This is a genomic window from uncultured Microbacterium sp., from assembly GCF_963524805.1.
Lineage (GTDB): Bacteria > Actinomycetota > Actinomycetes > Actinomycetales > Microbacteriaceae > Microbacterium.
In genome coordinates this window covers 286,861-340,280 of the sequence record NZ_CAURGG010000002.1, presented here as the reverse complement: position 1 = coordinate 340,280, position 53,420 = coordinate 286,861, and the positions used below count along the sequence as shown (strand labels likewise).

Below are 53,420 nucleotides of genomic sequence, written 5' to 3'. Positions count from 1 at the left end.
TCCTCGCGCTGACCGTCGGATTGTTCGGCATCACCGAGACCTGGGACTTCATGCTCGTCCCCCAGACGGTGATCGTCGAGTCGATCGGCATCGTCGTGCTCGCGGTGACGACCGTCGCGGCGTTTCGCACCCGGCGCGACTGAGCGCCCTCGTCAGCGACCCGGTGTCAGATCTTCGCCGGGCGCCCGCCCAGGCTGCGCGCCTGCCAGGAATGCAGATCCGCGACCCACTCCCGTCGCCTGCCATGCGGATGTCGTCCGCGAGGTCGCCCAGCTCCGCGCCCGTGATGCCGGCGTCGACCACGAGAACACCGGAGGCGCCGCGGACCACGACGCTGTTGTTGCGCAGGAGAGCGCTCTGGTGGACCGACACGCCCTCCGCCACTCCGGTGATCACGACGGCGTCCCCTCCGCTCTGATGGCGTAGTGATGCATCGTCACACCCGACGCGAAAGAGTGTTGCTCGAGAAGATCCAGGTCGATCGGCAGCTCGTAGTCGTCGAACAGCGGGCGCCCGAAGCCGAGGATCGCGGGATGGGTCGCGAGCAGGAGCTCGTCCAGAAGTCCGGCACGCAGCAGCTGCGTCGCGAGCATGGCCCCGCCGACCCCGATCGTGCCGGATGTTTCGGCTCGGAGAGCGGCAAGCTGGGCGATCGCGTCGTCGCCGCCGATGATGCGGGTGTTGTGATCCGCGGCCTGGCGCGTCCGCGAGACGAGGACCTTCGGCTTGGTGGTCCAGATCTCGCCGTACTCGTGCAGGAAGTCCGGCAGTGTCGCGTCCTCGTGCGCCGTGGGCCAGAAGTCCTCCATCGTCTCGTAGAAGATGCGCCCGTGGACGATGACCGCGACCTCTCGCGCCCGCGCGTTGAACTCCCGGTGCAGCTCTTCGTCGATCTTCATCCACTCGCCGGTGCCGTTGTCGCCGGGAACCTGCTCGATGCGCAGGTCGAGCGACACGTTCATGGAGTACACGAATCGGCCCATGTGGTCCTCTTCCGTAGTGATTGCGATCTGCAACCACTATATTGGCGAGGGAAGGCCTGTCAAGGAGGAGTCGTGGACGCACCACCCCCGGATCCGATCACCGCCGCCGTCGACGTGCTCGCGGACCGCTGGTCGCTTCTGATCCTGCGCGACGTGATCTTCGCGGACCGCCGCTACTTTCGCGCACTGCTGACAGCATCGGCCGAGGGCATCGCGTCGAACATCCTGGCCGACCGCCTCAAGCGTCTCCTGGATGCCGGGCTCCTCACCCGCGGAGCGGCGGGGCGCGGTCAGCGCGCGCGCTTCAGTCTCACCGAGGCCGGCATCCGGACCCTGCCGATTCTGGTGGCCTACGGCAATTGGGGGGTGGACTGGCGACCTGGCAGCGCGGCGGCCCACGAGGCTCAGCAGGTGCTTCGCACCGGCGGGGACGCGCACATCGCCGATGTCATGCAGGAGCTTCGTGCCCGCCACCTCGACGCCTGAGCACGCGCTGCTGTCACCGTGCGGTGAGCGTCACCACCAGGAACGCCCGCGCAGCATCTCGCCGAAGTCCTCCGGCGCACCGCGGCCGGTGTGGCGTGAGCCGAGGTAGCTCTCGACCACCGCGCGTCCGAGGTCGTCGAGCTCGGGGGCGACGACGTGGCCGCCGGCGCGGCGCGCGAGCGCGTCGATGAAGCGCGCGAGGCCGGGGTCTTCGCCCAGGCGGAAGAACGTGGTCTGCGCGCCCAGCCGCTGCACCGTGTCGAGCTCGCGCACCGTGAGGGCGATGGTGCGGGGATCCGGCGGGTAGTCGAAGGACACGCGGCCGTCCGGCTCGAGGTGGGATGTGGGCTCGCCGTCGGTGACGATCAGCAGTACGGGCTGCGCCGTGGGGTTCCGCCGGAAGTGCCGCTGGGCGAGGAGCAGCCCGTGGTGGAGGTTCGTGCCCTTGTCCCACACGGCGTCCAGCGCGGTCAGTTTCTCGATGTCCATGACCTCGGCATGCCGGGCGAATGCGATCAGCTGCAGGCTGTCGCCCCGGAACCGGCTGGAGATGAGGTGGTGCAGAGCCAGCGCGGTCCGCTTCATCGGCACCCACCGCCCGTCCATCGCCATCGAGAAGGACGTGTCGACCAGGAGCGCGACGGCCGCCTGCGTGCGCTCCTCGGTTTCGACGACCTCGACGTCCCGGGTATCCAGGCGCACCCCGCTCGACGCGTCTGCGCCGGCTTCGACCGTGCGCAGCACGGCATTGGAGATCGTGCGCGGGATGTCCCACGCTTCGGTGTCGCCGAACGCCCATTCCCGTGTGGAGCCGGTGCGGTCGCCGGCCGCGCCGGCGTTGCGTGTCTCGCGGCGGCCGGTGCGGCCGGACTGATGTGTGGCGATGTCTCGCAGCAGCGCGCGACCGAGTTGCCTCATCGCGCGCGGAGTCAGGCGCAGGGCGCCGTCGGAGGCGCGCTGGAGCATGCCGGTGTCTTTGAGCTGCTGCTCGAGGTCGCGCAGAGCGCGAGCGCTCACGGCTGCCTCGTCCCCGACGAGCCGTCCGAGCGCGTCGACGTCGATGTCGTCCAACCGGGCGCCGGGGTAGGCCTGACCGAGCTGATCGGTCAGCGCGTCGAGGTCGGAGAGCTCCTGCATCACCCCGGTCGCCTCACCGAGGCCGGTCGGCTCGTCGCCCGAGAAGGATGCCGACCCCGACCAGTCCTCGCCAGGCCGGAGTGAGCGCAGGTTGTCGTCGAGCCGCGAGAGCGACTGCATGAGGTCGGGCGATCCGAAGGCCTGCGCAGCGAGGTTCATCAACTCTTCGCGCTGCTCGGGGGTCATCGAGTTGAGCATCCGGTTCGCGGCGGCCGAGCGCTCGGCCAGCGTGTCCAGCAGCTCGTCGAGTGTTTGCGGGTTCTCGGGGAACTGGTCGCCGTGCTTCGCCATGAAATCGGCGAAATCCTGCTCCGTGTCCTCGTCGAGCCGACGCTTCTCCAGCAGATCGTTCAGGTCGGCGAGCATGTCGCGGATCGCCTGGCGATCGGCATCCGTCGCCCCTTCGAGGGCGTTCTTCATGCCCGCGAAACGCTGGTCGAGCAGTTCGCGGCCGAGGAGCTCTCTGATGCGCTCGTAATCGGCGCGGGCTGCGGGACTCTGCCACGGATAATCGGCCAGCTCGTTGACGGCGGCCGCGGTGCTCGAGGGCAGGTTCTCCAGTCGCATCTCGGCGAAGGCGCGTTCGTCGTCGTCCATGTCGACATCGCGCACGAGGTGCTTGCGCTCCTCGAGCACCGCGTGCTCGAGGAGCTTGCGCACCTCTTCGAGCGTGCCGTCCAGGCGGTGCCGGCGCACCAGATCGGCGCGCCGCTCGCGCACGCGTCGTGCGAGATCGTCGAGGCCGAGCTGGTCGCGGGTGCCGCGCCGCAGATACTCGCGCATCGCCCGCTCGGCCGACGTGCCCGACATCACGTCGCGCCCGATCGCCTCGAGCGCCTCCTGCACCGGCACCGGCGGGGCGAGCGGATCGGGTCCGCCGTCGTACCGCCCGTACCGATTGGTGTGGGCGGGCACGCGGTGGAAGCCTCGGACCATCAGCGGGCCCTCGGCTGCGGTGATCGATCGCGCTCAACCATACACGGTCTCTCCGGCGGCGCTGTCCTTGCTGACGCGGCGCTCGAGGTAAAGCGCCTCCAGCAGCAGTTCGAGAGCGCCGGCGCGCTGGCCGATGGTCTGCGCGCCGAGGCGATCGGCCACCTGATCGTAGAGATCCGACTCGCCGAGCACCGGCATCGCCGCCACCACCTCCGCCGCCGGAACCTGCTCGCCGGTCATCACGGTCGCGCCGTCGTGCAGGGCGTCGACCAGACCGGTCGCGTCGATGCCGCGCAGGTGAGCGCGGGCCGTCTCGGCCACCGCGGTGCGCAGGAGGTGCTCGAGGATGGCACGCTCACGGCCCTCCTCGCCGGTTTCGAACTCGATCTTGCCGCCCAGCACGTCGACCGCCGTCTCCAGGTCGACGGGCCGGGCGACGCCGGCGTCCTCGTGCTGACGCGTCGCACGGTGCAGTGCCGCCGCCGCGATCGTCTCCGCCCCGGCGATCGCGAACCGCGCAGAGACGCCGGCACGCTGGTCGACGGCATCCGATTCCCGCAGGTTGCGCGTGAACCGCGCGAGGATCTCGAGCAGGTGCGCGGGGACTTCGGCGACGAGGTCGGCCTCCTGGCGGATGACCGCGACCTCCTCTTCGATCGTCTGCGGATAGTGCGTGCGGATCTCGGCGCCGAAGCGGTCCTGCAGGGGCGTGATGATGCGCCCGCGGTTCGTGTAGTCCTCCGGATTGGCCGTCGCGACCACGAGGACGTCGAGGTCGAGGCGCAGCAGGTAGCCGCGGATCTGGATGTCGCGCTCCTCCATGACATTCAGCAGCGACACCTGGATGCGCTCGGCGAGATCCGGCAGCTCGTTGATCGCGACGATGCCGCGGTGTGCCCGCGGAACGAGGCCGTAGTGGATCGTCTCGGGGTCGCCGAGCGAGCGACCCTCAGCCACCTTCATCGGATCGACGTCGCCGATGAGGTCGGCGACGGAGGTGTCGGGCGTGGCCAGCTTCTCGACGTACCGCTCGGAGCGGTGGCGCCACGCGACGGGCAGGTCGTCGCCCAGGTCGGAGGCGCGGCGCACGGAGGCGGGGATGACCGGATGGAACGGGTGCTCGCCCAGCTCCGAGCCGGCGATGACCGGCGACCACTCGTCGAGCAGACCCCCGAGGCTGCGCAACAGCCGAGTCTTCCCCTGCCCCCGCTCGCCGAGCAGCACGATGTCGTGGCCGGCGAGCAGGGCGCGTTCGAGCTGGGGAATCACTGTCGTGTCGAACCCGTGGATGCCGGGCCACGGGTCGCTGCCTGACGCGAGAGCTGTGAGCAGGTTCTCCCGCAGTTCGACTCGAAGCGGTCGGTAGGTGTGGCCCGATGCGCGCAGCTGACCGGTCGTGGCGATCGCGGGGGGCGATGTTCTCATGACGAGAGGGTAAGTCCGGCGGTGGCACACAGGGGCCGGATGCCGGGATTCACGAGCCGCCGGCGGCGCCCGATCCGCCGAATCGGCGCTGATCGGTCGCGTGGTTGTACTGTCGGGGCGGCTCGGGACCCAGCTCGCCGCCGCGCGGCCGGCGGGTCTCGTAGGTCTCCCGCCGGGGACGGAACACCGCGACGATCCGAGCCCAGAGGGAATTGCTTTCGCTCATGTCGCTCCTCGGCTCGTCCCGGCTCTGCCCGTGTCGCCGAGCCTACGCTCCGCATTAGGAGCTGTGTCGTGATTTCGCGGTCGTCCTGGTCTGTCGCTGCCTTGCGACAGCGCCTATCGCGTCCGATCGCGGCGCCGGGACATCCCGACGATGATCAGCCCGACGCCCACGAGCAGGACGATGGGCCCGATGATCGCCCAGAGCGACTCTCCGCTCATCACCGAGCCGCCCAGGATGCCGACGCCCTGCAGCGTCCAGATCAGCCCGACGACGCTCAGGATCACGCCGGAGACGAGGAACGGCCAGATCTTCTTCACGGGCTCACGATAGTCCGCCGAGCAATGGGATCGGCCCCTTGCCGGTGTCGGCGGGTCGTGGTTTCGTGGCCCCATGCGAACGACGACATCGGCAGACGGAACGAGCATCGCCTTCGATCAGGTCGGCGAAGGGCCGCCGGTCGTGATCGTGGGGGGCGCGTTCTCGGTCTCATCGGACGGGGACGCACTCGCGCGGGCGCTCGTCGATCGGGGGTTCTCCGCCGTGACGGTGGACCGCCGCGGCCGCGGCTCGAGCGGCGATAAGCGCGACTCCGCTCCGGAAGACGAAGCCGACGATCTCGCCGCGGTGGTCGAGGCCGTCGGCGGCGGCGCGATCGTCCTGGGCCACTCGTCCGGCGCCGTGCTCGCACTCCTCGCAGCGTCTCGAGGGGCCGCGATCGGAGGGCTGTTCCTCTCCGAGCCGCCGTTCCGATTCGGCCTCGACGACCCCGACCCTCTGCTGGCCGAGCGCCTGCAGCAGCTCGTCGATGCCGGCAGGAATGACGACGCGGTGGTCACCTTCCAGCTCGAGGGGGTGGAACTGCCTCCAGAGATGGTGGAGTCGATCCGCCGAAGCGACGTGTTCGCGAACCTTCTGCCGCTCGCACAGTCGACCGTCTACGACGCGAAGCTGACGGCACAGGTCTCGACGCCCACGCCCGAGATGCTGGCGGTGTCGCAACCGGTCACCATCCTGCGCGGCGAGCAAACCTTCCCGATGCTCATCACCGCGGCCGACCGGCTGGCGAGCGAGATGGATGCCGCCGAGTTGGTCATCGTGCCGGAATCGGTCATGCACCGCCCCGACCCCGACGCGACGGCGCGGGTGATCCAGGAGCGCGTGTGACGAGCGCGTCACGCGTGAAGCACGGGCGCCAAGAGCTCGTTGATCGCCTGTTCCGTTTCTGACTGACCGAGGCCACCGTCGAAGCGCAGTATCCGCCACGTGGTCGCATCGCAGATGGCGACGATCTGAGCGAGTCGCCGTGACGTGTCCGCGCTGTCGCCTCGCTCCGCAAGATGCCCGGCGAAGGCGCGACGGCACCAGTCGACGTGATACGCCCGGCCGCGTGCGGCGATCTCTCCGAGACCGGGCACGAGTGGCGCCTCCGAGTACGTCTTCAGGATCAGCACCCCGTACTCCTCGTAGTGTTCGACGAGAGCTCGGATCGTCTCCTGCGGTGCGGCACTCAGCGCACCCTCCCGCCGGTGGGCGATTCGAGCCAACTCGCGCTCCACCGTGGTCGTCATCAGTGCGGGCTTGCTGCCGAACCGCCGGATCACCGTCTGGACGGTGACGCCGGCGGCCGATGCGATGTCCTCGAGCCGCACCCGCTCGTACGGCGTGGTCCGCAGAGCCGCGAGCATGGCGTCCACGATCCGCTCACCGGTCTGCTCGGCCGAGCCCGCGCGTGCCGACATCCGGTACTTGCGCTCATTCATGTTAATGAGACTAACATGAACCCATGCACACTCACGTAGAACACACTGAGCGCGTCGAGACGCGGCTCGGATCACTGTCCATCCGTCGGATCGGCACGGGACGGCCGACGATCCTCTGGTCCTCGATGTTCGTGGACAGTCACACCTGGGACCGGATGCTGCCCCTGCTCCTGGCGGAGGCGCCCGATCGCGAATTCCTGCTGGTCGACCCGCCGGGACTGGGGCTCAGTGATCCCCTCGCCGGGACGACCACGATCGCGGAGGCGTCGGATGCCGGCAGGGACGCGATCGCTGCGCTGGGGGTCACCGAGCCGGTGGACTGGGTGGGAAACGCATTCGGAGGGCACGTCGGCTACCAGTTGGCAACGGACCCGTCACTGATCCGAAGCTTCGTGGCCATCAGTGCACCGACGCAGCCCATCGCACCGGATGTCCGGCGCCAGATCGCGGTCCTTCACCCGCTGCTCCGTGTGGCGGGTCCGATCGGGCCCGTCCGCAGCGCGATCGTTTCCGCGATGCTCACCGAACAGTCCGCGGCGGATCCTGAGATCCTGCGCGTGGTGGTCGACAGTCTCGGCCGGCCGTCCCGGTCGAGCATGAGCCATGCCCTGAGATCGTTCATCATCGATCGCACCGATGTCACCGACCTGCTGGAGCGCATCCGCGTTCCGAGCCTGTTCATCTCGTCCGACGACCGCGGCGACTGGAGTCCCGAAGACGCCCGCCGCGCAGCGGCGAGCGCACCCGGCGCTTCCGCGATCACCATTTCGAAAGCCCGCACGCTCGTGCCCCTCGAGCAGCCCGCCGCGGTGGCAGCCGCCCTGGTGGACTTCTGGACCGGCGTCGCATGACCCGCTTGCCGAAGCAGATTGCGGCCGCGCAACAGGCCCGAGCCGCATCGCCGGTGGCAGGATCGGAGGATGGCGAGCGATCAGTGGCCGACTTTGACGCACCCGGCTGACGGCGTGTGGAACGACGTGAGCCGGGGATTCCGCCGATGGGAGAAGTCGACTGTTCTCGGGACCGGAGCGGCCGTGTGGGACTGGGCGAGCGAGGAAGTGCTGGGCTGGGGGGTCAAGACCCGCAGCGGATTCCTCGTCCCCTCCGCTGACGCCGTGACCGAAGGCAGCAGGCCGGTGATCCTCGCCCACGCGTTCGGCCTTTCGATCCGCGAGCCGGTCGAGGTGGTCGACGTAGTCCGGACGCCGCACCGCGTCGGCTTCGCCTATCGGACGCTTCCGGGTCATCCGGTCTCCGGTGAAGAGGCATTCATCGTGCATCGTGATCAGGACGAGCTCGTGACCCTCACCATCCGGTCACTGACCCGCCCCTCCGACAGCCCGCGCTGGCGCGCGGCATATCCCGCACTGCTGATCGCACAGCAGGTGGCGCGACGCCGCTATCTGCGCGCGCTGCGCATACGGGCGCACGGAGGGACGGTGGAGCACGATGTTCACCGTCACTGAGACCGTATCGATCGACCGGTCGCCCTACGACGTGTTCGAATTCCTGACTGACGGTCGCAATCGCCCGCAATGGGACGCGACGGTCATCTCCGAGGAGGTGACCTCGGAGGGACCGGTCGGCGTGGGTAGCACGATCCACACCCGCATGCTGGCGATGGGCCGGGAAGTGGATTTCGACTGGCGGGTCACGGCCTTCGAGACGCCGACCCGCATGTCGATCGTGAGCACGGCGGGAATGCTGCCGACGTCACTGACCTTCGAGTTCTCTCCCTCAGGAGACAGCTGCATCGCCACCGCGACGATCGAGGGGGATCCTCCCGGGATGCTGCGCTTCGTCGAACCGATGATCGCCGGAGGCGTGCGCTCCACCCTTGCCACGGGCCTTGCGCGGGCCAAGGCCGTGCTGGAGGCCCCGGCTGAGTGACGCGGCCGACGCGGCTCAGGTTCGCTGGTCGTAGTGGCGCACCTGCTCGTCACGCTCGAGCAGGTATCGGTCGTCCTCGGGATAGAAGACGGCTCGATCGCGGTCGGCCCCGGCGAACCCGGTGATCGCGTCCAGCGACTCCCATCGCGAGACCGTGGCGATCTCGGTGCGGCCGTCGCCCAGATCCCTGGTCAGCAGCCACGCATCCAGGTTCCCCGGCGTCGTGCGATATTGCGCCATCCCGGTCGCTTGCACGTAGTCGACATACGCGTCGCGGTCCTGCGTCCGCACGATGCCCGTCCACATTCGAATCACCGCTCGCTCCTGTGCCATCGCTCCAGCCTGCACCCCGCCGGCGCTGCCGACCACCTCTTTTCCGCCAGACGGCGACGTTCGTCGGCCGGGAAGGCTCTGCCCGCTGACGCCGCCCGCGTCAACCCCTTTGTGGCCCTTCGCCCCGGAACACAGGCTGTCCGCGACCGATAGCCGGGCGGAGGAGCATGACATCGACCGATTCACGAGCGTGAGCGCGGAGGACGGCCGGTGACGGGCCTCGCCGAAGACCTCGATCAGGCATCCCCGACGCCGACGCGCTGGAGGGTACGGCTGCGCACGGCCTCCGTGGATCTGCTGCGCCGGCGATCCGGCATCGAGCCACTGGAGCGCGGCTGGGCCTGGCCCGTTCTGGCCGTGTGGGCGGCCGGGCGCGCGCTCAACGTGACACTGCTCTGGGTCGCCTACTTCTCATCGAGAATCGCCGGATGGACGTTCGGACCCGATGGCGCGCGAGCGCACACCTTTCTGGACTTCCTCTCGGGGTGGGATGCCGAACGCTACGGCGCCATCGCCACGACCGGCTACCCGGTGTCGCTACCGACGGATGCGTCAGGAGCGGTCGAGCGCAACAACTGGGCTTTCCTTCCGGTCTTCCCCCTGCTGGAGAGGACCGTCAGCGCCCTGACCGGCCTGCCGTGGCAGGTCATCGGCGTTCTGATCAGCGTGGCCGCCTCGGCTGCCGCGACGCTCGCGCTCTTCGCACTTCTTCGCAGCGTCACCGACGCCCGCGCGGCGAGGTGGGCCGTGGTGCTCTTCTCCTTCGGTCCGCTGTCGTTCGTCTTCGTCCTGGGCTACGCGGAGTCGCTCTTCCTGGTGCTGCTCTTCTCTGCGCTGCTGCTGGCCGTGCGACGCCGATACCTGAGCATCGCCCCCCTCGGCGTCATCGCCGCCTTCACCAGACCGGGAGCCGTCGCGTTGGCCTTGGGGCTCGGCATCCTGCTCCTGCTTCGATGGATGCTGCGCGATCGCGACCCGCTGACGCGGTCCGAGGCCATCGGCCTGGTCGTGTCAGGGGGCGCGACGGCGATCTGCGGGGTCATGTGGCCGGTGATCGCGGACGCGGTGACCGGGCAGTCAGGCACGTACGTGCGCAGCAGATGGCGTGGTGGGTGCCGTTCCTCGGTGAGGGCAGCTTTCTGCCACTCGCGCCCTGCCTGGTGATGGGATGGACCTGGCTGGGCCCGCTCGGAGTGGCGTTCTTCGTGATTCTGGCGGGCGCCGTCTTCCGCTGGATCCTCTCAGCGCAGGTGCGCAGGCTGGGAATCGAGGTCGTGGGTTTCGCCCTCAGCTACACGCTGTACCTGTTCGCCGTCTTCCTGCCGACGCAGAGCCTCGCGCGCCTCGTGCTGCCGCTGACTCCGCTGCTCGCCGACAGCAGGCTCTCGGCATCCGCCCGCGCCCGACGGTGGTCGCTGGGCGGCAGCATCGCCCTGCAGGCCGTGGCGCTCTATCTGCTCTGGGCGCTCGGCAACCCGTGAATTCCGCTTGAGCCATAGCCCTCGGGCCGATGCGAGCCCTATGTTTGCGACAGCGTCTGGCAGCAGGACGCGACCACACATCGGAGACAGCCGCCCGCCGGGCGGCCCGACAGAATGGACGTCGAATGCCAGAGAACAGAAAGCCGACCATCGTCCTCGTGCATGGCGCGTGGGCCGACGCATCCAGCTGGAATGCGATCATCTCCCCGCTGCAGTCGCAGGGCTATCAGGTGCTCGCGCCGCCGAATGAACTGCGCGGGCTGACGTCGGATGCCGCCTACATCGGCTCCTTCCTCGCGCAGAGCACGTCCGGTCCGGTGGTGCTCGTCGGCCACTCCTACGGCGGTGCGGTGATCACCAACGCCGCCACGCAGGGCGGGGATGTCCGCGCCCTGGTCTACATCGATGCGTTCATCCCCGACGAAGGCGACACGGTGGTGAGCCTGCTCGATGGCTCGACATCGGCGCTGGCGGTCGCCGACCCGACCACCGTGCTGGACGTGGCGGGCTACCCGGGCGCGCCGGAAGGAGCAGCGGAGGCGTTCCTCAAGCCGGAGACGGTGCACAACGCGTTCGCTCAGGATCTGTCCGAGACCGACCGCCTGCTGATCGTCGCCGGCCAGCGGCCCGCCTCTTTCGTGGCGAACGTGACGCCCTCGGGTGTGCCCGCGTGGAAGACGATCCCGAGCTGGGCGGTCGTCGGAACCGAGGATCTGGTGATTCCGCCGGACCTCCAGCGCCGCATGGCCGAAAACGCCGGGGCAACGATCAGCGAGGTCCGGGCGTCGCACGTGTCGATGGTCTCGCAGCCGGAGGCGACGCTCGCAGCCATCCAGGCCGCGGTCGACTCGATCGCCTGAGCCTGTGTCGGCGGGGGATGAGCTCGGCCCCGCGGAGTACCTGGCTGTCGCCTCCCTGCAGGCCGATGCCCTCGTGACCGAGGACCCCGAGCTCATGGCGGCCGCGGAAGGCATCGTGGCGGTGGCCCCGTACGCCGCTCTCGGACGGTGACCGTCGCGCAGGATTCCACGCCAAGCGCCGTCGGATAATGAGGTGATGGAGCCCTGGGAGACGCGCGAGTGGTACGCCGAGTACCTCGAGGCCTGCAACCGGCACGACCTGGCGGCGATCCGTTCCTTCATCGATCCGGCAGTGCGGCGTGCGCACTTGCCCGCGGGATCCGAGGCCTGGATCGGGGACATGGCGGACCTGTTCCACGCGTTTCCCGACTGGCGATGGCGCCGAATCCAGATCATCGTCGAGGACGACCGTCTGGCGGTGCATCTGCGGGCGGGCGGGACTCATCTCGGCGTCTTCCGGGGCATCGCCCCCACCCGCCGACACGCGAACGTCGCGGAGTTCGCGATGTACCGGGTGGCCAAGGGGCGGATCGTGGAGTTCTCGGGCACCGCGGACAATGTCGAACTGCTGTCGCAGCTCACGGCATAGTCGGGGCCGTACCCCGGCGATCGAGGAGGGTCAACCCGGTTCCCCTGGCGGCGCCGCTGGGTGAGGCTGGGACAGGTCGGGAAAGACCCCGGCCGCACGGAAGGAGCACTTCATGAGCACCCTCGATCCCACTCCTGGTGGACCCGGCGGATCGCCCCTCGGGCCGGATGCGATTCCGGTGCCCGACGAGAACCCTCCCGGTCCGACTGTCCCCGAGCGCGCCCCGCACGACCCGGGCACGGGGTCGGGTCCGTCGGTCCCCGCTCCGGACGAACCGCTGAGTCCGAGTCCCGATGAGCCCACGATCCCCACGCCGGACGAGCCCACGTTCCCGTCGCCGGGCGAGCCCACGTTCCCGTCGCCGACGGAGCCGACTCCGGGCGCGCCGGAGGCCTGAGACGCAGTTCAGAGCGGCCGGACAGTGAGGAGGCTGGTCCCGTGCTCCGACGCGGATCCGCGGGGGCCGACCTCTTCGAATCCCAGTTTCTCGAGCACGCGCCTCGAGGCGACGTTCCAGTCCCAGACAGACGCCTGCAGTTGCTGGAATCCCATCTCGGTCGCCCATGCCAGCACCGCCTTTGCGGCTTCGGTGGCGAAGCCCTGGCCGTGCGACGTGCGCAGCAGTTCGAACGCCAGTTCGGGTGCGTCGGTCGAGCCCGCGGAGGGGAGGATCAGGCCGCAATAGCCGATGACCTCGCCGGTATCTCGGCGCTCGACAGCGAAGAGGCCCTCAGGCTCGACCCTGATGCGTGCTGCGATCTCCGCCGTGGTCGGCCGGCCGGCGGCGTCGATCCGTCGATGCGCGGGCACACGGGGGTCTCGCTCACCCCACAGGCGGCGGTACACCGCTGCTTCCTCTGCACGGCGCGGACGAAGCATCAGACGCTCTGTCGTGAGGTCGTGGAGCATGATCTCACACGCCGCCGTCGAACTCGCGGCGCAGATACTTCGGCGCCTGCACCCTCCACGCCTCGGTGATCAGTTCCGCGAGGTGATCCTGTGCGATGCCGGCCATGCGGAAAGCGACCTTCGGCTCGCTCCAGGGGGTCGTGGGTCCCAGGAAGGTGTCAGGCTCCATCTCGCGCAGCGCGAGCGCATCCAGGCGATCGCCGACCTTGACCCCGACGACGAGCTCACCCGCCATGATGGCCCGCATCTCGGGCGGAACGCTCGGCCAGGGATGGCACTCCCACGCATAGAGCTTGTGGCGCACGAACCATGCGGCACCCCCGGTCGTCGAGCGCTCTTCGCTGCCCGGCAGACCGGCCGCAACACGGCGCAGGTCGTCGAGAGTGGCCACAGCGAGAGCGTACGCCGCACCACCCCCACCCGTCGTGCTCAGTCGGTGATGCCCACCGACCGCGAAAGCGTGTCGACCTCGTCGTCGCTCAGCTCGAGATCGGCGGCTTTCGCGGAGTCGACGATGGATGCCGGACGACGGGCACCGGGAATCGGAATGACCTGCGGGTCCAGCGCGAGCTCCCACGCCAGCACGACCTGCTGGGGGCTGACCCCGTGGGCCTCGCCGACCTCGCTGAACGCGCCGAAGCGGCTTCCGACCTCACGGCCTCCTCCGCCGGTGCCGCCGAGCGGGCTCCACGGGAGGAAGGCGATGCCGTGCGCACCGCAATAGCGCAACTCGTCGATGCTGCCCGTGTGCCGCGGGGAGAATTCGTTCTGCACGCTCGCGAGGTTGCCATCGCCGAGAACCTGCTGAGCGATCTCGATCTCTTCGAGGCTGGCGTTCGAGATGCCCACGGCGCGGATGAGTCCCTCCTGCTGCAGCGTCGCGAGAGTCGCCATGACCTCGCCGTAGACGAGCCAGCGGTCGGGGCGGTGGTACTGGTACAGCTCGATCGTCTCGACGCCGAGATTCTCGAGCGACCGCTCAACGGCCAGGCGGAGGTACATCGCCGAGCCGTCACGGCCCCACGCCTCCCCCTCGCTTCGGGTGATCCCGCCCTTGGTGGTGACGAAGATCTGGGACGTGTCTCCGCCCCACGACCGCAGCGCTTCGGCGACGATGCGCTCGTTGTGACCCATCTCGTTCCACGCCGGCGCGTAGATGTCGGCGGTGTCGATGAGCGTCACTCCGGCATCGAGAGCGGCCTGAACGGTGGCGATCGCCTCGTCGTGCGAGGGGAAGCGGTTGTCGCTGTTCATCGACATGGGCATTGCGCCCAGACCGATCGCGGACACCTGTCGGCCTGCCAGCGTGCGGTGCTGCATCCTGTTCTCCTCATCGTGCTTCTCTTCGTGGCGTCGTTCCAGACTGCCAGTGGGGGCGGTCCGCGGACAGGGCTGGACAAGCGCGATGAAAGTGCTCACGCACCCTCCGCGATGTCGGAGGCCCCTGGCATCATTAGAACATGCATTCGAAAGGCATCGTGGGTTTCAGCGACGCGGACACAGCCGCGCTCGCCGAGATCGTTGCCGACGTCGAGAAGTCGCAACAGCTGCTCGCCGCGGCGCAGGCGGCGCAGATTCGGGCGCTCGCTCGTGCCGGCGACCTCGCCCGCAAGCAGTCGACGCATGCCCTGGCGCGCGTGCGGGAGCACGATATGGCTCTTCGTGCCATCTCCGCCGAAGTGGCCGGGATCATGAAGACGACCGATCGCTCCGTGCAGCGTCAGATCGGCGAGGCGACCGAACTGGTCGAGGACTACCCGGCCACGCTGCAGGCGTGGGAGGAGGCCACGATCACGCGCGGACATGTTCGCGCGATCGTCGAGACGGGTGCGATCCTGCCGCCCGACCAGCGGCCGGCGTTCGAGGCGGAGGCCCTGGCCAAGTGCGCTGTCGACACCCCCGGACGGGTGCGCGGCGAACTCGCGCTGCTCGCCGAGCGCCTGCATCCCCGCACCCTCACCGAGCGCCATCGTGAGGCCCGCGATCACCGCCGCGTCGAGGTGTTGACCCTCGCTGACGGCATGTCCGCGCTGACCACCACGGGTCCGACGCTGCTCATCGATGCGATCTACGACCGCCTCACCCAGCAGGCGCGCGCCATCGTCGATGCCCGCTCGCAAGCGGCGGCTGACCTGCGCGCGGCGAAGAACGGAGCCGAGACGGATGCCGCGGCCACGGCGCCGCAAGAACCGGCCCCGTGGCAGGCCATCGCCTCAGACACGCGCACGATGGACCAGCTCCGGGCCGACATCGTCGCGGACATGCTCCTCACCGCCGCCCCGGACGCGGATCCGACTCGGACCGATGACGCAGCGGGCACTCTCGGTGCCATCCGCGCGAGAGTTCAGATCGTCGTGCCTGCCCTGACCCTGCTCGGCGCCGCGGACGAGCCCGCTGACCTCGTCGGCCGCTCACCGATCGACGCGGAGACAGCGCGCGAACTGGCGTGTCTGACGCGCAGCCCGTGGGAGCGGATCCTTACGAATCCCGTGACCGGTGCGGTGCTTCACGTCGACACTTATCAGCGCACCGCTGCGATCGACCGGTATCTGCGGGCGCGTGATCAGCACTGCCGATTCCCCGGCTGCCGGCTTCCGGCGATCCGCTGCGAGGTCGACCACACCATCGATCATGCGCTCGGCGGCAAGACCGACACCCGCAATCTGGCCCACCTGTGTCAGCGGCATCATTCGATGAAGCAATTCACCGCCTGGCGGGTGCGACAGCTGGGCGACGGTGTTCTCGAGTGGAGGTCGCCGCTGGGCCGGACGTACATCGACCAGCCGCCTCCGCTCGGAGTGCATTTCCGGCCGGTCGACGATGCTGCGCAGCGGGGCGATCCGCCGGACGGCGCTCGCGAACCCGACGACGACTCGCCCGACGACATTCCCTTCTAGCGGCTGGAAGGCGCTTTGCTCACAGCGGGTACTGTGCGGGCTCGCGCCTCATCGTGATCCAGCGGGTCTCGGTGAACGCGTCGATGTTCGCCTGAACCCCGCCGTGCCGCGAACCGGTCCCCGACGATCCGGTGCCGCCGAACGGAGCGTTTGCCTCGTCGTTGACCGTCTGGTCGTTGATGTGGACGATGCCCGTCGGGATCCGCCGGGCCATCTCGAGCCCGGCGAACACATCGGCCGTGACGATGCCGAGCGACAGTCCGTAGTCCGTGCCCGCGGCCAGCTCGACCGCTTCATCGTCGGTCGTGAACGACACGACAGATGCGACAGGCCCGAAGACCTCGTCGCAGTACGCGGCAGCATCCCTCGGGGTGTTCGCGAGCACCGTCGGGCGATAGAACAACCCGTCGTACGAGCCCCCGGCACGCAGTTCGGCGCCCTGGGCGACGGCATCCTGAACAAGAGTGTGCACTCGGTCGCGCTGCACCTCATCGATGAGCGGCCCCAGATGTGCCGGACCCGCCGCCGGATCGCCGACGTGCATGGAATCCGCCTTGGCCGCCAGCTTCGTCACGTACTCGTCGAACAGCGACTCGTGCACGATGTGACGACCGACCGTCATGCAGATCTGACCCTGGTGCAGGAACGCACCCCAGGTGGCGAGGTTCACGGCCTTGTCGACATCCGCATCAGCGCGGATCACGTACGCCGAGTTGCCGCCCAGCTCGAGGTGCGCCCTCTTGAGGTGACGGCCGGCGAGCTCGCCGACGACGCGGCCGGCACGGGTCGACCCGGTGAACGCGATCACGCGGACGCGGGGGTCCGCGACCATGGCCTCACCCACCTCGGCACCGCCGGGCACAAGTTGCAGCAGGCCTGCCGGCAGCCCCGCCTCTTCGAAGATGCGCACCATCGAGACTCCCCCGGTGATGACGGTGCGGGGGTCGGGCTTGAGCAGCACGGCATTGCCGAGGGCGAGGGCGGGAGCGACGGCTCGGATGCCGAGGATCAGCGGCACGTTGAACGGCGAGATGACCCCGACCACGCCGACCGGCACCTGCTGGGCGAGCGAGAGGCGCGGCTCCTCACTGGAGAGGATCGACCCGAGCGGGGCGGACGGCAGAGCCGACGCCTCGTAGCACTCGGCCGCAGTGACGTGCAGCGCGAAGCCGGCGAGGGGCGGGATCGCCCCGACCTCGCGGATGTTCCAGCCGCCGATCTCGTCGGCGTACTGCTCCCACAGCTGCCCGGCCCGGCGGAGCACGGCCGCGCGCGCGGGGTGCGGCAGCGCAGCCCACTCCTTCTGCGCGGATGCCGCACCTTCGGCGGCCCGCGCGACATCGGCGGCATCCGCCATGCCGACCATGGCGAGCGTCTCACCGGTCGCCGGCTCGATCGAGGCGATCTCGCCGCCGCCGCCGACGACCCATTCGCCGTCGATGAAGATCTTGCCCGCGAACACCGCGGGGTCGATGAGGGTCTGCTCGGTGTCGGTCGCGGTACTCATGGGTCTTCTCTCTCGTCGAATCGGAAGGGCGGGTCATCTCTCAGGACAGCTGACGTTCCTCGCTCGACTGCGCCAGGGCGCGGAACTGCTCATCGGATGCCGCGCTCAGCATCTCTCGTGCGTTCCAGTAGACCGCGAACGAGCGATCGGCGGGCCAGTCGTCGTCCATGAACGCCCGCGGCAGACGAGGATCGGCTCCCAGAAGCGCCAGCCAGTCGGCCACGAGCATCGCGCGAGCCGCCAGGGGGCTGCCGGCGTCGGCGACGGTGGCCGGGTCGCTCCAGGTCGCGATGAAAGCCAGGTGCTCATCGCGGATGCGCGCGATGTCCCACGCACCCCGCACATTGTCGGCCATCGCATAACCGGGAAGCTCACGAGCGTGGAAGGCCGTGATCGCCGCCACCGGCAGATCGGCGCGGAGAGGTTCCAGGGCCGCAGCGAGATCGACCTCGCCCGGCGCGAGCCACAGCCCGTCGCGCAGGGGGGCGAACCCCTCCCAGCTCAGCGCCGAGCGCAGCCGATGCCGGAGGGTGCGCTGGTCTTCGGGCACGGTGAAGGTCACCAGAGTCCATCCGGTGCCGTGCGGCGCGAACGGATGAGGGCCGCGCACCCGCTCGGTCGCCTCTCGCAGCACGGCGCCGCCGTGGTCGGTGAGCGAGAAGAAGATCTCCCGTCCGCGCTTCTGCCTCTCGAGCAGGCCCCGCTTCACGAAGCGATCGAGCGTCGCCCGCGTCGCCGGTGCCGCGACCCCCGCGCCCTCGAGCACGTCGATGAGGGCGCTCGCGCGCAGGGGAGGCACGTCCTGGTCGACCACATGCTCGCCGAAGAAGGCCAGCAGCAGCTTCTTCGGCTGACGGCTGCGCATCCCTCTCCCTCTCCCTCTCTCGCGCACTTCCGGGCGGCTCACCCTGCGGGTCGCACGGCCTCGCCGCGCTTGGCGCGCTGGATCTGCTCGTACACGTGCGTGCGCAGCTCCGTGAACCTCGGCAGGGCGCGCGTCGTGATCTGATCGCGTTCGGGTGCCAAATCGATCGCCAGGTCCTCCTGCACCCACGTCGGCGACTTCGACAGCACGACGACGCGTTCGCCAAGGTACACCGACTCGTCGATGTCGTGAGTGACGAACAGGATCGACATCCCGCGCTCGCGATGAAGCGTCCGAACGAGGTCCTCCAGATCTGCGCGCGTCTGCGCGTCCACCGCGGCGAACGGCTCGTCCATGATGAGCACCTCCGGCTGGTACGCAACGGCCCGCGCGATGGCGACGCGCTGCTGCATCCCGCCCGACAGCTGCCACGGGTAGCTCTTGGCCGCGTGATCCAGACCGACCGCGACCAGCGCGTCATCGATGAGGCGATCCCGCTCCGCTCGCGAGAGCTTCTTGTGCTTGAGCGGCAGCTCGACGTTCCCGCGCACGGTCAGCCACGGATACAGGCTGCGCCCGTACTCCTGGAAGACCAGCGCCATCTTGTCCGGCGGAGACGTCACCGTCTTGCCGTCCAGCTCCACGAACCCCGAGGTCGGCTTGAGCAGCCCGGCGATGCATTTGAGCAGCGTCGTCTTGCCGCATCCCGAGGGGCCGACGATGCACACCAGCTCGCCGGCATCCATCCGGAAGCTGATGTCTCCGATCGCCTCGACGTTGCCCGTCGAGGACTCGTAGACCTTCCTCAGGTTGCGCACGTCCAGCAGCGTGGTGCGCTCGTTCGAATCAGGCACGTTCGACCTCCTTGATTCCGTGGTACCAGCGCAGCACGCGACGCTCGACGAATCCGAAGATGGTCGCGAGCAGCACTCCGATCAGCCCGAGCAGCAGGATGCCGCTCCACATCTCGGCGATGAGGTAGTTGCGCTGGAAGTAGACGATCTGAAAGCCCAGCCCCGACGACGAATAGCCGAGCTCGGAGATGACCATCAGGATGAGCGCGATCGACAGCGACTGGCGCACCCCCGCCATGATGCGCGGGCTCGCTGCGGGCAGCACGAGGAATCGCAGCCGCTGCGACCGGCTCACCGCGAAGGAGCGAGCCGTCTCGGTCATGATCGAATCGGTGGAGCGCACGCCCTCGATGGTGTTGAGCAGGATCGGCCACACGGAGCCGACGACGATCACGACGATCTTCATCGCATCGGTCGGGCCCATCAGCACGACCGCGATCGGGAGCAGAACGGGCGGCGGCACGGCGCGGAAGAATTCCAGCATCGGCTCGAGCAGGTCGCGCAGCCACCGGTTCAGGCCGATCAGCATGCCGAAGCCGATGCCGGCGACGATCGAGATCAGGATGCCGATGGCGAGGCGAGCGAGGCTCGGCAGGACATCGGTGATGAACGCCGGTCCGATCCAGGTGTCCACGAACGCCTGGATGAGCTCAGCCGGGGACGGGAAGAACTTCGCGGGGGCGACGGTCGCCCAGATTCCCCAGAGGACCACGAGGATGACCGGCAGGCCGATCGCGTAGAGGGTGTTCTCGCCGATCTTGGCCCACACCCGCGCCGGGCGGCGGGGCGTGACGATGGTGCTGGTGTAGAGCGTCACAGCACATCCTCCCCGCGCACCGACTGATGCCATGACAGCGTCCGGCGCTCGATCGCGCGGAAGACGAGGTTGATGATCAGCCCGAGCAGCCCGGTCACGATCACCAGCGAATACACCGCCGGCCAGTTGCCCGCCGACTGGGCGAAGACGATCTCGCGCCCGAGGCCCGGGTTGCCGATGAACATCTCCGCGGTGATCGCCAGGATCAGCGCCACCGCGGCCGCCAGCCGCAGGCCCGTCATCAGGTACGGCAGCGCCGTCGGGAAGACGAGGTTGACCACGCGCGAGCCCCGCGACAGCCCGAAGCTGCGGGCGGTGTCGCGCGCGACGGCGTCCACGTCGGCGACCCCGTACAGCACCTGGATGAAGACCTGCCAGAAGCTCGCGTAGACGATGATCAGCAGCGCCGACTGGATCTGATACCCGAACAGCAGCACGGCGAGCGGGATGAGCGCCACCGACGGGATCGGTCGCAGGAACTCCACGGTCGTGTGCGTCGCGCGCCGCAGGAACGGCACCAGCCCGACGATCGTGCCGAGCACCGTCGCCAGCACGGTGGCGATCAGCAGGCCGAGGCCCCACTGCGTGAGCGTCCGACCGACGTTCCGCCAGAACTCCAGATCGCGCACGTCCTGGGCGAGCTGGGAAAGGGTCACGGTGGCCGGGGGGAAGTATTGCGGGTCGACGACTCCGAGTGCCGGCAGCAGCTGCCAGGTCAGGAGGAAGCCGGCGATGCCGGCCAGGCCCAGCGCGATCTTGCGGACGGATCGAGTCCGTCGGCCGCGACGGAAGCGTCCCGCATCCGTCGAACTCTGCGTCGTGGCCGTCCCCTCGGGGACGAGCGTGGTGACGGCACTGCGCATGGCTCTCCTCCCGAGGGTGTGATGACAGGACCGGATGCCGCCGGTTGCGGCATCCGGTCCTTCCTGCTGTGCGCTACTGCTGCTGGATCATCGTGGCGTAGTCGGGCTCGGCCGGGATGTACGCGAACTCCACCGCCAGCGCTCCGAGGTCTTCGATGCCGGCGTCCGCGAGGTCCCACGTGAAGGTGGGCAGGGTGATGCCGGCAGCCGCCTCCTCCGGGATCTCGAGGTTCTTCGCGATCGCGGCGCGGACGGCGTCCTCGTTGTCCGCCGCCCAATCGAGTGCCTCCGACATCGCGTCGGAATACGCCGCGACGAGCTCGGGATCCTCATCGAGCATCGCCTGGGTGGTGATGTTCGTGAGCACCGTGAGTCCCGGAATGGTCGCCTGATACGGCTGGACGACCGACACGCCGCCCCCGCCCAGCACGATGCCGCGGAACGGGTCAGGTGCCCACGCGGCGTCCATGGTGCCTGCCTCCAGCTGTGCCGGCACATCCGGGAAGACGACCTCGACGAACTCGATCGTCGAGGGGTCGCCGCCGTCGTCCTGCACGGCTTTGCGGATCGTGAGGTCACCGGCGGCGCCGATCGTGTTGACCGAGACCTTCTTGCCGGCCAGATCCGCGGGGCGGGTGATGCCGGAGTCGCCGAGCGCGACCACGGCGTTCACGTCATCGCCCTCCGTGTTGCTGTTGGCGTAGTTGCCGACGATCACGACGCCCAGGTCCTGCTGGTCGGCGCGGATCGGGCCGAACGGCTGGCCGATCGCGAACTGGATGTCTCCGCTGAGGAGAGCGGGGATGGCGTTCGCACCGCCCTGCGCAGGCACGACTTCGATCTCGAGGCCGTGGTCGGCGAAGATGCCCTCGTCGATGGCGGCCCAGAGGGCGCCGGTCTCGGCGATCGGGAGCGCGGCGACGCGGACCGTCGTCATCTCCGTGGGCTCGGCGTCGCCGCTGGCGGCGGGACTCGCTGCCGGCGGGGCTGCGGAATCGGTGCAGCCGGCCAGCGCCAGCGCTGCTGCTGCCAGCACACCGAGTGCGGCAAGACTCTTCTTCATTGACGGGCCTCTCGTGGTTCCTGGTGGGATCGCCAACGAATCGGACGCACACGACGCCGTGTTGACGGTGCCATCGTGCGCCTCCGACCGCACTCTTGTCAAGAAAAATGTGACGGTCGTCACGAAAACTTTGAATAAGTCGCGGAAGCCGTGTTGGCTCTAGACAGTCACTATGTAGATAGGTAAAGTTGCTCCCGCGGCGCAGAGCAGCGCTGTGATGGAAAGCGGAGAGGACCTCGATCAGTGTCGAAGACCACGCATGTCACGGCCAACCCTCAGGCGGCGCTCGAGCTGGTGAACGGCTACTCGCTCGAGATGACCGGCAAGGACGTCCCCGGTCTGATGGAGGCGAAGGACAGCATCCCGGCCGGCACGAAGATCAACGTCACCTTCCTCGGGAACGAGGACCTTGAGATGCGGGTGGCTGCCGCGAACGCGGTCCGCGAGTCGGGCTTCGTCCCGGTCCCGCACATCTCCGCTCGCCGGCTGTCCTCCCGCGCACAGCTGGAGGAGTTCCTCTCGCGTCTGCAGGATGTCGGCGCCACCGAGAGCGTGTTCGTCGTGGGCGGCGACCCGGCCACGCCGGAAGGCCCCTACGAAGACTCCTACGACGTGATCCGCACCGGACTGCTGCGGGACTACGGCGTGAAGGAGGTGTCGATCGCGGGGTACCCCGAGGGGCACCCGGACATCTCGAACGAGGTGCTCTGGCGCGCGCTGGAGGAGAAGTCGCTCTCCCTGACCCAGCAGAACCTGAAGGCGACGATCCTCACCCAGTTCGCCTTCGACACCGACCCGGTGCTGGAGTGGATCGGACAGGTCCGCGCGCGCGGCATCGACAGTACGATCCGGATCGGCACCCCTGGGCCTGCCGGCATCAAGCGGCTGCTGGGGTTCGCGCGCCGGTTCGGCATCGGTGCGAACGCGATGATCGTGAAGAAGTACGGGTTCTCGCTGACGAACCTCATGGGAACCGCCGGGCCGGACACCTTCGTCACCGACCTGTCGGCGATGCTCGCCGAGGCCCCGGCGCCGGAAGGCGCCAAGTCCGGCCCCGTGAAGCTGCACTTCTACACGTTCGGCGGCCTGCTGGCGACCGCCGACTGGGCCCGTGAGTACGTCCGCGCACAGTCCTGACAGGCTTTACCCCATGACTGTGCACAACGAAGCTCTGCGCGACCATGCCTGCCTGATCGTCCACGGCCCGGACGGGCCGGGGATCGTCTCGGCGGTGACGGCGCTGATCACCCGCAACTCCGGCAACATCGTCCAGCTCGACCAGTATTCCGACGACGCGAACGGCGGCAACTTCTTCCAGCGCGTCGTCTTCCACCGCGCCGATCTGGCGGCGGCGATGCCCGACATCGAGGCGGACCTCGCCGAGACCGTCGGCGGGCTGGGCCTGGAGTGGACCCTGACAGACCAGTCCGTGCCCAAGCGGATGGCGATCCTCGCCTCCACGTCCGACCACTGCCTGCTCGAACTGCTCTGGCGCCACCGTCGGGGTGAGCTGCCGGTGACGATCCCGATGGTGATCTCCAACCACACCAACACCGCCGAGGACGTCCGCTCGTTCGGCATCCCCTTCTTCCACGTCCCCTCGCAGGGCCCGGACAAGTCCGAGGCCGAGGCGAAGATCCTCGAGCTGCTCACCGGCAACGTCGATTTCATCGTCCTCGCCCGGTACATGCAGATCATCTCCGAGGGATTCCTCGACGCGGTCGGGGTGCCGGTGATCAACATCCACCACTCCTTCCTGCCCGCCTTCATCGGCGCCGCCCCCTACCGCAAGGCCAAGGAGCGCGGCGTGAAGCTCATCGGCGCGACCAGCCACTACGTGACCAAGGACCTCGACGAGGGGCCGATCATCGAGCAGGACGTCGCCCGCGTCAACCACGCGATGGATGCCGCCGACCTGCAGTCCCGCGGCGCCTACGTCGAACGCGCCGTGCTCTCCCGCGCCGTCCAGTGGCACGCGCAGGACCGCGTCATCCGCCACGGCAACCAGACCATCGTCTTCACCGACAGACCGTAAACCGACCCCCACGCCTCACCCCGAGGCTCATCGAAAGAACAGAGAGGTTCACCATGGCCCACAAGAATCTGCAGGAAGTGATCGACGCGGCATCCAGCCCGGTCGAGCTTCTGCGCAACTCCCAGATCGGCTCCTACATCTATCCGGTCGTCCCCGCGGACTTCCAGAACTGGATCAAGGAGCAGAAGGCCTGGCGCGACACGGCGGTCCTGTACGACCAGTCGCACCACATGGACAACCTCTTCCTGCGGGGCTCCGACGCGATCAAGCTCATCTCGGACACCGCGATCAACTCCACCGCGGTGTTCCCGGTCGACAAGGCCAAGCAGTACGTGCCGACGACGGCATCCGGCCACGTGATCGGCGACGGCATCCTCTTCCGCGAAGGTGAGGACGAGTACGTCTACGTCGGCCGGGCTCCCGCGGCGAACTGGCTGCTGTACCACGGCGAGACCGGCGGCTACGGCAACCTCGACATCGAGATCGACCGTCGCTCGCCCTCGCGCCCCTACGGCCACGAGGTCACCCGCAAGTACTACCGCTTCCAGATTCAGGGCCCGAACGCCTGGTCGGTCATCGAGAAGCTGAACGGCGGACCGCTCGAGCAGCTGAAGTTCTTCAACATGTCGACCATGACGATCGACGGGACGACCGTCCGCACCCTGCGCCACGGCATGGCCGGCGCGCCGGGCCTGGAGATCTGGGGCCCCTACGCCGACCACGACCGCATTTGGACCGCGATCGTGAACGCCGGTGCCGAGTTCGGGCTGGTGCCGGTCGGCTCGCGCGCCTACCCCTCGAACACCCTCGAATCCGGCTGGATCCCCTCCCCCCTGCCCGCGATCTACACCGGCGCCGAAGAGCGGGGCTACCGCGAGTGGCTGCCTGCCGACGGCTACGAGGCGACAGGCACCCTCGCCGGCTCCTTCGTCTCGGAGAACATCGAGGACTACTACCTGACACCGTGGGAGCTCGGCTACGGCAACTTCGTGAAGTTCGACCACGACTTCATCGGCCGCGATGCGCTGGAGAAGGTCGAGCCGGCATCGCAGCGCAAGAAGGTCACCCTCGCGTGGGACGCCGAAGACCTCGGCAAGGTCTGGACCTCGCTGCTGAACGTCGACGGACCCAACTACAAGTTCTTCGACCTGCCGCTGGCCAACTACGGCTCGGCCAACTACGACTCCGTCGTGGACGAGGACGGCACGGTCGTGGGCTACTCGATGTTCACCGGCTACAGCGCCAATGAGCGCCGCGGCCTGTCGCTGGCGACCGTCGACCCCAACGTGCCCGAGGGCACCGAGCTCAAGGTCGTCTGGGGTGAGCCGAACGGCGGCACCACCAAGGCGAGCGTCGAACCGCACGAGCAGACCGAGGTGCGGGTCGTGGTCAGCCCGGTGCCGTACTCGACCGTCGCCCGCGCCACCTACCAGGGCGGCTGGCGGACGCAGTACCAGCCCGCCTGATCCGGCGCAATATGCTCGAGGGGGTTCGGAGGCTTCGGCTGCCGGACCCCCTCGTACCATCTCCGCACCGTCACCGACAAGGAGGAATCCGTGAGCCTGCGCTACGCCCTGCTCGCGCTCCTGCGCGTCGGACCGCTGTCGGGCTACGACCTGCAGAAGCAGTTCTCGCTCTCGGTCGGTCACGTGTGGCACGCCCCCGACTCCCAGATCTATCCCGAGCTTCGCAAGATGGAGACCGAGGGGCTCATCGAGGGCGAGGAGCAGGCGCGCGGCCAGCGGGGCACGCGACGGGTGTACCACGTGACGGATGCCGGAAACCTGGCCTACCAGGAGTGGATGCGCTCGCCCCTGGACTACCAGCGGGTCCGGGATCCCGCGCATCTGCGGGCCGCCTACCTCGAGAACACCACTCCGGACGCCGCCCGCGCCTTCTTCCTCGGGCACATCGCGGAGTGGGAGTCCGAGCTCGAGCAGTGGGAGCAGGAGCTGCGCCGCATCGACGCGCGCGACAACCCCATGCTCGTGCGCCGGCTCGCGGTCACCCCCGCGAAGGATCATGAGCGCACCGTCGCGTTCAAGCGCTTCACGTACGAGGGCCTGGTCGATCGAGCGAACGGCGAGATCGCGTGGGCCAAGCGTGGACTCGCGCTCGTGGATCGCCTGGGCTGACTCGCGCTCACTGCGCGAGATCACCCGCTCCTCCCGAGGTCACCGGCTGCCTGCGTGTGCGGCGTGTGCGCTCGCGGATACCGGGTGATCTCGCGCGGGGGCGACGGTCAGTGCACGTACTCCATGAGGTCGGTGCCCAGGGTGCGAAAGGCTTTGTGGGCGCGCAGCCGGTGCGCGATCGACAGGTCATCGAAGCAGACGATCAGGGCGTACGCCACGCCCGCCCGCGGCCCCGCCAGCACGCCGGCTTCGACCCGGATGCCGGCATCCTGACCCGTCTTGTTGATGAACAGCAGCCCGTGCTCGTCGTTCTCGTGGTCGAACGGATCGAGGCCGGTCGCCGAGGCCACCAGCGACAGGTCGTGGTTCAGGCTCAGCCACTCGGCGACCTGCGCGCTGACGCCCGGCGAGACGGCCTGCGAGTTCACGAGCGCCGCGAAGATCTCGGCCAGCTCACGCGCTGAGCCGAGCGCGACCTGCGGTGCGTCGTCGGGCCCGCGCTCGTCGCGGAACCGGTCCAACAGCGCGGAGTGCGTCATCCCGAGCTGCTCGATGCGAGCACGTACGGCGGGCAGGCCCACGCGCGCGATCAGCGCGTTTGCGGCCAGCGCATCACCGGTTGCGGCCGTGAGCACCGCGAGGTCGACCAGCGGCAGCGCCGGAGCCTTGAGATGCTGCCATACCCCGGCGACCTCGACAGGCTCGAGCGAGGACTTCTCGATGATCTCCAGCGGCTCGAGGGCGCCGGACTCGAAGCCCGCAGCGACCTCGATGAGCAGCGGCACGACACCGAGCCCTGCGACCGGCAGGGTCACGAAGTCATCGCCCGCGAGCACGGTCGTGCCGCGGTCGAGATCTGTGATGTGCACCGAGACGCGCGCGCCGGCAGAGGCGAGTTCGTCCAGCGCCTTCAGCGTCGAGGTGAACGACCGGCGACCGACGGCGGCGCGTCGGGGCAGTCGTCTGCTGCTTCGTCGCAACCCCCGCAGCGACTCCGCGTCCCGTTTGGGCTCAGGGGCAATGCCCACGAGTGGGTTCCTCTCAGAGAATTGGGGGTCTCACCAGATGGTGACACGCTTGTCGGCGTCGAGCCACAGCTCGTCCGACTCCGTGACATCGAACGCATCGTAGAACGCGTCGATGTTGCGGACGATCTGGTTGCAGCGGAACTCGTTGGGCGAGTGGGGGTCGATCGTCAGCAGGCGGATGGTCTCGGCATCCCGGCCCTTCTGCTGCCAGATCTGCGCCCACGACAGCAGCAGCCGCTGGATGCCGCTGTAGCCGTCGATCACGGGTGCTTCTTCGCCGTTCAGCGACAGCTCGTACGCCTTGATCGCGATGCCGAGGCCGCCGAGGTCGCCGATGTTCTCGCCGATCGTGAGAGCGCCGTTGACGGTGTTCTCCTCCGCGAGGCCCCGCGGCACGAGGGCGTTGAACTGCTCGATCAGCACGCCGGTGCGCTCCTCGAATGCCGTGCGGTCGGCATCCGTCCACCAGTCCCGCAGCGACCCGTCGCCGTCGAACCGGCTGCCCTGGTCGTCGAAGCCGTGACCGATCTCGTGCCCGATGACCGCTCCGATTCCGCCGTAGTTGGCTGCCGCATCGCGATCCGCCTCGAAGAAGGGATGCTGGAGGATCGCCGCCGGGAAGACGATCTCGTTCATGAGCGGGTTGTAGTACGCGTTCACCGTCTGCGGCGTCATGTACCACTCGTCGCGGTCGACCTCGCCGCCGATGCGGCCGATCTGGCGGTCGTGCTCGTGGATGTGCGCGCGGCGCACGTTGCCGACCAGGTCGCCGCCGTCGATCTCGAGCGCGGAGTAGTCGCGCCACTTCACGGGGTAGCCGATCTTCGGGGTGAAGGCGTCGAGCTTGGCGAGCGCGCGCTCGCGCGTCTCCGCAGTCATCCACTCGAGGCTCGTGATGCTCTGGCGGTAGGCCTCGATGAGGTTCGCGACCAGTTCGTCCATCGCCGCCTTCGAGGCGGGCGGGAAGTGCCTTTCCACGTACACGCGGCCGATGGCCTCGCCCATCGCCGCTTCGGCCAGGCCGACGCCGCGCTTCCAGCGCTCTCGGTTGACCGGAACGCCCGTGAGCTGCGTCCCGTAGAACGCGAAGTTCTCGTCGACGAACGCATCCGAGAGGAACGCCGCGGCGCCGTGCACGATGCGCCACCGCACCCACGCCTTCCAGTCCTCGAGTCGCTCCTCGCTCAGCAGCGACCCCAGCCCCTCGAAGAAGCTCGGCTGGTAGACGTTCGCCTCGGCGAAGGCGTCCTCGCGGCCCGGGGCCGTCCCCTCCAGCCACGGGCGCAGGTCGACGCCGGCCAGTTCGGTCACGGCATCCCACGACATCAGGTTGTAGGTCGCGACCGCGTCCCGGCTCTTGACGTTGTCCCAGTGGTGCGTGGCGACCTCGGTCTCCAGCGCGAAGATGCGGTCGGCGGATGCCGCGGCATCGGCGACGCCCGCGAGTTCGAGCAGCCGCTCGATGTGGCCGCGGTAGGCGGTGCGGACGGCCTCGAAGTTCTCGAGCCGGTAGTAGCTCTCGTCGGGCAGCGACAGCCCGCCCTGCACGAGGAACGGCACATAGCGCTTCGGGTTGCCGGGGTCCGGTTCGACGTACAGACCGACGAGGCCGCCGATGCCGTCGCGCTCGAGCTCGCCGAGCGTGCGCAGCAGCGCCGGAATCGAATCGATCGCGTCAGCCCTCCCGAGCTGCTCGGCCAAAGGCTCCGCCCCCAGTTCGTTGATGTGCGCGGTGTTCATGAAGCTCGTGTACAGATCGCCGATCTTGCGCGATTCGGTGCCGGGCTCGGCATCCCGCGTCTCTTCGACGATCGCACGGACGTCCTTCTCGGCCTGCTCGGCGATGAGGTGGAATGAGCCCCAGCGCGCCTTGTCGTCGGGGATCTCGGTGCGATCGAGCCACGCGCCGTTCACATGGCGGAAGAGGTCGTCCTGGGGGCGGATCTCAGCACTGAGCTCGTCGAGCGCGAGACCGGATCGGGTATCGGTCATTCGTACAGGATATGCTCGCCCGCCCGGCGGATCAGCACCTTCTCGTACGCTCGAAGAGTGCCGACCCCTTCCCGCACGCTGAACCGCGACATCCTGCGCCTCGCCGTTCCGGCGCTCGGCTCGCTCATCGCCGAGCCGCTGTTCCTCATCGTCGACTCGGCGCTCGTCGGCCACCTCGGGGTCACCCCGCTCGCGGGGCTCGGCATCGCCTCGGCGGTGCTGCAGACGATCGTCGGACTCATGGTCTTCCTCGCCTATGCGACCACGCCGGCCGTCGCCCGGAGGTTCGGTGCGGGAGACCCGACGCGTGCGGTCTCGGTGGGCATCGACGGCATGTGGCTCGCCCTCGGCATCGGCGCGATCCTCGCCCTGGCCGGCTACCTGGCCACTCCTCTGATGGTCGGGCTGTTCGGCGCATCACCCGAGGTCGCCCGGGATGCCGAGACCTATCTGGGCATCTCGATGTGGGGACTGCCGGCCATGCTCATCGTGTTCGCCGCCACCGGGCTGCTGCGCGGAATGCAGGACACCGTCACGCCGCTGTGGATCGCCGGACTCGGCTTCGGCGCCAACGCGCTGCTGAACTGGCTGTTCATCTACGGCTTCGGCTGGGGCATCGGCGGCTCGGCGTTCGGCACGGTCGTGGCGCAGTGGGGCATGGTGGCCGCCTACGTGGTGGTGATCGGCAGGCTCGCCCGCACCCACTCGGCATCGGTGCGCCCGCACCGCGAGGGCGTCCGCGGCTCAGCGCGATCGGGCGGCTGGCTGTGCCTTCGCACCCTGTCTCTGCGCGCCGCCCTGCTGGCCACCGTCTTCGTCGCCACCACGCTCGGCACCGAGGAGCTCGCAGGGTGGCAGGTCGCCTTCACGATCTTCTCGACGGCAGCCTTCGCGCTGGACGCCCTCGCGATCGCCGCGCAGGCGCTCATCGGCAAGGGGCTCGGGGCGGGAAGGATCGACGACGTGCAGCGCACGCTCGGGCGCACCGTGGCGTGGGGCGCGTGGTTCGGCGTGATCGTCGGCGCCCTGATCGCGGCGTTCTCGGGTCTGATCGGGCTGCTGTTCACCGGCGACCCGGAGCTGGCTGCGCTGATCCAGCCGGCACTGCTCGTGCTGGCGGTCGCCCAGCCGCTCTGCGGAGTGGTGTTCGTGCTGGACGGCGTGCTGATCGGCGCGGGCGACGCCCGCTATCTCGCGATCGCCGGGCTGGTGAACCTGGTGCCGTTCGTGCCGGCACTCGTGATCCTCGCCGTCCTCGGCGTCGGCGGAGCCGCCGGTCTCGCCTGGCTGTCCGTCGCGTTCTTCGGCGTCTACATGCTCGCGCGGCTGGCGACGCTGGGCTGGCGGGTGCGCGGCGCCGTGTGGATGACCGCCGGATCCTGAGCCCCGGCATCCATCACCGCGGTTCCGAACCGGCTGGTCGGGCCGCGTCGAGCGCTTCGCGCGCCGCGCGACGGCCCTCTGCGATCAGGCGCGGCACGTCCGCCATCGACCACTGGGCCAGCCCGGTCATATCCGGCTGGATGAGGGTGACGGAGGGGTCCGCCTCCAGCGCGGCGGCACTGGCTGCCACCCGCATCATCCGGACGTTCTCCCACTTCGCGTGAAGGCGCACGACGATGACGGAGGTCGCACCCAGGTGCCGGGCGGCGCTGACCGGCACGTTGTCGACCATGCCGCCGTCCATGAGCAGCTGCCGCCCGCGGCGGACCGGAGGCAGGAGCCCCGGAACCGCGATCGTCGCCCGGAGTGCGACGCTCAGCGGGCCGCGGTCGATCACCACCGGCCGGCGCGTGCGGACATCGGTCGCCACGGCGGCGAAGCGCCGCGGCAGGTCTTCGATCAAGGGGTCGCTGCCGTAGAGGCGCCGGACCGCCTCCGTCAACGCGCCGGCGTCCAGCAGACCCCACCGCGGCCTCCCCCGCATCCGTGCGATCGAACTCCACCGGAAGGCGGCAGCGGCGCGTTCCAGCTCGTCTTGCGGGACCTCGGCGGCGTAGGCGGCGGCCACGAGCGCTCCGGAACTGGTCCCGGTGACGATCCCGGGTCGGATGCCCCGCGCATCCAGTTCCTGCAGGACGCCGACGTGAGCGGCGCCGTACGCTCCTCCGCCGCTCAGCGCCAGCCCTCGCGTGCCGTCCTCGCTCACGTCGTGCTGCGTCGCTCCGGCATCCGCCGCCCTCATGCCCAGCGCCGGCACCATTCGTACATCACGACGGCCGCCGCCGCCGAGGCGTTGATCGAGCGGGTCGAGCCGTACTGCGTGATCTCGACGCTGGCGGATGCCGCCGCCAGGGCCTCCGGTGAGAGTCCCGGACCCTCCTGCCCGAACAGCAGTACGCACCGCTGCGGAAGATCGGCGCGCTGGACGGCCACGGCGCCCGGCAGGTTGTCGACGGCGATGACGGGGAGGGCGGCATCCCGTGCCCACGCGGCGAACGCGGTGACGTCCTCGTGGTGGCGCACATGCTGGTATCGGTCGGTGACCATCGCGCCCCGCTTGTTCCAGCGCCGCTTGCCGATGATGTGCACCTCCGCGGCCAGGAACGCGTTCGCGCTGCGGACGATGGAGCCGATGTTCATGTCGTGCTGCCAGTTCTCGATCGCGACGTGGAACGGATGCCGCCGCCCGTCGAGATCGGCCACGATCGCGTCCATGCGCCAGTAGCGGTACGCGTCGATCACGTTGCGGCTGTCGCCGTGGGCGAGCAGCTCGGGGTCGAGATGCGGCTCGGCGGGCCAGGCGTCGGGTCCTCCCGGCCAGGGTCCGACGCCGTGCGGAAGCTCGGGCTCGGGCTGCGCGTCGGTCACCGCCTCAGGGTACCCGCCGCCCCGTGGCGCTCTCAGGAAGAAGCGTCGGGCGGCCTCTTCTCGGACCCCCCAAGGTGCTGTTCCTCCTGAGAGCGCCGCGGCTTGCGAATATTTCGGCGCACCGAAATCCGCGGTAGAGTCAGGCCGTGCCGAAAGCCACGGTCGACGTCGATCACACCCGCTCACCGCGCTCCACCGCGCGCCTGGCGTGGCTGATCGGGCCCGCCCTCGTCGCGGGGGTCGCCTACCTCGACCCGGGCAACGTCGCGAGCAACATGACGGCGGGCGCGCGCTACGGGTACCTGCTGGTCTGGGTCGTCGTTCTGGGCAACGTGATGGCCTGGCTGATCCAGTACCTCTCCGCCAAGCTCGGCATCGTCACCGGCAAGAGCCTTCCCGAGATGCTCGGCGAGCGCATCAGCCACCGGTGGGCGCGACGGGCCTACTGGTTGCAGGCCGAGCTCGTGGCGATGGCGACCGACATCGCCGAGGTGATCGGCGGAGCGGTCGCGCTCAACCTGCTGTTCGGCATCCCGCTCCTGTGGGGAGGCGTCATCACAGGCATCGTCTCGCTCGCCCTGCTCATGCTGCAGTCCCGCCGCGGTCCTCGCACGTTCGAGTTCGTGATCATCGGGCTGGTCGCCATCATCGCGATCGGCTTCACGTTCGGGGTGTTCATCGCGCCGCCCGAGGCGGGCTCGGTGGTCGCGGGACTGGTCCCCCGGTTCGAAGACACCGGGTCGGTGCTGCTGGCGGCATCCATCCTCGGCGCGACGATCATGCCGCACGCGATCTACGCGCACAGCGCTTTGGCCCGCGACCGCTTCGCGCCCCCGTCCGCCGGGCCCGGCTCCCGCACGCCCGTGCCGCTCGAACAGCTCCGGGGCATCCCGACCCTGCGCCTGCTGCGCGCGACGCGATGGGACGTCAGCATCGCGATGCTCATCGCCGGCACCGTCAACCTCTGCATCCTGCTGCTGGCCGCCGCCAACCTCGCGGGCGTCGAGGGCACCGACACGCTGGAGGGCGCCTATGCGGCGCTGCAGGCCGGTATCGGTCCCGTGGTGGCGACGCTGTTCGCGGTGGGACTGCTCGCCAGCGGGCTGGCCTCGACGAGCGTGGGCGCCTACGCCGGTGCCGAGATCATGCACGGGCTGCTGCGCGTGCGCATCCCGCTCATCGCCCGCCGACTCGTGACCCTCATCCCGGCACTGATCATCCTCGGGATCGGCGTGGACCCGACCCTCGCGCTCGTACTGAGCCAGGTGGTCCTCTCCTTCGGCATCCCCTTCGCCCTCATCCCGCTCGTGGTCCTCACCGCGCAGGCGCGCACGCTCGGCGAGTTCCGCAACCGGATGCTGACGACGACGGCGGGGGTGGCGGCGTCCGTGTTCCTCATCGCGCTGAACGCGGTGCTGCTGTGGCTGGTGCTGACCGGCGCGTAGCCGCGCACGGCCGCCGGTACCCTGAACGCGTGCCCTCCTCGCCCGCCGTCGACGACTACCTGAAGACGATCTACCACCACACCGAGTGGCAGGCCGAGCGCATCACGCCGTCGCAGCTGGCGGCCGAGCTGCGCCTGGCTCCCTCGAGCGTCACCGAGATGGTGCAGAAGCTCGCGGCGCAGGGCCTGGTGACGCATCGGCCCTACGGTCCGATCTCGCTGACGCCGGCCGGCGAGCACCGCGCGGCGTCCGTCATCCGCCGTCATCGCCTCATCGAGACGTGGCTGGTGCGGGAGTTCGGCTACGCGTGGGACGAAGTGCACGACGAGGCCGAAGTGCTCGAGCACGCCCTGAGCGACCGTCTGCTCGAGGGGATCGACGAGCTGCTCGGCCGCCCCCGGTTCGACCCGCACGGCGATGCCATTCCCGATGCCGCCGGCGAGGTGCACCGCGAGCCGTTCGTGCTGCTCTCCGACGCGGCGCCCGGACACTCCGGGCGCGTGCTGCGCGTGAGCGACCGTGATCCCGAACTGCTGCGCGCCGTCGAAGCGGCCGGTGTCGCCGTCGGCGCCCAGGCGACGGTGACGGATGCCGTCCGGCTGCGCATCGAGGGCGCCGAGGTGACCCTTCCGGCCGCCGCCGCCGGCGCGGTCTGGCTCAGCCTCTGACGGAACCGGCGCGCGCCGCGGCGGCGAACGGCCACTTCACGCCGGTCGCCTCCTCGCATACGCCCCACAGGCGCTCGGCGATCTCGGGATCGCGGGTGATCTTCGCCGCGGCCGCGCGGTGCGGCTCACCCTTCGCGCCGAATCTCGGCCCCCAGAACTCACCGCCGTCGATGCCGGGATCCACCAGCGCGCGAACGAGCGTCCATGCGCCGCGCTCCTTGGACTGGGTCACCGCGACCTGCAGATTGTCGGTGAAACGCGTGAGCCGACTCGGACTGTTCACCCCGAGGATGCCGGCGGTGCGACCGCTGGTCGAATACCCCGGGTGGGCGACCACGCTCGTTACAGGCACGCCGGCCGCCCGCAGCCGGCGGTCGGCCTCGAACCCGAGCGCCGCGGTCGCCACCTTGGACTGCACGTACGCGCGCCAGCCCGTGTAGCCCTCGAGCAGCTGCGGATCGAGCGGGTCGTACTTCCAGAGCGATGTCGACATGCTGCCGAGCCACACCATGCGACCGCGTGCCGGGGCCAAGCGCGTCAGCAGGGCTCCGGCGAGCGCGAAGTGGCCGAGGGCATTCGTGGCGAGGACCCGCTCGTGGCCGTCGCCGGTCGTCTCGCGCGTCTTCGGCGGGTGCACGATGCCGGCGTTCAGCAGCAGACCGTCCAGAGCGCCGCGCCCACCGACCGTGGCTGCCGCAGCACGCACCGAACCCAGGTTGCTGGTGTCCAGCAGCAGCGTCTCGACCCGGTCGGCGGCATCCGGGATGCGTCGGCGCACGGCGGCGCGCGCGGCCATCAGCCGGTTGGGGCTGCGCCCGGTCATGTAGACGCGGGCACCGGCCCGCACGAGCTGCTCGGTGGAGAAGTACCCCAACCCGGCGTTGGCACCCGTCACGAGGTAGGTGCGCCCGGTCAGGTCGGGGAGCTGCTCGGGGTCCCACGCGTGCGTTCGCGTCACGTCTTCGACCCTAGAGCGCACGCCGCACCAGCGCGCGCGGCGCTCGGTGATTCGCGGCGAGTCCGCCGCCGGTGCCGCGATCGGCGCGTCGCGCGCTGCGGATAGGCTGTGGCCATGCGGACCCGCGCCGACATCGAATGCTGGCTGACCGACATGGACGGCGTGCTCGTCCACGAGAACACCCCGGTGCCGGGCGCATCCGAGCTGCTGCAGCAGTGGCGCGACCAGGGCACGCCCTTCCTGGTGCTGACGAACAACTCGATCTTCACGCCGCGAGATCTGTCCGCACGCCTGCGGGCGTCGGGCCTGGTGGTCCCCGAGGGGGCGATCTGGACCTCGGCCCTGGCGACGGCCGACTTCCTGCGCAGTCAAGCGCCGGGGGCCAGTGCGTTCGTGATCGGCGAGGCCGGCCTGACGACGGCCCTGCACGAGGCCGGCTTCATCATGACCGAGACCGATCCGGACTATGTGGTGGTCGGCGAGACGCGCAACTACTCCTTCGAGGCGATCACCAAGGCGATCCGCTTCATCGCCGGCGGCGCCCGCTTCATCGCGACCAACCCCGACGCCACCGGCCCGTCGGCGGACGGCGTGCTGCCGGCCACCGGTGCGATCTCGGCCCTGATCACCAAGGCGATCGGCAAGGAGCCCTACGTGGTGGGCAAGCCCAACCCGATGATGTTCCGCTCCGCCCTGAACCGCATCGGCGCGCACTCGGAGACGACGGGCATGATCGGCGATCGCATGGACACCGACATCGTCGCCGGCATCGAGGCGGGCCTGCACACGGTGCTCGTGCTCACGGGCATCAGCGACGCGGTCGAGATCGAGCGGTACCCGTTCCGCCCCGACGAGGTGCTCGACTCGGTGGCGGACCTGCTGGCGGATGAGCCGCTCGAGGCGGAAGAGGCGGACATCCTCTGATGGGCGCGCTCGACGACGGCGAGAGGGTGCAGGCACCGGATGCCGAAACCTGGCGCGCCTGGCTCGAAGAGAACCACCGCAGCTCGACGGGCGCCTGGCTCGTGCGCGCGCGACCCGGGTCGGACGTGGAGGCGGTGGAGTACGAGCAAGCCATTCTGCAGGCGCTGTGCTTCGGCTGGATCGACGGCCCGGTGCGCGTGTTCGACGAGCGTACGAGCGGACTGTGGTTCGCACCGCGCCGACCCTCGAGCGGATGGGCGGCGACCAACAAGGCGCGCCTGATCCTGCTGGAAGAGCGCGGGCTCATGGCCGAGGCAGGCCTGCGTGCGGTCGAGGTGGCCAAGGCGAACGGCGCATGGACGGTGCTCGACAATGCCGAGGCTCTGCGCGAACCCGATGACCTGGCGGCGGCCCTCGACGCCGATGCGGCCGCGCGTGCCGCCTGGGATGGCTTCCCGCCATCGGCGCGCAAGTTCGGCATCAGCACCGTCGACGCCGCGCGGCGTCCCGAAACGCGGGCCGCCCGGATCGCGAAGATCGTGGCGGATTCCGCCACTGGACGCAGGCCCCTGTGAGCGCCGCCGATCAGGCCCTGCTGTTCGCTGCGACCGGGATCGTGCTGCTCGGCACGCTCATCGTATTCGTATGGCAGTACCTGCGCGGGCGCGGCAAGGACTGACCGCTGTCACTGGGGCTGCAGACCGAGATCGTCCAGATCGATCGCCGCGAGCCACCGCAGGCCCGCGCCCTCGACCGCGGCCTGTGCGCCGGTTCTGCGGTCGACGATCACCGCGACCGCGATGGGCTCGGCGCCTTCGCGGCGCAGCGCCTCGACGGCTTTGAGGGCGGACTGCCCCGTGGTGGAGGTGTCTTCCAGCACGACGACCCGCTTGCCCGCGACCTCCGCGCCCTCGACCTGGCGGCCGCGGCCGTGGTCCTTCGGCTCCTTGCGCACGACGAACGCGTCGAGCGGTGCATCGGTGCGCGCTGATTCGTGCATCACCGCGTTCGCGATCGGGTCCGCCCCGAGGGTGAGTCCCCCGACGGCGACCACGCCCTCGACCTCCCGCACGAGGTCGAGCATGATCCGCCCGATCGCCGGCGCGGCCCGATGGTCGAGCGTGAGCTTGCGCATGTCCACGTAGTAGGTCGCCTTCTTGCCGCTGGAGAGCGTGAAGTCGCCGTGGAAGACGGCCTCGTCGCGGATGAGCGCGATGAGGGCGTGTCGGTCGGCTTCGAGCTCGGGCGTGCTGGCGACGGTCATGCCTCGAGTGTACGGATCGGCAGCGAACGATCAGGCTGCCACCAACGGCCGGCTGGTCGCGCCGACCGCGAGGTGGTCGTTCTCGGCCTCCAGCTCGATGACGACACCGCGAGAGGAGTTGGCCTCGTTGGCGATCGTCCGCAGCAACTCGGGGTCGAGCGGGATCGGCTCCATGCAGTCGAATTCGAAGCGCAGGGGAATGGACGGCTGCATCCAGATCGTCGTCCGCCCCGGCTGGTCTCCGTGGTGCACCCAGCTCAGCGTGAAGCTCTCGCTGCGGCGGAGCTTGGTGACGGTGACGGCCTTGAGGTGGGCGAGCACATCGTCGGGAATCCGAACGGGTCGCCCTTCGCACGCGTAATGCAGGTACCCCATGGCTCCACTCCTCTCGCGAAGGGGCCGCTCTCTCACCTGAAACCGATTATCCACTTCTCTCGCCTCCTGTCAATCACTCCTCTTGTGATACTCGGAATCTGTCACACCTCGTGATATATATATCTCTAGCAAGACCGACGCGGATCAACCGGAGGCGCAGCGTGCACGAAGACTTGATCAATCGCGAGGCGCACCATTTGTACGCGGAGCATCCCGAAACCGCCGAAGGGCGACGACTGAGCCGAGAGCTCGCACGGCTGCGCCACGCTGAGCGCCTGCAGGCCGATCGGGCCGTGCGGGCATCCGGGCTCTCGGCGATCGATCTGACAGCCCTGCGGTACCTCGTCCACGCCCAGCGCGAGCAACAGGATGTGAGCCCGAAGGATCTCATCGTCCTGCTGGGCTCCACGAGTGCCACGGTGACGAACATCGTCGAGCGACTCGTGCGCCGATCGCTCGCGACGCGGACGGATCATCCGACCGACCGCCGCGCGCACTTCCTGGTACCCACCGACGGGGCGGTCGAACTCGTGCACCGCGTCTTCGAGGGGCACCATGAGGCCGTGGTGCGTGCGATCGACCAGCTGGAGCCGAGTGCCGCCGGTGCTGCCGCGGAGGCGATCGGGCGTATCGCGGATTCCCTCGACCGCCTCCACGGCGGCGCGTAGCCGGACGGCACGATGCCGCGTCCACGGGTCGCCGTAGGCTGGTCGTCATGCGTCTTGCCACGTGGAACGTGAACTCCGTCCGTGCCCGGGTCGAGCGGATCGTCGATTTCGCGGTCCGCGAATCGGTCGACGTGCTGGCGATGCAGGAGATCAAGTGCAAAGCCGAGCAGTTCCCGTTCGAGCAGTTCGAAGACGCCGGCTTCCACGTCGAGGCCCACGGGTTCTCGCAGTGGAACGGCGTTGCGATCGCCAGCCGCGAGCCGCTCACTGACGTGCAGCACGCGTTCCCCGGCATGCCGGGCTTCGCGAAGGACCACACCGGCGACGATGCCCCGCAGGAGGCGCGCGCGATCGGGGCGACCGTGGGCGGCATCCGGGTGTGGAGTCTGTACGTGCCCAACGGTCGCGCGCTCGAGGACCCCCACTACTACTACAAGCTCGAATGGCTGAGTGCTCTGCAGCAGTACACGTCGGACGCCCTCGCCGCCGACCCCGACCTCGCGCTCGCGCTGGTCGGCGATTTCAACATCGCGCCGACGGATGCCGACAACGGCGACCCCGCCGTCGTCCCGGGATTCTCGACCCACGTCTCCGGGCCGGAGCGCGAGGCCTTCGCCGCTCTGGGGGCGGCGGGGCTCACCGACGTCGTGCGTCCCCTCGTGCCGGACGGATTCACGTACTGGGACTACAAGCGCCTGCGCTTTCCGAAGAACGAAGGCATGCGCATCGACTTCATCCTCGGATCGCACGCGTTGGCGAACGCAGTCACGGGGGCGACGATCCACCGCAACGAGCGCAAGGGCGAGGCGCCGAGCGATCACGTGCCGGTCGTGGTCGACCTCGACCTGGAGGGTCCGGACGACGACGACCGCCCCATGATCTTCTAGGTCCTCACCACACCGCGCTCCGGAGCGACGTCGGCGCGACGCCTCCGCTAGGGTGTGGCGAACCCGACCGCACGCCGCGGTGATGCGCTCGCGCCGGGACCGCAGAAGGGCTCGACATGACCGGAACCCGCCCCGGAGGGGTCACCCTCGTCGCCGTTCTCGCCTGGATCTCGGGGGCGGTGAACATCATCGCCGGGGTTCTGCTGCTGATCGCGTCGATCATGGCGCCGGATGCGCTCTGGTACGGCCTGGTCCAGCTCGTCCTCGGCATCGTCACGATCGTGCTGAGCATCGGCCTGCTGCGCGGCCGGCCGGGTGCACGCGTCGTGATCACCGTCGTGTTCGTGCTGAGCCTGATCTCGGCCGTGTTCGTGATCTTCTTCCAGCAGGCACAGGTCTGGTCGGGGATCGTCTCCGGCATCGCGGTGCTCATCGCCCTCGTCCTGCTGTGGACGGGCCGGGCGAACGAGTTCTTCCGGCCCTGAGGCCGACCGTCTGGTCAGACGACCAGCGCCGCATCGATGTGGAAGGTCTCGGCGAAGCGCTCCAGCAGCGTCGCCTCGCCCCGGAGCACCCGGATGATGCCGCGGTCGATCGCCTCGGTCGGCGTGAGCTCGCCCGAAACCACCTTCCGCACGGCAGGCCCGGCGGCGAAGACGACATCGGGGTCGCCGTCGGGGAGCGCGGCCACGGGCTGCGCGGGCCAGCCGAGCTGTGCGACGCGCAGCTCGGCCCCGGCCACCTCGATCCGCAGAACGACATCCCCCACGTGCAGTTCGTAGTCCGCGGCCGGCAGTCCGGCCGCGGCATCCGGTCGGAACGCCGTCCGCAGCGCCATCGTGAGCGAGTCGGGCGTCACGATGTCCTCCGGACCCGGCTCCCCCATCTGGGCGAACCCCCACCGGCCGAGGGCCAGCACGATCGGCTCGAGCTGCCGCCCGTACGGCGTCAACTCGTAGACGAGCCCCGTCCGGTACAGCGGCGCCCGGCGCACCACACCGCCGTCCTGCAGCTCCTTGAGCCGCACCGAGAGGATGTTGGTGGGGATCTTCGGAAGCCCCTGCTTGAGGTCGGTGTAACGCCGCGGACCGACCAGCAGGTCGCGGATGATGAGCAGCGCCCAGCGCTCGCCGATCAGCTCGACGGCGCTGGTGAGCCCGCAGTACTGTCCGTAGCTGCGTGAGGCCACGCCCTACGCCTGGGAATGCTCGGCCATGTAGGCATCGGGACCCTGCTCCGCCGCCTGGGGATCCATGTAGAGGAACCCGAGGATGTTGCCGTCCGGGTCCTCGAGGTCGCGGCTGTACATGAAGCCGTAGTCCTGTGCCGGCTTCGGCTCGGTGCCGCCGTTCGCCAGCCCGGCAGCCATGACCGCGTCGACCTCGTCGCGCGAGTCGCGACTGAGTCCGATGCTGGTCTGGGCGTGCGTCCTGGGGTCGACGATCTGCTTGTCGGTGAAGGTCGCGAAGTACTCCTTGGTGAGCACCATGAAGTAGACGTTGTCGTCCCACACCATGCACGCGGCGTTCTCGTCGGTGAACAGCGGGTTGATGCCGGCGCCGAGTGCGGTGTAGAACGCCTTCGAGCGCTCCAGGTCCGTGGTGGGCACATTCACGAAGATGCTCGTCATGACTTTCTCCTCATCGATGGAGCCCCGGCACCGCGGCCGGTGAGGGGTCTCCCGTCATGGTTGCAAAAAACAAGCAAGCTTGTCAATAGCAAGCAACTACTCGTTCCGCTCGAGCTCGGCGTGCGGATAGAGGTACTGCCGCTGCAGCCAGTCGCCGAAGCGATTGACCTTCAGGCACGCGGCAGCTTCCCTGCAGCTGATCACGGGGTCGTGCGACGCGTAGAGGGCGAATGTGCCGCTCTTGCGAGCGAGCACGCCGCCGGAGAGGTTCGCCGCCATCTTGGCGCTCGGGTACCCCATCGCGTACATCACGATGGCGGGGTCGACCAGACCGGCGTCGACCGGGGCTGCGAGGATCCTGCCCACCGCGCGATGGTCGGGGTGATCGCCGCTCGAGCCGGTGGCGAAGCCCGGCAAAGGCCCCAGAACCTGTGTGGCATGGTACCCGGCGACCACTTCGGCCACGGTGTTCTGCAGCTGCTCCAAGGTGACCGCCTGCTCGGTGTCCAGCGTGTGCAGCGCGGGCAGGTCACCCGATATCAGCTTCGGGAGGCTCTCGCTGCCCGTGCCGCGGTACCCCCCGCCGCTCACTCCGCCGTCCGGGAGCCGCAGCATCAGCAGGGAGATCCGACCGTCGTTCTCGGGGCGGGTGAGGGTGACGGTCACTCCGTCGCGCAGCAGGACCGACCGATCCACCCACGGACCCGACTGGCCGCGGACCCGGTCGTAGGCGGCGCGGATGCCGACCTCGCGGTTCTCGGCGTACGACGAGTTGCCCTCGCCGGCGTCGGACTCGGTGAAGAAGAACGTGCGCAGGCACTTGCCCTCGTCGAACGCATCCTGCAGAGCCGGGTTGGCGAAGATGAGGTCGTCGTCGTAGTGGGCCCAGAACGACACCACGGTTCCGGCCTCGCAGATCGGCTCGAGCAGCTGCAGCGGTGAGGCGAAGACCGTGCCGTCCGGGTCGACGTGCGACGCGTCTCGTGCGACCACCACCGGGATCTCTGCGCAGTCGGCGGTGGAGGCGTAGAACATCAGGGCATCGGCAGCCCACTGCGACACATCCCGCAGGGGAACTCCGGGAGCTGCCGGGTCAGCGGCGGTCAGCCCACCGCATGCCGCAGCCATCGAGAGGATCTGCTCCCCCGTGAGATTGTTCCGCGCCGGCGGGGGCGCCTCCGTGGGTGTGGGCGTCGGTGTGGGGGTCGCGGTCGCGGCGGCACTCGTGGACGTCGTCGGGACTGCTCCTGCGCGGCCGTCGGGCGCGCAGCCCACAACGGCGAGCAGCATCGCCACAGAGGCGCACGCCGCAACCCGCTTCACACCCACGCGAACCACTACGCCCCCAAGACGCACGAAATCCGATGCCGATACCCCGCCACGCATCCCCATGCTTCATGCGGCGGAGTCCCCCGCTCTCACACTAACGCGCAGGCCTGGGAAAACCCGAACGCCGGCCGACGCGCTCCGTCGTGCGGGGGATGCCGGCCGCCACGACTCCGCCGTAGCGTGGAGGCGTGGCATCCGTCGATCCTCCCCTGACCCGAGCCGCGCCGACCCCCCGGGATCTGCGCGCAGACCTCGTCCTGGCGGCGGTGATCCTCGTCGGCGCCATCCTCAGCGCGACGCTCAGCGCGATCGCGGGCATCTACGGAGAAGAGCAGGGCTCGATGCAGCTCGCGCTCGTCTACGCGGTGCTGCTGGCGGCGCCGCTGGCGGTGCGCCGGCGCTGGCCGGCGACCGTGGCGGTCGTCATCTCCCTGGCCTACTTCGCAGCCGTCACGCTGCACATCCCCGAGGTCTACGTGGGCAACATCGCGATGTTCATCGCGCTGTACACCGTGGGGGCATGGTCGGCGGATCGACGCCGAGCGGTCATCGTGCGCGTCGCGATCATCGTGGGCATGTTCGCGTGGCTGCTCATCGTCATGTACCGCGACGCCATCACCAACGCCGAGGACGCCGATGTCATCGCGGGGGCGTTCTCGCCGTTCGTGGCGCAGGTGCTGCTCGGGATCCTCGTCAACGCCCTCTACTTCGGCGGGGCGTACTACTTCGGCGAGCGGGCCTGGTCCTCCGCCGTGCAGCGGACGGCCCTCGAGCAGCGCACCGCCGAACTCGAGCGGGAGCGCGAGGTGACGGCGGCCCAGGCCGTCGCCCTCGACCGCGTGCGGATCGCCCGGGAGCTGCACGACGTGGTCGCGCACCACGTGTCGGTGATGGGCGTGCAGGCGGGAGCAGCGCGCGTCATGCTCGACTCCGATCTCGAGGGCAGCCGCAGCCTGCTGGGCGGCATCGAGCAGTCGGCCCGGGAAGCGATCGACGAGCTGCACCGGCTGCTGGACACGCTGCGCACGCCGGGCGCCTCCGATGACGCGGCGCCATCGACCGTCGGGATCGACGCGCTCCCGACGCTGGTGGCGGCGTCCGATGCCGCGGGGCTGCCCACCGTCTTCACGGTCGTCGGCGACCCGGTGCCGGTTCCGCAGGTGACGCAGGTGAACCTGTACCGCATCGCTCAGGAGGCGCTCACCAACGCCCGCCGCCACGGCGGCGCCGGGGCGAGAGCCGAGGTGCGCCTGCGCTGGACCGAGGACCGCCTCGTGGAACTCGAGATCGTCAACACCGGCCGTCGCTCGGCCGACGCGCGACCGGGGCTCGGGCAGCTCGGAATGCGCGAACGCGCAGCGGCATCCGGCGGCTCGATCGAGATCGGCCCGCGCGAGCGCGGCGGCTTCCGCGTCCGTGTCGCCGTCCCGCTGGAACCCACCCTGGCCACCGCCGCCCGATGATCCGTGTGCTCCTGGTCGATGACCACGCCCTCATGCGGGCAGGCTTCCGCGCGATCCTCGAGGCCGCCGGCGACATCTCGGTGGCGGGCGAGGCCACGAACGGTGAGGACGCCGTGGCCGCGGCATCCGCCCTGCGCCCCGACGTCATCTGCATGGACGTGCAGATGCCGGTCATGGACGGCCTGGAGGCGACCCGCCGCATCGTCGCCGACCCGGCGATCGATTCGGCCGTCATCGTGGTGACGACCTTCGACCGCGACGAGTACCTCTTCGCCGCCCTGGACGCCGGCGCGAGCGGCTTCCTGCTGAAGAACGCGGGGGCCGACGAGCTGATCGCGGCGGTCCGAGTGGTCGCGGCCGGCGACGCGCTGCTCGCTCCGGAGGTCACCCGGCGCGTCATCGGCCGCTTCGCCGCCGGGTCGGCTCCTATCCCTCGCTCGTGGGCTCCCGCGGAGTCGCTCACCGAGCGCGAGGCCGAAGTGCTGCGCCTCGTCGCGCAGGCGCGCAGCAACGGCGAGATCGCCCGCGAGCTGTTCATCGGCGAGGCGACCGTCAAGACGCACGTTTCGAATCTGCTGCAGAAGCTCGGGGCACGCGACAGGGTGCACGCCGCGGTGCTCGCGCACCAGCACGGGCTGGCCTGACCGCGGGAACTCCGTCGCGCGGGGGATGCCGCTGCCGCACCGCATCCGTAGCGTGGAGGCATGCTGCAACTGCGAAACCTCGACAAGAGCTACGGCACGCACCGCGTGCTCACGGACGTGGGCTTCGATGTGCTGCCCGGCCGCCTGACGGGCTTCGTCGGGGGCAACGGCGCAGGCAAGACGACCACGATGCGCATCGTGCTGGGGGTGCTCGCCGCCGACGGTGGCACGGTCACGCTCGACGGCGCCGCCCTCGGCGTGGATGACCGCCGACGCTTCGGCTACATGCCCGAGGAGCGCGGCCTCTACCCCAAGATGAAGGTCCTCGAGCAGATCGTGTACCTCGCCCGGCTGCACGGCTACTCCCGGCCCGCCGCGACGGATGCCGCCACGGCGCTGCTGGAGCGACTCGGGCTGGGTGAGCGGTTGGGCGACAACGTCGAGACGCTGTCGCTGGGCAACCAGCAGCGTGCGCAGATCGCCGCCGCGCTCGTGCACGACCCCGACGTGCTGATCCTCGACGAGCCCTTCTCGGGCCTGGACCCGATCGCGGTCGACGCCGTGGCCGCGGTGCTGCAGGAGCGCGCGGCGGCCGGCACGGCCGTGCTGTTCTCCTCGCACCAACTGGATTTGGTCGAGCGGCTCTGCGACGACCTCGTGATCATCGCCGGGGGAACGATCCGCGCGGCGGGGGACCGCGAGAGCCTGCGCGCCCAGCACTCCACGAAGCGCTACGAGCTGGTCTCGGCCGGCGACGCCGGATGGCTTCGCGGCGAGACCGGCGTGCAGATCCTCGATTTCGAGGGCGGGTACGCCGTGTTCGACGTCGACTCCGAGCAGACCGCTCAGCGCGTCCTCCGCGAGGCGGTCGCCCGCGGCGATGTCGGAAGCTTCGCCCCCCAGCATCCATCGCTCGCCCAGATCTTCCGGGAGGTCATCCGATGAGCACCGTCCGTCCCGCGGCCCCCCGCGAAGCAGCCGCCGTCTGGCTCGTCGCCGAGCGCGAAATCGGATCGAAGCTGCGCAGCAAGGCCTTCGTCATCTCCACGGTCATCCTGTTCCTGGGCGCTCTGGCCGGTCTCGTCATCGGCGGTCTGGCCGCGCAGAACCAGTCGGACACGCCGATCGCCGTGACCGCCGACGCTGTGCCCCTGCTGCCGACGACGGACGGCCTGAAGGTCACCGAGGTGCCCGACCGTGCTGCCGCCGAGAAGCTGGTCTCGGACGGCGAGGTGGACGCCGCGATCGTCGGCGATCCCGCCGCCGACCCCTTCGGATTCACGATCGTGGCCGAATCGTCGGCGCCGACCTCGCTCATGCTCCGGTTCGCCGAAGTGCCGCAGGTCGAGATCCTCGAGCCCGCGCAGACCGATGAGGCGGTCAGGTACTTCGTCGCGATCGGCTTCGGCATCGTGTTCCTCCTCGCCGCCAGCCTCTTCGGCTCCACGATCGCGTCGAGCGTCGTGGAGGAGAAGCAGACCAGGGTGGTGGAGATCCTGATCTCGGCGATCCGCGCCCGCACCCTGCTCGCCGGCAAGGTCCTGGGCAACACCGTCCTGGCCGTGGCCCAGATCCTGGTGCTCGCCGCGATCGCGATCGTCGGGCTCACGGTCATCGGGCAGACGCAGCTGCTGGGGCTGCTCGGCGCGCCGATCCTGTGGTTCGCCGTCTTCTTCCTGTTCGGGTTCGTCCTGCTGGCGGCTCTGTTCGCCGCCGCGGGCGCGATGGTCTCGCGGCAGGAGGACATCGGCTCCACGACGTTCCCGATCACGATCCTGGTGATGGCGCCGTACTTCCTGGTGATCTTCTTCAACGACAACCCGGTGGTGCTGACGATCATGTCGTACGTGCCGTTCTCGGCACCCGTGGGGATGCCGATGCGGCTGTTCCTGGGTGAGGCGCAGTGGTGGGAGCCGCTCATCTCGCTCGCGATCCTGATCGCCACGTGCGTGGCGGCGATCCTCGTCGGCGCGACCATCTACCGCAACTCGCTGCTGCGGATGGGCGCCCGCGTCAAGCTCAGCGAGGCACTGCGCGGCTGATCGAGGAGCGTGGAATTTATTCACGCGAATGAGGTTGTACCGGGTGGGCCGACGGAGTCCCTGCCATCCAGAACCTCTGTCAGGAGTACCCGTGAGCACACTCACCGACCGCCGCGCGGCCACCGATTCCCCCATCCTCGACGTTCTCACCGAGCGCTGGAGCACGCGCATCTTCGACGCGAACACCGCGATCGACGAGGACGCCCTGGCAAGCGCGCTCGAAGCGGCGCGGTGGGCTCCGACCGCCGCGAACACGCAGCCGTGGCGCCTGATCGTCGCCCGCCGCGGCACGGACGCGCACGCCCAGATCGTCTCCGCCCTCGCAGGCTTCAACAGCGCGTGGGCGGGCGATGCCGCCGTCCTTGTCGTGTTCGTCGCCGAGACCGTCCGCGACGGCAAGCCGATGACGTGGGCCCTGTACGACACCGGCCAGGTCGCGGCGCACTTCACCGTGCAGGCGCACGCCGACGGCCTGTCCACTCACCAGATGGGCGGCTTCGACCGCGACGCGATCACCGCCGCCTTCGGCCTGAGCGCGGAGTTCACCCCGGTCACGGTCATGGCGGTGGGCTCGCTCGGCGACATCCGCGAGGCCTCGCCCGAGCTGCAGGCGCGCGAGAACGCGCCGCGCGAGCGCCGGAGTCTCGAGGAGTCCGTGTTGCTGAGCGCCTAGCCCCCTCAGCCGCTGAGAACGGCGAGGACGTTGCCCGCGGGATCGCGGAACCACGCGATCTCCGGGCCGTACCCCCGGGAGATTCCCTTCTCGTCGCCGCCGTACTCGCCCTCGTACAGCTTGGTGACCACGCCCTTGGCATTCAGCTCGTCGACCGCGGCCTCGACGTCTCCCACCGGGAAGTTCAGGATCGTGAAGCCCGCGGGCTCATGATCGGGTTTGGGGTAGGCGATGACGTGCGCGCCCGAGCCGAGCGTGATGTCGAGGATGCCCATCTCGTTCAGCTCGACCTGCAGGCCGAGCGTCCCGGCATAGAAGGCGCGAGCCGCGTCGATGTCGTCCACGGCGAAGCCGCTGAACGCGGCCGAGTTCTCCAGCATGTTCTCTCCTGATCGCAGGGCGGTGGGTTACAGCATCCGCCCTGCGATCGCGCCGTGTCCAGGGCTCAGGCCGTCGGCTCAGCGCGCGGCCGGCGGGTTGAGGTCCGGATGCAGCGCCGTGAACAGCGAGTACGGCTTGCCCTCGGCATCCGGACCCCGCTCCTTGAACTCCTGTGCGAGTTCGAACATGCGCCGCTCCAGCTCATCCCGGTGCTCGTCCGTGAGCTTCAGGCCCAGCCACGTCGTGTTCACGTCATCGGGCGGCAGGCCCGCGATCTGCTGCAGGAACGTCTCGACCATGACGAGCGACCCGCCGGGCAGCGGCGAGCGCCACGACAGCCCGGTCGCCCGATAGGGCACTTCGCGCGAGCCCTGTGCCCCGGCGCGGTCGGGCTCGGCGACGAGGAACCCGGTCTGCACGAGAGTGCGCACGTGATGCAGCATCGTGCCCGGGTTCAGATCCAGCAGCTCGGCGAGTTCCTTATTGGTGCGCGACTCGAACGCGCACAGCCGCAGAATGCGCAGCCGGGTCGGCGAACCGAGAGCGCGGATACGCGCCTGGGCGGCGGGATCGTCCGCTTCGACGGCGATCCGCTCCTCGGGCATACCCCGATGCTAGCCGACTGATTGACAACTCTCAATCGGTCGCGCACACTGATTGACATGTCCCAATCAGACGACCTGGATGCCGAGATCCTGGCCGAGGCACGCGCCGAGTCCTCGACCCCGGCCTCGCGCGCGGGCGCCGACGATGCGGTCGAGGCCGACCAGGATCTCGCCCGCGGGGACTCCGCAGAGCAGCCGGCGCCCTCCGGCTCGCTCTGGCGCGACCGCAACTTCCTCACGATGTGGAGCGGGCAGGCTTTCAGCCAGTTCGGCGCGCAGATCACCGAGCTGGCCGTGCCCGTGCTGGCGGTGCTGCTGCTGAACGCGTCGGAGTTCGAGGTCGGCGTGCTGACCGCCGCGAACGTCGCGGCGTTCCTCATCGTCGGCCTCCCGGCCGGCGCCTGGATCGACCGCATGCGCAAGCGTCACGTGATGATCTGGGCCGACGCAGTGCGGGCGGTCGCGCTCGGCACGGTGCCGCTGCTGTGGATGCTCGGGATGCTGCAGATCTGGCATCTGGTCGCGGTCTCGCTGATCATGGGCGTCGCGACGGTGTTCTTCGACGTGTCCTATCAGAGCCTGATCCCCTCGCTCGTGCGCTCCCGCCAGATCGCCGAGGCCAACGGAAAGCTCGAGTCGACCCAGCAGATCGCCGGGCTCACCGGCCCCGCCGTCGGCGGCTGGCTGATCGGGGCGATCACCGCTCCCCTGGCGATCGTGGTGACGGTCGGCACGTACGTGGTGTCGTTGGTGGCGCTCATCTTCACGCGCGACCACGAAGTACGCCGCGCGCCGGAGGACCACCAGCCCATCCTCACCGAGATCGGCGAGGGCCTGCGCTGGGTCTTCGGCAACCCGCTGCTGCGGCGGATCGTGGCCACCACCGGTTTCGCCAATCTGTTCAGCACCCTCTCCTTCACCCTGCTGCCGATCTACCTGCTGCGCATCCTCGAGTTCACCCCGGCGCAGATGGGCATCGTCTTCTCGCTCGGTGCGGTCGGCGGGCTCCTCGGCGCGATCGCCACGCCCCGGATCGTCAAGCGTTTCGGCGAGGCGCGCACCCTGCCGATCAGCGTCATCGGCTTCAGCGTGGCGCCGCTCCTGCTGCCGGTCGCGACGCTCGTGCCGTCCATCGCGTTCCCGTTCCTGGTCGTGCAGTCGTTCCTGACGAGCTTCACCGTGCTGCTCTACAACATCACGCAGGTGACGTTCCGTCAGCGCATCACGCCACCGCGGCTGCTCGGGCGCATGAACGCGTCGATTCGCTTCTGCGTCTGGGGCGTCATGCCGATCGCCGCGCTCATCGCGGGTGCACTCGGCACCTGGATCGGCGTCGTCCCGACCCTGTGGATCGCAGCGGTCCTCGAGCTGTTCGCCGGGCTGTTCATCATCATCGGTCCCTTCTGGAACATGCGGGATCTGCCCGACGCCGACACGGACGCAGGCGCGCGCGCGACGGAGCACTCGGGCGCGGCTGACTGACGAATCCGGAATGCGCAATCCCGTGCCGGGAACCGGCCCGCGCGGCTTATCGTGAAGCATGACCGCACGCATCCTGTCGATCGGCACCGCGACACCGCCGACGACGATCACTCAGGACGGCATCCGCGACTTCTTCGCCGCACAGCCGGGCACCGACCGTCTCACTCAGCGACTGATTCGCGCGACTTTCGACGCCGCGCAGATCCAGCGACGTCACACCGTGCTGACCGAGCTCGGCGGCGGCGGCGCTGAGGGCATCTTCGTCGACGCCCACGGCGCGCTGCGGGCTCCGGGAACCGCGCTGCGCAATGCCGAGTACATCCGCCACGCGCCCGAGCTCTCCCGCCAAGCGGCGCAGGCGGCGCTCGAGGAGGCGGGGATGCCGGCATCCCGCATCACGCACGTCGTCACCGCCTCGTGCACCGGCTGCTTCGCGCCCGGTCCGGACTTCCGGATCGTCCGCGACCTCGGGCTCTCGGATGCGACCGAGCGGTACCATCTGGGCTTCATCGGCTGCGCGGCCGCATTCCCCGCGCTGCGTGCAGCCGAGCGGTTCTGCGCCGCGCAGCCCGATGCCGTCGTGCTCGTGGTGTGCACCGAGCTGTGCAGCCTCCACGTGCGCCCGAGCAGCTCACCCGACCAGATCGTCTCGTCCTCGGTCTTCGCCGACGGGTCGGCCGCGGCGATCATCACGGCGGACGCGGGCGACCGGCCGGGCCTGGACCTCGAGCGCTTCGCCACGACCCTGACCAGCCAGGGCGAGAAGGACATGGCGTGGACGATCGGGGACGACGGCTTCGAGATGGTGCTCACGGGCGAGGTGCCCCGCATCATCGGACGCGAGATCCGTGGTGCGGTGGACCGCTTCCTCGGGAGTGACGTGCCGACGGTGTGGGCCGTGCACCCGGGCGGGCGCAGCATCCTCGATCGCGTGCAGGCCGGTCTCGAACTCCCGACCGACGCTCTCGCATCCTCGCGTGCCGTCCTGCGCGACTACGGCAACATGTCCAGCGCCACCGTGATGTTCATCCTGCGCGACATCCTGCACGACGAGGGCGTCGCGCCGGACGCGAGCATCGCGGGCCTCGCGTTCGGGCCGGGTCTGACCGTCGAGTCCGCGCTGCTGACCAAGCGCGCCGCGGCCGTCGCGTCCACCCCTGACCGCGACCGGCACCTGGCAGTCGCCGGGTGAGCGGCAGGGTCAGCCTCGCGGAGCGCGACATCGCGCTGCGGGAGCTGATGGACGACCCGGCGTGCGACCCCGATCAGCTGCGCGCGACGCTGCGCCGCTTCGACACGATCAACCGGCTGGTCTCGGGGTGGGGCACCGTGTATCGCCGGCACGTGCGTCCGCATCTCGCCTCGCTCGGACGCCCGGCCCGCGTGCTGGATCTGGGCTGCGGCGGCGGCGACGTGGTCGTGAACCTGGCCCGCCGGGCGCAGCGCGATGACCTGCGCATCGAGTGGCTCGGGGCGGACCCCGACCCCCGGGCGATCGAGGTCGCCGATGCCCGGGCGAAGCCGGCGAGCGTGCGCTTCGCCTGCACCGACAGCACGTCGCTGCTCGCGGACGGGGAGACCTTCGACCTGGTCGTGTCCAATCACGTGCTGCACCACCTGAGCCCCGACGACCTCACCCGGTTCGCCGCGGAGTCCCGGCGGCTCTCGCGCGGGCGGGTGCTGCACGGCGACATCGAGCGCGGGCACCTCGCCTACGGCCTCTATGCGGTCGGGATCACCCCGTTCGCGCCGGGAACGTTCCTGCGGACGGACGGACTGCGTTCCATCCGCCGCAGCTATCGGCGGGACGAGCTGGGCGCGACGCTCGGCGCCGGATGGCATGTGACACGGCCCGTGCCCTTCCGGGTGCTGGCCGTCGCCTCGGGCACCGCCGATGACTGATGTCGTCGTGGTGGGTGCCGGGCCGGTCGGGGCGCTCCTGGCCGCCGAGCTGCAGCGCCGCGGCGTCGACGCGCGGGTGCTCGAACGACGCCCGACCGCCGGGGGCGGCACCCGCGCGATCGGGCTGCACGCGCCGGTCCTGGCGGCGCTCGAGGAGTCGGGCCTCACCGAGCGGCTGCTCGACGGCGCGCAGCGCGTGCCGCGGGGGCTCGCCCGATCGGGCGAGCACGTGCTCGGCGTGGTGCGCTTCGACCGGCTCTCGGCCCGGTTCCCCTTCGTCGCCACGCTTCCCCAGGCTCAGACCGAGGCCGTGCTCGCCCAGGTGTCGCCCGTGCCCGATCGCGGTGTCGAGGTCACCGCCGTCCGGCCCCGTCGCGATCGGGTGGAGCTGGAGACGGTCCGCCAGGGCGGCGCCGACGACGGTGCGATCAACCGCGTGAGCGCGCCGATCGTTGTGCTCGCGGGCGGATGGACCTCCCGCGCTCTGGCCTATCGCGAGGGCCGCGTACCGACCAGGAGCTATGCCGACCGGTACCTGATGTCGGACATCCCGGTGCCCGATCGCCCGCATGCCGACAGCGCTGTGGTGAACCTCGCGCCGGGCGGCGTGCTCGAGTCCTTCCCTCTGCCGGGATCGATGCGGCGGGTCGTCGCGTGGGATGCCGCGGCGGACCCCGCCGTGGACCTGCCGGACGTGCGCGTCCAACGACTTCGATCGGCGCTGCGCGCCCGAGGCGAGGCATCCGTCGCCGACGCGGTCCAGACCGCGACCGCGTTCGGCATCCGCCGCGTCTGCGCCCCCCGGCTGCGGCGCGGGCGACTCTTCGTCATCGGCGACGCGGCGCACGAGGTGAGCCCGATCGGCGGGCAGGGCATGAACCTGGGACTGCTCGACGCGGTCGGTCTGGCACCCCTGCTGACACGCTGGGTGCATGAGGGGGCCGCTCCGGAGCCCGAACTCGCCGCCTGGGAGCGCCGGCGGATCCGCTCCGCCGTCCGCGCGGGCCGGCTCGCCGCCGTGAACACCGTGCTCGGCCGGCCGCGTTCGGGCGCAGCCGATCTGGCACGGCGGATGCTCGTGACAGTGATGCTGACTCCCCCCTTCGGGCGCGGCTTCGCGTGGGCGTACTCGATGGGCCTGGATGCCGGTGCCTGACGCCGCGGACGCCGCAGACGCCGCACAGGCGCGCGGCTATCGTGGACGCATGCCCGACGAGACCACGCTTCTGATCCTCGGCGGCTCGGGGGATCTTTCCTCGCGCCTGCTGCTGCCCGCCCTCGGCCAGCTGCTCGCGCGAGAGCCGTGGCGGCGCGTCCACCTGCGCGGCGCCGGCATGGACGACTGGGACGACGAGCGGTGGCGCGAGGTCGTCACGAAGGCCTTCGCCACGGTGGGCGCGGACAGCGGCAGCGAAGTCATCGTCTCAACGAGCTACCAGCAGGCGGACATCACGAATCCGGATGACCTGCGGCGGCTGATCGCCGACATTCCGGGCCGCCTCGCGCTGTACTTCGCCGTCCCGCCCGCGATCGCCGCCCGTGCCTGCGAGGCGCTTGCCGGCATCCCCCTGCCGGAGGGCACCGTGCTGGCCCTCGAGAAGCCGTTCGGCGTCGACGAGGCCAGCGCCCGGGAGCTCAACGCCACCCTGCTCGGCCTCGTCCCCGAGAATCAGGTGTACCGGGTCGATCACTTCCTCGGCCGCTCGACCGTGCTCAACCTCCTCGGCGTGCGGTTCGCCAACCGGGTGCTTGAAGCCGTCTGGTCGGCGGAGGACATCGAGTCCGTCGTGATCCGCTACGACGAGATGCTGGCGCTCGAGGGCCGCGCGGGATACTACGACCGCGCCGGCGCGCTCGTGGACATGATCCAGAGCCACCTGCTGCAGGTGCTCGCGTTCGTGGCGATGGAACCGCCCGCCTCGCTCGACGAGGTCGACCTGCGGGCGGCGACCTCGGCCGCGCTGCGTGCCACGGCCCTGTGGCAGGACGATCCGGTGCGCTCGTCGCGACGGGCCGTGTACACGGCAGGCACCGTAGCCGGCGAAGACGTGCCCTCGTACGTGGAGGAGGACGGCGTCGACCCCAGCCGGCACACCGAGACGCTGGCCGAGCTGACCTGCGAAGTGCGCACCGCCCGCTGGAAGGGAGTTCCGTTCACGCTGCGCTCGGGCAAGGCCCTGACCGCGCGGGACGCCGAG

The 53,420-nt window shown here is 69.7% G+C and carries 63 protein-coding genes (2 of these 63 only partly in view); 35 read left to right on the top strand and 28 right to left on the bottom strand.

Annotation, left to right across the window (positions count from 1 at the left end):
* A protein-coding gene (locus tag RWQ91_RS06040) for a hypothetical protein (protein ID WP_314503589.1) crosses the window boundary here: on the top strand, window positions 1-143 show its end. The gene continues 250 nt to the left of window position 1, outside the view; only the last 143 of its 393 coding nucleotides appear in the window; the start codon falls outside the window, past its left edge; the stop codon is at window positions 141-143.
* A gap of 249 nt (window positions 144-392) precedes the next feature.
* Here the strand turns inward: RWQ91_RS06040 and RWQ91_RS06035 are convergent, their stop codons facing one another.
* The gene (locus RWQ91_RS06035) at window positions 393-983 is read right to left on the bottom strand and encodes a dihydrofolate reductase family protein (protein ID WP_314503586.1); all 591 of its coding nucleotides are present in this window, start codon (window positions 981-983) and stop codon (window positions 393-395) included.
* Between the two features lie 72 nt (window positions 984-1,055).
* Here RWQ91_RS06035 and RWQ91_RS06030 point away from each other — a divergent pair, with 72 nt between their 5' ends.
* A complete protein-coding gene (locus RWQ91_RS06030) occupies window positions 1,056-1,469 on the top strand; it encodes a helix-turn-helix domain-containing protein (protein ID WP_314503583.1) in 414 nt (137 codons plus the stop codon).
* 30 nt (window positions 1,470-1,499) lie between these two features.
* Here RWQ91_RS06030 and RWQ91_RS06025 read toward each other — a convergent pair whose 3' ends face one another.
* The 4 genes from RWQ91_RS06025 to RWQ91_RS06010 all read right to left on the bottom strand — a co-directional run bounded on the left by RWQ91_RS06025 (window position 1,500) and on the right by RWQ91_RS06010 (window position 5,510).
* Window positions 1,500-3,521, bottom strand: a complete 2,022-nt coding sequence (locus RWQ91_RS06025; RefSeq protein ID WP_314503581.1) for a VWA domain-containing protein — start codon at window positions 3,519-3,521, stop codon at window positions 1,500-1,502.
* Window positions 3,522-3,575: 54 nt separating this feature from the next.
* Window positions 3,576-4,967, bottom strand: coding sequence for a sigma 54-interacting transcriptional regulator (locus RWQ91_RS06020; RefSeq protein ID WP_314503578.1), 1,392 nt, complete (start codon window positions 4,965-4,967; stop codon window positions 3,576-3,578).
* Between the two features lie 49 nt (window positions 4,968-5,016).
* Window positions 5,017-5,193: a hypothetical protein gene (locus tag RWQ91_RS06015; protein ID WP_314503576.1), complete on the bottom strand. Its 177-nt coding sequence runs from the start codon at window positions 5,191-5,193 to the stop codon at window positions 5,017-5,019.
* 113 nt (window positions 5,194-5,306) lie between these two features.
* Window positions 5,307-5,510, bottom strand: coding sequence for a hypothetical protein (locus RWQ91_RS06010; RefSeq protein WP_314503574.1), 204 nt, complete (start codon window positions 5,508-5,510; stop codon window positions 5,307-5,309).
* Between the two features lie 73 nt (window positions 5,511-5,583).
* Here RWQ91_RS06010 and RWQ91_RS06005 point away from each other — a divergent pair, with 73 nt between their 5' ends.
* Window positions 5,584-6,357, top strand: coding sequence for an alpha/beta hydrolase (locus tag RWQ91_RS06005; protein ID WP_314503571.1), 774 nt, complete (start codon window positions 5,584-5,586; stop codon window positions 6,355-6,357).
* A gap of 8 nt (window positions 6,358-6,365) precedes the next feature.
* On the opposite strand, the gene RWQ91_RS06000 is transcribed toward RWQ91_RS06005, so the two are convergent.
* Window positions 6,366-6,953: a TetR/AcrR family transcriptional regulator gene (locus tag RWQ91_RS06000; RefSeq protein ID WP_314503570.1), complete on the bottom strand. Its 588-nt coding sequence runs from the start codon at window positions 6,951-6,953 to the stop codon at window positions 6,366-6,368.
* 23 nt (window positions 6,954-6,976) lie between these two features.
* Between RWQ91_RS06000 and RWQ91_RS05995 the strand changes: the two genes are divergently transcribed.
* The 3 genes from RWQ91_RS05995 to RWQ91_RS05985 all read left to right on the top strand — a co-directional run bounded on the left by RWQ91_RS05995 (window position 6,977) and on the right by RWQ91_RS05985 (window position 8,843).
* Complete coding sequence (locus RWQ91_RS05995) at window positions 6,977-7,804, top strand: alpha/beta hydrolase (RefSeq protein WP_314503567.1); 828 nt, start codon at window positions 6,977-6,979, stop codon at window positions 7,802-7,804.
* A gap of 69 nt (window positions 7,805-7,873) precedes the next feature.
* Window positions 7,874-8,419 (top strand): DUF1990 domain-containing protein, encoded by a 546-nt coding sequence (locus RWQ91_RS05990; protein ID WP_314503564.1) that lies wholly within the window; start codon window positions 7,874-7,876, stop codon window positions 8,417-8,419.
* Window positions 8,403-8,843: an SRPBCC family protein gene (locus RWQ91_RS05985; RefSeq protein WP_314503562.1), complete on the top strand. Its 441-nt coding sequence runs from the start codon at window positions 8,403-8,405 to the stop codon at window positions 8,841-8,843. Before RWQ91_RS05990 ends, RWQ91_RS05985 begins: the two co-directional genes overlap by 17 nt.
* A gap of 15 nt (window positions 8,844-8,858) precedes the next feature.
* Here RWQ91_RS05985 and RWQ91_RS05980 read toward each other — a convergent pair whose 3' ends face one another.
* A complete protein-coding gene (locus tag RWQ91_RS05980) occupies window positions 8,859-9,176 on the bottom strand; it encodes a hypothetical protein (protein ID WP_314503559.1) in 318 nt (105 codons plus the stop codon).
* Window positions 9,177-9,386: 210 nt separating this feature from the next.
* Here RWQ91_RS05980 and RWQ91_RS05975 point away from each other — a divergent pair, with 210 nt between their 5' ends.
* The 6 genes from RWQ91_RS05975 to RWQ91_RS05950 all read left to right on the top strand — a co-directional run bounded on the left by RWQ91_RS05975 (window position 9,387) and on the right by RWQ91_RS05950 (window position 12,503).
* Window positions 9,387-10,340 (top strand): hypothetical protein, encoded by a 954-nt coding sequence (locus RWQ91_RS05975; protein WP_314503556.1) that lies wholly within the window; start codon window positions 9,387-9,389, stop codon window positions 10,338-10,340.
* The gene (locus RWQ91_RS05970; protein ID WP_314503553.1) at window positions 10,340-10,657 is read left to right on the top strand and encodes a hypothetical protein; all 318 of its coding nucleotides are present in this window, start codon (window positions 10,340-10,342) and stop codon (window positions 10,655-10,657) included. The genes RWQ91_RS05975 and RWQ91_RS05970 overlap by 1 nt, the downstream gene beginning before the upstream one ends.
* Before the next feature lie 125 nt (window positions 10,658-10,782).
* Window positions 10,783-11,517 carry an alpha/beta hydrolase gene (locus tag RWQ91_RS05965; protein ID WP_314503550.1) on the top strand — a complete coding sequence of 245 codons (735 nt, stop codon included), beginning with the start codon at window positions 10,783-10,785 and terminating at the stop codon, window positions 11,515-11,517.
* 4 nt (window positions 11,518-11,521) lie between these two features.
* Window positions 11,522-11,668 carry a hypothetical protein gene (locus RWQ91_RS05960; protein WP_314503548.1) on the top strand — a complete coding sequence of 49 codons (147 nt, stop codon included), beginning with the start codon at window positions 11,522-11,524 and terminating at the stop codon, window positions 11,666-11,668.
* A gap of 45 nt (window positions 11,669-11,713) precedes the next feature.
* On the top strand, window positions 11,714-12,106 hold the full coding sequence (locus RWQ91_RS05955; RefSeq protein ID WP_314504345.1) for an ester cyclase: 393 nt from the start codon (window positions 11,714-11,716) through the stop codon (window positions 12,104-12,106).
* Between the two features lie 112 nt (window positions 12,107-12,218).
* Window positions 12,219-12,503: a hypothetical protein gene (locus RWQ91_RS05950; RefSeq protein WP_314503546.1), complete on the top strand. Its 285-nt coding sequence runs from the start codon at window positions 12,219-12,221 to the stop codon at window positions 12,501-12,503.
* An 8-nt stretch (window positions 12,504-12,511) separates the two neighbouring features.
* Here RWQ91_RS05950 and RWQ91_RS05945 read toward each other — a convergent pair whose 3' ends face one another.
* The 3 genes from RWQ91_RS05945 to RWQ91_RS05935 are packed head-to-tail and all read right to left on the bottom strand — an operon-like array spanning window position 12,512 to window position 14,335.
* The gene (locus RWQ91_RS05945) at window positions 12,512-12,985 is read right to left on the bottom strand and encodes a GNAT family N-acetyltransferase (RefSeq protein ID WP_314504341.1); all 474 of its coding nucleotides are present in this window, start codon (window positions 12,983-12,985) and stop codon (window positions 12,512-12,514) included.
* A gap of 34 nt (window positions 12,986-13,019) precedes the next feature.
* A complete protein-coding gene (locus RWQ91_RS05940; protein WP_314503545.1) occupies window positions 13,020-13,406 on the bottom strand; it encodes a hypothetical protein in 387 nt (128 codons plus the stop codon).
* 38 nt (window positions 13,407-13,444) lie between these two features.
* Window positions 13,445-14,335, bottom strand: coding sequence for an aldo/keto reductase (locus RWQ91_RS05935; protein WP_314503543.1), 891 nt, complete (start codon window positions 14,333-14,335; stop codon window positions 13,445-13,447).
* A 140-nt stretch (window positions 14,336-14,475) separates the two neighbouring features.
* Here RWQ91_RS05935 and RWQ91_RS05930 point away from each other — a divergent pair, with 140 nt between their 5' ends.
* Window positions 14,476-15,912, top strand: coding sequence for a DUF222 domain-containing protein (locus tag RWQ91_RS05930; protein WP_314503541.1), 1,437 nt, complete (start codon window positions 14,476-14,478; stop codon window positions 15,910-15,912).
* 19 nt (window positions 15,913-15,931) lie between these two features.
* On the opposite strand, the gene RWQ91_RS05925 is transcribed toward RWQ91_RS05930, so the two are convergent.
* The 6 genes from RWQ91_RS05925 to RWQ91_RS05900 form a co-directional block, all read right to left on the bottom strand.
* On the bottom strand, window positions 15,932-17,419 hold the full coding sequence (locus RWQ91_RS05925; protein WP_314503538.1) for an aldehyde dehydrogenase family protein: 1,488 nt from the start codon (window positions 17,417-17,419) through the stop codon (window positions 15,932-15,934).
* Between the two features lie 40 nt (window positions 17,420-17,459).
* Window positions 17,460-18,284 (bottom strand): PaaX family transcriptional regulator C-terminal domain-containing protein, encoded by an 825-nt coding sequence (locus tag RWQ91_RS05920; RefSeq protein WP_314503535.1) that lies wholly within the window; start codon window positions 18,282-18,284, stop codon window positions 17,460-17,462.
* A gap of 38 nt (window positions 18,285-18,322) precedes the next feature.
* Window positions 18,323-19,138 (bottom strand): ABC transporter ATP-binding protein, encoded by an 816-nt coding sequence (locus tag RWQ91_RS05915; protein WP_314503533.1) that lies wholly within the window; start codon window positions 19,136-19,138, stop codon window positions 18,323-18,325.
* Window positions 19,131-19,955, bottom strand: coding sequence for an ABC transporter permease (locus tag RWQ91_RS05910; RefSeq protein WP_314503530.1), 825 nt, complete (start codon window positions 19,953-19,955; stop codon window positions 19,131-19,133). The genes RWQ91_RS05915 and RWQ91_RS05910 overlap by 8 nt, the downstream gene beginning before the upstream one ends.
* A complete protein-coding gene (locus RWQ91_RS05905; RefSeq protein WP_314503528.1) occupies window positions 19,952-20,818 on the bottom strand; it encodes an ABC transporter permease in 867 nt (288 codons plus the stop codon). Before RWQ91_RS05905 ends, RWQ91_RS05910 begins: the two co-directional genes overlap by 4 nt.
* Window positions 20,819-20,891: 73 nt before the next feature.
* Window positions 20,892-21,881 (bottom strand): ABC transporter substrate-binding protein, encoded by a 990-nt coding sequence (locus RWQ91_RS05900; RefSeq protein WP_314503525.1) that lies wholly within the window; start codon window positions 21,879-21,881, stop codon window positions 20,892-20,894.
* Window positions 21,882-22,196: 315 nt separating this feature from the next.
* On the opposite strand from RWQ91_RS05900, the gene RWQ91_RS05895 reads away from it, so the two are divergent.
* The 4 genes from RWQ91_RS05895 to RWQ91_RS05880 all read left to right on the top strand — a co-directional run bounded on the left by RWQ91_RS05895 (window position 22,197) and on the right by RWQ91_RS05880 (window position 26,051).
* The gene (locus tag RWQ91_RS05895; protein WP_314504338.1) at window positions 22,197-23,018 is read left to right on the top strand and encodes a methylenetetrahydrofolate reductase; all 822 of its coding nucleotides are present in this window, start codon (window positions 22,197-22,199) and stop codon (window positions 23,016-23,018) included.
* Between the two features lie 13 nt (window positions 23,019-23,031).
* Window positions 23,032-23,916, top strand: a complete 885-nt coding sequence (gene purU / locus RWQ91_RS05890; protein WP_314503522.1) for a formyltetrahydrofolate deformylase — start codon at window positions 23,032-23,034, stop codon at window positions 23,914-23,916.
* 53 nt (window positions 23,917-23,969) lie between these two features.
* Window positions 23,970-25,382, top strand: coding sequence for an aminomethyl transferase family protein (locus RWQ91_RS05885; RefSeq protein ID WP_314503520.1), 1,413 nt, complete (start codon window positions 23,970-23,972; stop codon window positions 25,380-25,382).
* Between the two features lie 90 nt (window positions 25,383-25,472).
* Window positions 25,473-26,051 carry a PadR family transcriptional regulator gene (locus tag RWQ91_RS05880; protein WP_314503518.1) on the top strand — a complete coding sequence of 193 codons (579 nt, stop codon included), beginning with the start codon at window positions 25,473-25,475 and terminating at the stop codon, window positions 26,049-26,051.
* A gap of 107 nt (window positions 26,052-26,158) precedes the next feature.
* Here RWQ91_RS05880 and RWQ91_RS05875 read toward each other — a convergent pair whose 3' ends face one another.
* Window positions 26,159-27,079 carry a serine hydrolase gene (locus RWQ91_RS05875; RefSeq protein WP_314503515.1) on the bottom strand — a complete coding sequence of 307 codons (921 nt, stop codon included), beginning with the start codon at window positions 27,077-27,079 and terminating at the stop codon, window positions 26,159-26,161.
* Window positions 27,080-27,109: 30 nt separating this feature from the next.
* A complete protein-coding gene (locus RWQ91_RS05870) occupies window positions 27,110-29,071 on the bottom strand; it encodes a M13-type metalloendopeptidase (protein ID WP_314503514.1) in 1,962 nt (653 codons plus the stop codon).
* A 57-nt stretch (window positions 29,072-29,128) separates the two neighbouring features.
* Between RWQ91_RS05870 and RWQ91_RS05865 the strand changes: the two genes are divergently transcribed.
* Complete coding sequence (locus tag RWQ91_RS05865) at window positions 29,129-30,454, top strand: MATE family efflux transporter (RefSeq protein WP_314503512.1); 1,326 nt, start codon at window positions 29,129-29,131, stop codon at window positions 30,452-30,454.
* Window positions 30,455-30,467: 13 nt separating this feature from the next.
* Here the strand turns inward: RWQ91_RS05865 and RWQ91_RS05860 are convergent, their stop codons facing one another.
* Both RWQ91_RS05860 and RWQ91_RS05855 read right to left on the bottom strand, forming a co-directional pair.
* Entirely contained in the window at window positions 30,468-31,274 is an 807-nt protein-coding gene (locus RWQ91_RS05860; RefSeq protein ID WP_314503508.1) for a patatin-like phospholipase family protein, read from the bottom strand.
* Window positions 31,253-31,882, bottom strand: coding sequence for a TrmH family RNA methyltransferase (locus RWQ91_RS05855; RefSeq protein WP_314503506.1), 630 nt, complete (start codon window positions 31,880-31,882; stop codon window positions 31,253-31,255). Before RWQ91_RS05855 ends, RWQ91_RS05860 begins: the two co-directional genes overlap by 22 nt.
* 146 nt (window positions 31,883-32,028) lie before the next feature.
* Here RWQ91_RS05855 and RWQ91_RS05850 point away from each other — a divergent pair, with 146 nt between their 5' ends.
* Both RWQ91_RS05850 and RWQ91_RS05845 read left to right on the top strand, forming a co-directional pair.
* A complete protein-coding gene (locus RWQ91_RS05850; protein WP_314503504.1) occupies window positions 32,029-33,327 on the top strand; it encodes an Nramp family divalent metal transporter in 1,299 nt (432 codons plus the stop codon).
* 29 nt (window positions 33,328-33,356) lie between these two features.
* Window positions 33,357-33,995 (top strand): metal-dependent transcriptional regulator, encoded by a 639-nt coding sequence (locus RWQ91_RS05845; protein ID WP_314503502.1) that lies wholly within the window; start codon window positions 33,357-33,359, stop codon window positions 33,993-33,995.
* On the opposite strand, the gene RWQ91_RS05840 is transcribed toward RWQ91_RS05845, so the two are convergent.
* Window positions 33,985-34,953: an SDR family NAD(P)-dependent oxidoreductase gene (locus RWQ91_RS05840; RefSeq protein ID WP_314503500.1), complete on the bottom strand. Its 969-nt coding sequence runs from the start codon at window positions 34,951-34,953 to the stop codon at window positions 33,985-33,987. The genes RWQ91_RS05845 and RWQ91_RS05840 overlap by 11 nt on opposite strands.
* A gap of 114 nt (window positions 34,954-35,067) precedes the next feature.
* On the opposite strand from RWQ91_RS05840, the gene RWQ91_RS05835 reads away from it, so the two are divergent.
* Window positions 35,068-35,877, top strand: a complete 810-nt coding sequence (locus tag RWQ91_RS05835; protein ID WP_314503497.1) for an HAD-IIA family hydrolase — start codon at window positions 35,068-35,070, stop codon at window positions 35,875-35,877.
* Window positions 35,877-36,452 carry a YdeI/OmpD-associated family protein gene (locus tag RWQ91_RS05830; protein WP_314503494.1) on the top strand — a complete coding sequence of 192 codons (576 nt, stop codon included), beginning with the start codon at window positions 35,877-35,879 and terminating at the stop codon, window positions 36,450-36,452. Before RWQ91_RS05835 ends, RWQ91_RS05830 begins: the two co-directional genes overlap by 1 nt.
* A gap of 110 nt (window positions 36,453-36,562) precedes the next feature.
* Here the strand turns inward: RWQ91_RS05830 and pyrE are convergent, their stop codons facing one another.
* Window positions 36,563-37,141 carry an orotate phosphoribosyltransferase gene (gene pyrE, locus RWQ91_RS05825; RefSeq protein ID WP_314503493.1) on the bottom strand — a complete coding sequence of 193 codons (579 nt, stop codon included), beginning with the start codon at window positions 37,139-37,141 and terminating at the stop codon, window positions 36,563-36,565.
* 30 nt (window positions 37,142-37,171) lie between these two features.
* Window positions 37,172-37,516: a hypothetical protein gene (locus tag RWQ91_RS05820; protein ID WP_314503490.1), complete on the bottom strand. Its 345-nt coding sequence runs from the start codon at window positions 37,514-37,516 to the stop codon at window positions 37,172-37,174.
* A gap of 161 nt (window positions 37,517-37,677) precedes the next feature.
* On the opposite strand from RWQ91_RS05820, the gene RWQ91_RS05815 reads away from it, so the two are divergent.
* From RWQ91_RS05815 to RWQ91_RS05805, 3 genes are all read left to right on the top strand, one after another.
* Complete coding sequence (locus RWQ91_RS05815) at window positions 37,678-38,184, top strand: MarR family transcriptional regulator (protein WP_314503488.1); 507 nt, start codon at window positions 37,678-37,680, stop codon at window positions 38,182-38,184.
* A 47-nt stretch (window positions 38,185-38,231) separates the two neighbouring features.
* Window positions 38,232-39,071, top strand: a complete 840-nt coding sequence (locus RWQ91_RS05810) for an exodeoxyribonuclease III (protein ID WP_314503487.1) — start codon at window positions 38,232-38,234, stop codon at window positions 39,069-39,071.
* Between the two features lie 116 nt (window positions 39,072-39,187).
* On the top strand, window positions 39,188-39,556 hold the full coding sequence (locus RWQ91_RS05805; protein ID WP_314503486.1) for a hypothetical protein: 369 nt from the start codon (window positions 39,188-39,190) through the stop codon (window positions 39,554-39,556).
* Window positions 39,557-39,570: 14 nt separating this feature from the next.
* Here the strand turns inward: RWQ91_RS05805 and RWQ91_RS05800 are convergent, their stop codons facing one another.
* From RWQ91_RS05800 to RWQ91_RS05790, 3 genes are all read right to left on the bottom strand, one after another.
* Window positions 39,571-40,260: a helix-turn-helix domain-containing protein gene (locus RWQ91_RS05800; protein ID WP_314503484.1), complete on the bottom strand. Its 690-nt coding sequence runs from the start codon at window positions 40,258-40,260 to the stop codon at window positions 39,571-39,573.
* Window positions 40,261-40,263: 3 nt separating this feature from the next.
* Window positions 40,264-40,701, bottom strand: a complete 438-nt coding sequence (locus RWQ91_RS05795; RefSeq protein ID WP_314503482.1) for a VOC family protein — start codon at window positions 40,699-40,701, stop codon at window positions 40,264-40,266.
* A 96-nt stretch (window positions 40,702-40,797) separates the two neighbouring features.
* Window positions 40,798-41,991, bottom strand: a complete 1,194-nt coding sequence (locus RWQ91_RS05790; RefSeq protein WP_314503480.1) for a PIG-L family deacetylase — start codon at window positions 41,989-41,991, stop codon at window positions 40,798-40,800.
* Between the two features lie 227 nt (window positions 41,992-42,218).
* On the opposite strand from RWQ91_RS05790, the gene RWQ91_RS05785 reads away from it, so the two are divergent.
* The 5 genes from RWQ91_RS05785 (at window position 42,219) to RWQ91_RS05765 (ending at window position 46,852) form a co-directional block, all read left to right on the top strand.
* Window positions 42,219-43,493 carry a sensor histidine kinase gene (locus RWQ91_RS05785; RefSeq protein WP_314503479.1) on the top strand — a complete coding sequence of 425 codons (1,275 nt, stop codon included), beginning with the start codon at window positions 42,219-42,221 and terminating at the stop codon, window positions 43,491-43,493.
* Complete coding sequence (locus RWQ91_RS05780; protein ID WP_314503477.1) at window positions 43,490-44,137, top strand: response regulator transcription factor; 648 nt, start codon at window positions 43,490-43,492, stop codon at window positions 44,135-44,137. The genes RWQ91_RS05785 and RWQ91_RS05780 overlap by 4 nt, the downstream gene beginning before the upstream one ends.
* 60 nt (window positions 44,138-44,197) lie before the next feature.
* Window positions 44,198-45,082, top strand: a complete 885-nt coding sequence (locus tag RWQ91_RS05775) for an ATP-binding cassette domain-containing protein (protein WP_314503475.1) — start codon at window positions 44,198-44,200, stop codon at window positions 45,080-45,082.
* The gene (locus RWQ91_RS05770) at window positions 45,079-46,179 is read left to right on the top strand and encodes an ABC transporter permease (RefSeq protein WP_314503474.1); all 1,101 of its coding nucleotides are present in this window, start codon (window positions 45,079-45,081) and stop codon (window positions 46,177-46,179) included. Before RWQ91_RS05775 ends, RWQ91_RS05770 begins: the two co-directional genes overlap by 4 nt.
* Before the next feature lie 91 nt (window positions 46,180-46,270).
* Window positions 46,271-46,852 (top strand): nitroreductase family protein, encoded by a 582-nt coding sequence (locus RWQ91_RS05765; protein ID WP_314503471.1) that lies wholly within the window; start codon window positions 46,271-46,273, stop codon window positions 46,850-46,852.
* A gap of 5 nt (window positions 46,853-46,857) precedes the next feature.
* On the opposite strand, the gene RWQ91_RS05760 is transcribed toward RWQ91_RS05765, so the two are convergent.
* Both RWQ91_RS05760 and RWQ91_RS05755 read right to left on the bottom strand, forming a co-directional pair.
* A complete protein-coding gene (locus RWQ91_RS05760) occupies window positions 46,858-47,232 on the bottom strand; it encodes a VOC family protein (RefSeq protein ID WP_314503470.1) in 375 nt (124 codons plus the stop codon).
* A gap of 78 nt (window positions 47,233-47,310) precedes the next feature.
* On the bottom strand, window positions 47,311-47,838 hold the full coding sequence (locus tag RWQ91_RS05755; RefSeq protein WP_314503469.1) for a winged helix-turn-helix domain-containing protein: 528 nt from the start codon (window positions 47,836-47,838) through the stop codon (window positions 47,311-47,313).
* Window positions 47,839-47,895: 57 nt separating this feature from the next.
* On the opposite strand from RWQ91_RS05755, the gene RWQ91_RS05750 reads away from it, so the two are divergent.
* The 5 genes in view from RWQ91_RS05750 to RWQ91_RS05730 are tightly spaced (at most 58 nt apart) and all read left to right on the top strand, a layout consistent with a single transcriptional unit that may run on beyond the window.
* Window positions 47,896-49,320: an MFS transporter gene (locus RWQ91_RS05750; protein WP_314503467.1), complete on the top strand. Its 1,425-nt coding sequence runs from the start codon at window positions 47,896-47,898 to the stop codon at window positions 49,318-49,320.
* 58 nt (window positions 49,321-49,378) lie between these two features.
* The gene (locus tag RWQ91_RS05745; RefSeq protein ID WP_314503464.1) at window positions 49,379-50,512 is read left to right on the top strand and encodes a type III polyketide synthase; all 1,134 of its coding nucleotides are present in this window, start codon (window positions 49,379-49,381) and stop codon (window positions 50,510-50,512) included.
* A 47-nt stretch (window positions 50,513-50,559) separates the two neighbouring features.
* Entirely contained in the window at window positions 50,560-51,222 is a 663-nt protein-coding gene (locus RWQ91_RS05740) for a methyltransferase domain-containing protein (RefSeq protein WP_399546066.1), read from the top strand.
* Entirely contained in the window at window positions 51,215-52,378 is a 1,164-nt protein-coding gene (locus RWQ91_RS05735) for an NAD(P)/FAD-dependent oxidoreductase (RefSeq protein WP_314503462.1), read from the top strand. Before RWQ91_RS05740 ends, RWQ91_RS05735 begins: the two co-directional genes overlap by 8 nt.
* A 49-nt stretch (window positions 52,379-52,427) precedes the next feature.
* On the top strand, window positions 52,428-53,420 hold the 5' portion of the coding sequence (locus RWQ91_RS05730; RefSeq protein ID WP_314503461.1) for a glucose-6-phosphate dehydrogenase. The gene runs 435 nt beyond the window's last position; the window shows 993 of its 1,428 coding nt (coding positions 1-993); it begins with the start codon at window positions 52,428-52,430; its stop codon lies off the right edge, out of view.

Coding starts and splice junctions, on each gene's coding strand:
- RWQ91_RS06035 (WP_314503586.1), bottom strand. CDS start 983: ATGGGCCGATTCGTGTACTCCATGAACGTGTCGCTCGACCTGCGCATC.
- RWQ91_RS06020 (WP_314503578.1), bottom strand. CDS start 4,967: ATGAGAACATCGCCCCCCGCGATCGCCACGACCGGTCAGCTGCGCGCA.
- RWQ91_RS06015 (WP_314503576.1), bottom strand. CDS start 5,193: ATGAGCGAAAGCAATTCCCTCTGGGCTCGGATCGTCGCGGTGTTCCGT.
- RWQ91_RS06005 (WP_314503571.1), top strand. CDS start 5,584: ATGCGAACGACGACATCGGCAGACGGAACGAGCATCGCCTTCGATCAG.
- RWQ91_RS06000 (WP_314503570.1), bottom strand. CDS start 6,953: ATGAATGAGCGCAAGTACCGGATGTCGGCACGCGCGGGCTCGGCCGAG.
- RWQ91_RS05995 (WP_314503567.1), top strand. CDS start 6,977: ATGCACACTCACGTAGAACACACTGAGCGCGTCGAGACGCGGCTCGGA.
- RWQ91_RS05990 (WP_314503564.1), top strand. CDS start 7,874: ATGGCGAGCGATCAGTGGCCGACTTTGACGCACCCGGCTGACGGCGTG.
- RWQ91_RS05985 (WP_314503562.1), top strand. CDS start 8,403: ATGTTCACCGTCACTGAGACCGTATCGATCGACCGGTCGCCCTACGAC.
- RWQ91_RS05980 (WP_314503559.1), bottom strand. CDS start 9,176: ATGGCACAGGAGCGAGCGGTGATTCGAATGTGGACGGGCATCGTGCGG.
- RWQ91_RS05970 (WP_314503553.1), top strand. CDS start 10,340: ATGGGATGGACCTGGCTGGGCCCGCTCGGAGTGGCGTTCTTCGTGATT.
- RWQ91_RS05965 (WP_314503550.1), top strand. CDS start 10,783: ATGCCAGAGAACAGAAAGCCGACCATCGTCCTCGTGCATGGCGCGTGG.
- RWQ91_RS05955 (WP_314504345.1), top strand. CDS start 11,714: ATGGAGCCCTGGGAGACGCGCGAGTGGTACGCCGAGTACCTCGAGGCC.
- RWQ91_RS05950 (WP_314503546.1), top strand. CDS start 12,219: ATGAGCACCCTCGATCCCACTCCTGGTGGACCCGGCGGATCGCCCCTC.
- RWQ91_RS05945 (WP_314504341.1), bottom strand. CDS start 12,985: ATGCTTCGTCCGCGCCGTGCAGAGGAAGCAGCGGTGTACCGCCGCCTG.
- RWQ91_RS05935 (WP_314503543.1), bottom strand. CDS start 14,335: ATGCAGCACCGCACGCTGGCAGGCCGACAGGTGTCCGCGATCGGTCTG.
- RWQ91_RS05930 (WP_314503541.1), top strand. CDS start 14,476: ATGCATTCGAAAGGCATCGTGGGTTTCAGCGACGCGGACACAGCCGCG.
- RWQ91_RS05925 (WP_314503538.1), bottom strand. CDS start 17,419: ATGAGTACCGCGACCGACACCGAGCAGACCCTCATCGACCCCGCGGTG.
- RWQ91_RS05920 (WP_314503535.1), bottom strand. CDS start 18,284: ATGCGCAGCCGTCAGCCGAAGAAGCTGCTGCTGGCCTTCTTCGGCGAG.
- RWQ91_RS05905 (WP_314503528.1), bottom strand. CDS start 20,818: ATGCGCAGTGCCGTCACCACGCTCGTCCCCGAGGGGACGGCCACGACG.
- RWQ91_RS05900 (WP_314503525.1), bottom strand. CDS start 21,881: ATGAAGAAGAGTCTTGCCGCACTCGGTGTGCTGGCAGCAGCAGCGCTG.
- RWQ91_RS05895 (WP_314504338.1), top strand. CDS start 22,197: ATGACCGGCAAGGACGTCCCCGGTCTGATGGAGGCGAAGGACAGCATC.
- purU (WP_314503522.1), top strand. CDS start 23,032: ATGACTGTGCACAACGAAGCTCTGCGCGACCATGCCTGCCTGATCGTC.
- RWQ91_RS05885 (WP_314503520.1), top strand. CDS start 23,970: ATGGCCCACAAGAATCTGCAGGAAGTGATCGACGCGGCATCCAGCCCG.
- RWQ91_RS05870 (WP_314503514.1), bottom strand. CDS start 29,071: ATGACCGATACCCGATCCGGTCTCGCGCTCGACGAGCTCAGTGCTGAG.
- RWQ91_RS05860 (WP_314503508.1), bottom strand. CDS start 31,274: ATGGTGCCGGCGCTGGGCATGAGGGCGGCGGATGCCGGAGCGACGCAG.
- RWQ91_RS05835 (WP_314503497.1), top strand. CDS start 35,068: ATGCGGACCCGCGCCGACATCGAATGCTGGCTGACCGACATGGACGGC.
- RWQ91_RS05830 (WP_314503494.1), top strand. CDS start 35,877: ATGGGCGCGCTCGACGACGGCGAGAGGGTGCAGGCACCGGATGCCGAA.
- pyrE (WP_314503493.1), bottom strand. CDS start 37,141: ATGACCGTCGCCAGCACGCCCGAGCTCGAAGCCGACCGACACGCCCTC.
- RWQ91_RS05820 (WP_314503490.1), bottom strand. CDS start 37,516: ATGGGGTACCTGCATTACGCGTGCGAAGGGCGACCCGTTCGGATTCCC.
- RWQ91_RS05810 (WP_314503487.1), top strand. CDS start 38,232: ATGCGTCTTGCCACGTGGAACGTGAACTCCGTCCGTGCCCGGGTCGAG.
- RWQ91_RS05805 (WP_314503486.1), top strand. CDS start 39,188: ATGACCGGAACCCGCCCCGGAGGGGTCACCCTCGTCGCCGTTCTCGCC.
- RWQ91_RS05795 (WP_314503482.1), bottom strand. CDS start 40,701: ATGACGAGCATCTTCGTGAATGTGCCCACCACGGACCTGGAGCGCTCG.
- RWQ91_RS05790 (WP_314503480.1), bottom strand. CDS start 41,991: ATGCTGCTCGCCGTTGTGGGCTGCGCGCCCGACGGCCGCGCAGGAGCA.
- RWQ91_RS05780 (WP_314503477.1), top strand. CDS start 43,490: ATGATCCGTGTGCTCCTGGTCGATGACCACGCCCTCATGCGGGCAGGC.
- RWQ91_RS05775 (WP_314503475.1), top strand. CDS start 44,198: ATGCTGCAACTGCGAAACCTCGACAAGAGCTACGGCACGCACCGCGTG.
- RWQ91_RS05770 (WP_314503474.1), top strand. CDS start 45,079: ATGAGCACCGTCCGTCCCGCGGCCCCCCGCGAAGCAGCCGCCGTCTGG.
- RWQ91_RS05760 (WP_314503470.1), bottom strand. CDS start 47,232: ATGCTGGAGAACTCGGCCGCGTTCAGCGGCTTCGCCGTGGACGACATC.
- RWQ91_RS05755 (WP_314503469.1), bottom strand. CDS start 47,838: ATGCCCGAGGAGCGGATCGCCGTCGAAGCGGACGATCCCGCCGCCCAG.
- RWQ91_RS05750 (WP_314503467.1), top strand. CDS start 47,896: ATGTCCCAATCAGACGACCTGGATGCCGAGATCCTGGCCGAGGCACGC.
- RWQ91_RS05745 (WP_314503464.1), top strand. CDS start 49,379: ATGACCGCACGCATCCTGTCGATCGGCACCGCGACACCGCCGACGACG.
- RWQ91_RS05740 (WP_399546066.1), top strand. CDS start 50,560: ATGGACGACCCGGCGTGCGACCCCGATCAGCTGCGCGCGACGCTGCGC.
- RWQ91_RS05735 (WP_314503462.1), top strand. CDS start 51,215: ATGACTGATGTCGTCGTGGTGGGTGCCGGGCCGGTCGGGGCGCTCCTG.